The sequence below is a fragment of the Plantibacter sp. MCCC 1A11337 genome (assembly GCF_013349365.1).
In the GTDB taxonomy this organism is placed as follows: domain Bacteria; phylum Actinomycetota; class Actinomycetes; order Actinomycetales; family Microbacteriaceae; genus Plantibacter; species Plantibacter flavus_A.
Map to the genome: position 1 here is coordinate 1 of NZ_JABJWX010000005.1, position 57,671 is coordinate 57,671.

47 protein-coding genes and 3 pseudogenes (1 of these 50 running past the window's edge) are annotated in these 57,671 nt (G+C 68.1%); 23 read left to right on the forward strand and 27 right to left on the reverse strand.

Translation table 11 applies throughout. The annotated features are described in order from the left end of the window. Positions 1-202: 202 nt before the first annotated feature. The 7 genes from HOW07_RS16550 to HOW07_RS16580 form a co-directional block, all read right to left on the reverse strand. Positions 203-1,657 (reverse strand): alpha-L-fucosidase, encoded by a 1,455-nt coding sequence (locus HOW07_RS16550; RefSeq protein ID WP_175117878.1) that lies wholly within the window; start codon positions 1,655-1,657, stop codon positions 203-205. Beyond that, positions 1,654-1,824 carry a hypothetical protein gene (locus HOW07_RS16555; protein ID WP_167620520.1) on the reverse strand — a complete coding sequence of 57 codons (171 nt, stop codon included), beginning with the start codon at positions 1,822-1,824 and terminating at the stop codon, positions 1,654-1,656. Before HOW07_RS16555 ends, HOW07_RS16550 begins: the two co-directional genes overlap by 4 nt. Beyond that, positions 1,821-2,771 (reverse strand): carbohydrate ABC transporter permease, encoded by a 951-nt coding sequence (locus tag HOW07_RS16560; protein WP_082916196.1) that lies wholly within the window; start codon positions 2,769-2,771, stop codon positions 1,821-1,823. The genes HOW07_RS16555 and HOW07_RS16560 overlap by 4 nt, the downstream gene beginning before the upstream one ends. Next, positions 2,771-3,679, reverse strand: a complete 909-nt coding sequence (locus tag HOW07_RS16565; protein ID WP_231884403.1) for a carbohydrate ABC transporter permease — start codon at positions 3,677-3,679, stop codon at positions 2,771-2,773. The genes HOW07_RS16560 and HOW07_RS16565 overlap by 1 nt, the downstream gene beginning before the upstream one ends. Positions 3,680-3,750: 71 nt before the next feature. Next, complete coding sequence (locus tag HOW07_RS16570) at positions 3,751-5,079, reverse strand: carbohydrate ABC transporter substrate-binding protein (protein WP_175117879.1); 1,329 nt, start codon at positions 5,077-5,079, stop codon at positions 3,751-3,753. An 88-nt stretch (positions 5,080-5,167) separates the two neighbouring features. After that, positions 5,168-8,326, reverse strand: a complete 3,159-nt coding sequence (locus HOW07_RS16575) for a discoidin domain-containing protein (RefSeq protein ID WP_175117880.1) — start codon at positions 8,324-8,326, stop codon at positions 5,168-5,170. Next, positions 8,326-9,414 (reverse strand): peptidylprolyl isomerase, encoded by a 1,089-nt coding sequence (locus HOW07_RS16580; RefSeq protein WP_175117881.1) that lies wholly within the window; start codon positions 9,412-9,414, stop codon positions 8,326-8,328. The genes HOW07_RS16575 and HOW07_RS16580 overlap by 1 nt, the downstream gene beginning before the upstream one ends. Before the next feature lie 197 nt (positions 9,415-9,611). Here HOW07_RS16580 and HOW07_RS16585 point away from each other — a divergent pair, with 197 nt between their 5' ends. Then, positions 9,612-11,465: a glycoside hydrolase family 35 protein gene (locus tag HOW07_RS16585; RefSeq protein ID WP_175117882.1), complete on the forward strand. Its 1,854-nt coding sequence runs from the start codon at positions 9,612-9,614 to the stop codon at positions 11,463-11,465. A 15-nt stretch (positions 11,466-11,480) separates the two neighbouring features. Here HOW07_RS16585 and HOW07_RS16590 read toward each other — a convergent pair whose 3' ends face one another. The 5 genes from HOW07_RS16590 to HOW07_RS16610 all read right to left on the reverse strand — a co-directional run bounded on the left by HOW07_RS16590 (position 11,481) and on the right by HOW07_RS16610 (position 16,339). Further along, positions 11,481-12,569: a LacI family DNA-binding transcriptional regulator gene (locus HOW07_RS16590; protein ID WP_231884424.1), complete on the reverse strand. Its 1,089-nt coding sequence runs from the start codon at positions 12,567-12,569 to the stop codon at positions 11,481-11,483. Positions 12,570-12,784: 215 nt separating this feature from the next. After that, the gene (locus HOW07_RS16595; protein WP_175117883.1) at positions 12,785-13,834 is read right to left on the reverse strand and encodes an aldo/keto reductase; all 1,050 of its coding nucleotides are present in this window, start codon (positions 13,832-13,834) and stop codon (positions 12,785-12,787) included. Between the two features lie 58 nt (positions 13,835-13,892). Next, positions 13,893-14,885 carry a hypothetical protein gene (locus tag HOW07_RS16600; protein WP_175117884.1) on the reverse strand — a complete coding sequence of 331 codons (993 nt, stop codon included), beginning with the start codon at positions 14,883-14,885 and terminating at the stop codon, positions 13,893-13,895. A 79-nt stretch (positions 14,886-14,964) separates the two neighbouring features. After that, positions 14,965-15,312: a GntR family transcriptional regulator gene (locus HOW07_RS16605; RefSeq protein ID WP_175117885.1), complete on the reverse strand. Its 348-nt coding sequence runs from the start codon at positions 15,310-15,312 to the stop codon at positions 14,965-14,967. Between the two features lie 211 nt (positions 15,313-15,523). Beyond that, positions 15,524-16,339: a DeoR/GlpR family DNA-binding transcription regulator gene (locus HOW07_RS16610; protein ID WP_175117886.1), complete on the reverse strand. Its 816-nt coding sequence runs from the start codon at positions 16,337-16,339 to the stop codon at positions 15,524-15,526. Between the two features lie 159 nt (positions 16,340-16,498). Here HOW07_RS16610 and HOW07_RS16615 point away from each other — a divergent pair, with 159 nt between their 5' ends. The 7 genes from HOW07_RS16615 (at position 16,499) to HOW07_RS16645 (ending at position 24,468) form a co-directional block, all read left to right on the forward strand. After that, positions 16,499-17,815, forward strand: a complete 1,317-nt coding sequence (locus HOW07_RS16615; RefSeq protein WP_175117887.1) for an alpha-glucosidase/alpha-galactosidase — start codon at positions 16,499-16,501, stop codon at positions 17,813-17,815. A gap of 62 nt (positions 17,816-17,877) precedes the next feature. Continuing rightward, a complete protein-coding gene (locus HOW07_RS16620) occupies positions 17,878-19,233 on the forward strand; it encodes an ABC transporter substrate-binding protein (RefSeq protein WP_121292524.1) in 1,356 nt (451 codons plus the stop codon). Beyond that, complete coding sequence (locus tag HOW07_RS16625; protein ID WP_175117888.1) at positions 19,233-20,192, forward strand: carbohydrate ABC transporter permease; 960 nt, start codon at positions 19,233-19,235, stop codon at positions 20,190-20,192. The genes HOW07_RS16620 and HOW07_RS16625 overlap by 1 nt, the downstream gene beginning before the upstream one ends. Then, positions 20,192-21,088: a carbohydrate ABC transporter permease gene (locus HOW07_RS16630; protein WP_079003358.1), complete on the forward strand. Its 897-nt coding sequence runs from the start codon at positions 20,192-20,194 to the stop codon at positions 21,086-21,088. Before HOW07_RS16625 ends, HOW07_RS16630 begins: the two co-directional genes overlap by 1 nt. A 117-nt stretch (positions 21,089-21,205) precedes the next feature. Continuing rightward, positions 21,206-22,378, forward strand: coding sequence for an SIS domain-containing protein (locus HOW07_RS16635; protein WP_175117889.1), 1,173 nt, complete (start codon positions 21,206-21,208; stop codon positions 22,376-22,378). A gap of 2 nt (positions 22,379-22,380) precedes the next feature. Beyond that, entirely contained in the window at positions 22,381-23,346 is a 966-nt protein-coding gene (locus tag HOW07_RS16640) for a BadF/BadG/BcrA/BcrD ATPase family protein (RefSeq protein ID WP_175117890.1), read from the forward strand. A 237-nt stretch (positions 23,347-23,583) separates the two neighbouring features. Further along, on the forward strand, positions 23,584-24,468 hold the full coding sequence (locus HOW07_RS16645) for a DUF2268 domain-containing protein (RefSeq protein ID WP_175117891.1): 885 nt from the start codon (positions 23,584-23,586) through the stop codon (positions 24,466-24,468). A 12-nt stretch (positions 24,469-24,480) separates the two neighbouring features. Here the strand turns inward: HOW07_RS16645 and HOW07_RS16650 are convergent, their stop codons facing one another. Next, complete coding sequence (locus HOW07_RS16650; RefSeq protein ID WP_175117892.1) at positions 24,481-25,287, reverse strand: MerR family transcriptional regulator; 807 nt, start codon at positions 25,285-25,287, stop codon at positions 24,481-24,483. Between the two features lie 425 nt (positions 25,288-25,712). Beyond that, the gene (locus tag HOW07_RS16655; RefSeq protein ID WP_175117893.1) at positions 25,713-28,805 is read right to left on the reverse strand and encodes a lamin tail domain-containing protein; all 3,093 of its coding nucleotides are present in this window, start codon (positions 28,803-28,805) and stop codon (positions 25,713-25,715) included. Positions 28,806-29,102: 297 nt separating this feature from the next. On the opposite strand from HOW07_RS16655, the gene HOW07_RS16660 reads away from it, so the two are divergent. The 4 genes from HOW07_RS16660 to HOW07_RS16675 all read left to right on the forward strand — a co-directional run bounded on the left by HOW07_RS16660 (position 29,103) and on the right by HOW07_RS16675 (position 33,016). Next, positions 29,103-30,320 carry a hypothetical protein gene (locus HOW07_RS16660; protein ID WP_175117894.1) on the forward strand — a complete coding sequence of 406 codons (1,218 nt, stop codon included), beginning with the start codon at positions 29,103-29,105 and terminating at the stop codon, positions 30,318-30,320. Continuing rightward, positions 30,317-31,675, forward strand: coding sequence for a DUF4041 domain-containing protein (locus HOW07_RS16665; protein WP_175117895.1), 1,359 nt, complete (start codon positions 30,317-30,319; stop codon positions 31,673-31,675). The genes HOW07_RS16660 and HOW07_RS16665 overlap by 4 nt, the downstream gene beginning before the upstream one ends. Before the next feature lie 88 nt (positions 31,676-31,763). Then, positions 31,764-32,600: a dienelactone hydrolase family protein gene (locus tag HOW07_RS16670; RefSeq protein WP_175117896.1), complete on the forward strand. Its 837-nt coding sequence runs from the start codon at positions 31,764-31,766 to the stop codon at positions 32,598-32,600. Positions 32,601-32,638: 38 nt separating this feature from the next. After that, positions 32,639-33,016, forward strand: coding sequence for a bleomycin resistance protein (locus HOW07_RS16675; RefSeq protein ID WP_175117897.1), 378 nt, complete (start codon positions 32,639-32,641; stop codon positions 33,014-33,016). 132 nt (positions 33,017-33,148) lie between these two features. On the opposite strand, the gene HOW07_RS16680 is transcribed toward HOW07_RS16675, so the two are convergent. The 3 genes from HOW07_RS16680 to HOW07_RS16690 all read right to left on the reverse strand — a co-directional run bounded on the left by HOW07_RS16680 (position 33,149) and on the right by HOW07_RS16690 (position 35,649). Next, positions 33,149-33,382 (reverse strand): hypothetical protein, encoded by a 234-nt coding sequence (locus tag HOW07_RS16680; protein ID WP_121292506.1) that lies wholly within the window; start codon positions 33,380-33,382, stop codon positions 33,149-33,151. 75 nt (positions 33,383-33,457) lie between these two features. Continuing rightward, positions 33,458-34,780, reverse strand: a complete 1,323-nt coding sequence (locus HOW07_RS16685; RefSeq protein ID WP_175117898.1) for a GNAT family N-acetyltransferase — start codon at positions 34,778-34,780, stop codon at positions 33,458-33,460. 59 nt (positions 34,781-34,839) lie between these two features. Further along, positions 34,840-35,649 (reverse strand): MerR family DNA-binding transcriptional regulator, encoded by an 810-nt coding sequence (locus tag HOW07_RS16690; protein ID WP_175117899.1) that lies wholly within the window; start codon positions 35,647-35,649, stop codon positions 34,840-34,842. A gap of 152 nt (positions 35,650-35,801) precedes the next feature. Here HOW07_RS16690 and HOW07_RS16695 point away from each other — a divergent pair, with 152 nt between their 5' ends. After that, entirely contained in the window at positions 35,802-36,980 is a 1,179-nt protein-coding gene (locus HOW07_RS16695) for a Fic family protein (protein WP_254628457.1), read from the forward strand. Positions 36,981-37,078: 98 nt separating this feature from the next. Here HOW07_RS16695 and HOW07_RS16700 read toward each other — a convergent pair whose 3' ends face one another. Both HOW07_RS16700 and tdh read right to left on the reverse strand, forming a co-directional pair. After that, the gene (locus tag HOW07_RS16700; RefSeq protein ID WP_175117901.1) at positions 37,079-38,248 is read right to left on the reverse strand and encodes a glycine C-acetyltransferase; all 1,170 of its coding nucleotides are present in this window, start codon (positions 38,246-38,248) and stop codon (positions 37,079-37,081) included. 49 nt (positions 38,249-38,297) lie between these two features. Continuing rightward, positions 38,298-39,410, reverse strand: a complete 1,113-nt coding sequence (gene tdh, locus HOW07_RS16705) for an L-threonine 3-dehydrogenase (RefSeq protein WP_175118118.1) — start codon at positions 39,408-39,410, stop codon at positions 38,298-38,300. 160 nt (positions 39,411-39,570) lie between these two features. Here tdh and HOW07_RS19540 point away from each other — a divergent pair. Together HOW07_RS19540 and HOW07_RS19545 are read left to right on the forward strand one after the other, a co-directional pair. Continuing rightward, positions 39,571-40,419 (forward strand): annotated as a pseudogene (locus HOW07_RS19540) (LysR family transcriptional regulator); the annotation flags it as partial. A 21-nt stretch (positions 40,420-40,440) separates the two neighbouring features. Next, on the forward strand, positions 40,441-40,890 hold the full coding sequence (locus HOW07_RS19545) for a VOC family protein (RefSeq protein ID WP_254628469.1): 450 nt from the start codon (positions 40,441-40,443) through the stop codon (positions 40,888-40,890). On the opposite strand, the gene HOW07_RS16715 is transcribed toward HOW07_RS19545, so the two are convergent. The 3 genes and pseudogenes from HOW07_RS16715 to HOW07_RS19895 form a co-directional block, all read right to left on the reverse strand. Continuing rightward, positions 40,862-41,269, reverse strand: coding sequence for a hypothetical protein (locus tag HOW07_RS16715; RefSeq protein WP_175117903.1), 408 nt, complete (start codon positions 41,267-41,269; stop codon positions 40,862-40,864). The two genes, HOW07_RS19545 and HOW07_RS16715, sit on opposite strands and share 29 nt — an antisense overlap. Before the next feature lie 206 nt (positions 41,270-41,475). Then, a complete protein-coding gene (locus HOW07_RS16720; RefSeq protein ID WP_254628458.1) occupies positions 41,476-47,523 on the reverse strand; it encodes a DUF4011 domain-containing protein in 6,048 nt (2,015 codons plus the stop codon). A gap of 210 nt (positions 47,524-47,733) precedes the next feature. Continuing rightward, a pseudogene (locus HOW07_RS19895) lies at positions 47,734-48,102 on the reverse strand (Swt1 family HEPN domain-containing protein); the annotation flags it as partial. 278 nt (positions 48,103-48,380) lie between these two features. Between HOW07_RS19895 and HOW07_RS16725 the strand changes: the two are divergent. Then, positions 48,381-49,475, forward strand: coding sequence for a hypothetical protein (locus HOW07_RS16725; protein WP_175117905.1), 1,095 nt, complete (start codon positions 48,381-48,383; stop codon positions 49,473-49,475). Positions 49,476-49,505: 30 nt separating this feature from the next. Here HOW07_RS16725 and HOW07_RS16730 read toward each other — a convergent pair whose 3' ends face one another. The 3 genes from HOW07_RS16730 to HOW07_RS16740 are packed head-to-tail and all read right to left on the reverse strand — an operon-like array spanning position 49,506 to position 52,236. Further along, positions 49,506-51,311 carry a DUF2075 domain-containing protein gene (locus tag HOW07_RS16730; RefSeq protein ID WP_175117906.1) on the reverse strand — a complete coding sequence of 602 codons (1,806 nt, stop codon included), beginning with the start codon at positions 51,309-51,311 and terminating at the stop codon, positions 49,506-49,508. Beyond that, the gene (locus tag HOW07_RS16735; RefSeq protein WP_175117907.1) at positions 51,298-51,618 is read right to left on the reverse strand and encodes a nucleotide pyrophosphohydrolase; all 321 of its coding nucleotides are present in this window, start codon (positions 51,616-51,618) and stop codon (positions 51,298-51,300) included. Before HOW07_RS16735 ends, HOW07_RS16730 begins: the two co-directional genes overlap by 14 nt. Before the next feature lie 39 nt (positions 51,619-51,657). Next, the gene (locus HOW07_RS16740) at positions 51,658-52,236 is read right to left on the reverse strand and encodes a suppressor of fused domain protein (RefSeq protein ID WP_175117908.1); all 579 of its coding nucleotides are present in this window, start codon (positions 52,234-52,236) and stop codon (positions 51,658-51,660) included. Between the two features lie 168 nt (positions 52,237-52,404). Here HOW07_RS16740 and HOW07_RS16745 point away from each other — a divergent pair, with 168 nt between their 5' ends. The 3 genes from HOW07_RS16745 to HOW07_RS16755 all read left to right on the forward strand — a co-directional run bounded on the left by HOW07_RS16745 (position 52,405) and on the right by HOW07_RS16755 (position 54,987). Continuing rightward, positions 52,405-53,112 carry an MmpS family transport accessory protein gene (locus tag HOW07_RS16745; RefSeq protein WP_175117909.1) on the forward strand — a complete coding sequence of 236 codons (708 nt, stop codon included), beginning with the start codon at positions 52,405-52,407 and terminating at the stop codon, positions 53,110-53,112. A gap of 13 nt (positions 53,113-53,125) precedes the next feature. Beyond that, positions 53,126-54,016, forward strand: coding sequence for a hypothetical protein (locus HOW07_RS16750; protein WP_175117910.1), 891 nt, complete (start codon positions 53,126-53,128; stop codon positions 54,014-54,016). Between the two features lie 323 nt (positions 54,017-54,339). Then, positions 54,340-54,987, forward strand: a complete 648-nt coding sequence (locus HOW07_RS16755; protein ID WP_175117911.1) for a hypothetical protein — start codon at positions 54,340-54,342, stop codon at positions 54,985-54,987. A gap of 36 nt (positions 54,988-55,023) precedes the next feature. On the opposite strand, the gene HOW07_RS16760 is transcribed toward HOW07_RS16755, so the two are convergent. Continuing rightward, positions 55,024-55,227: a hypothetical protein gene (locus HOW07_RS16760; RefSeq protein ID WP_175117912.1), complete on the reverse strand. Its 204-nt coding sequence runs from the start codon at positions 55,225-55,227 to the stop codon at positions 55,024-55,026. A gap of 292 nt (positions 55,228-55,519) precedes the next feature. On the opposite strand from HOW07_RS16760, the gene HOW07_RS16765 reads away from it, so the two are divergent. The 4 genes and pseudogenes from HOW07_RS16765 to HOW07_RS19690 all read left to right on the forward strand — a co-directional run bounded on the left by HOW07_RS16765 (position 55,520) and on the right by HOW07_RS19690 (position 57,475). Continuing rightward, a complete protein-coding gene (locus HOW07_RS16765; protein WP_175117913.1) occupies positions 55,520-55,855 on the forward strand; it encodes an NAD(P)-binding domain-containing protein in 336 nt (111 codons plus the stop codon). A 79-nt stretch (positions 55,856-55,934) separates the two neighbouring features. Further along, a complete protein-coding gene (locus tag HOW07_RS16770; protein ID WP_175117914.1) occupies positions 55,935-56,231 on the forward strand; it encodes a helix-turn-helix domain-containing protein in 297 nt (98 codons plus the stop codon). Further along, positions 56,228-56,554, forward strand: a pseudogene (locus HOW07_RS19900) (HipA N-terminal domain-containing protein); the annotation flags it as partial. The gene HOW07_RS16770 and the pseudogene HOW07_RS19900, both read left to right, overlap by 4 nt. A gap of 90 nt (positions 56,555-56,644) precedes the next feature. After that, positions 56,645-57,475: a type II toxin-antitoxin system HipA family toxin gene (locus HOW07_RS19690; protein WP_371743716.1), complete on the forward strand. Its 831-nt coding sequence runs from the start codon at positions 56,645-56,647 to the stop codon at positions 57,473-57,475. Positions 57,476-57,481: 6 nt separating this feature from the next. On the opposite strand, the gene HOW07_RS16780 is transcribed toward HOW07_RS19690, so the two are convergent. Further along, positions 57,482-57,671, reverse strand: the final stretch of a protein-coding gene (locus HOW07_RS16780; protein ID WP_175117916.1) for an OsmC family protein. The gene runs 383 nt beyond the window's last position; the window shows 190 of its 573 coding nt (coding positions 384-573); its start codon lies off the right edge, out of view — the gene reads right to left on this strand; its stop codon occupies positions 57,482-57,484.

Genomic DNA, 57,671 nt, shown 5'->3' on the forward strand with positions numbered 1-57,671 from the left:
TCACCGTGGACGTCGAGTACGCCGCCGAGTACCGCATCGGCGACAGCGGGTGGCTCCCCGTCATCGGGACCCTGCCGATCCCGACCGAAGAACCCCACACGGTCCAGATCGTCCGCAACTCCACCATCGGCGTCGACAAACCCTGCCGACCCGGCACACCCGCCATCGGCTGCTGACCTCACACCCGCACCGGAGGAGATCGTCAGGAGGTCGTGAAGACCGCAAGCCGCGCAAGCTGCGGCTGGGCTCGCGATGCGGTGATCGTCACACGCAGCTCGGTCGTCTCGACGGTTTCGAACCGGAGGATCCGCTGAGCACCCACCGTCGCTGCCGAAGCGAGCACCCGCGGCACACCGGCGGCGTCCACCACCGAGACCTCGACCCCCTCGATCACTTGACCGTGCGCGATCGCCTCGCGCACGCTCACTCCGGACACCAGCTGGGGTCGATCCCAGCGGAGCCGCAGGGTCGGCAGCGGATCCTCGTCGGCCGGACGCCACGTCACCGGGTCCGACTGTGACCCGGTCCCCGTGATCGACGCGGCCGGCACGGGCGCGCTCGACATCGTGAGCAGGGCTGAGCCGGCGACATCGAGCCGTTCCAGGTCGTCGATGAGTCGGCCGAGACCGTTAAGGCTCCCGAGGTCGGGATCCGCGATCAAGCCCTCCCTGGTGGGCGGCAGGTTGAGCAGGAACGTCGCGTTCCCACCGACACTGCGCTCGTAGATGTCGAAGAGTTCCTCGGCCGAGCGGACCATCCCGTCCTCGGAGGGGTGATGGAACCACCCCGGACGGATCGAGGTGTTGACCTCCGCCGGGTACCAGACGAGCGGCTCCGTGGTCGCGAGGATCGCAGCGCGGCTACCGAGGTCGTCCTCGTCGGACTGGACGGCCCGGGAGAACAGCCCGTCGTCGACCTGCTGCGAGCGGTCCGCGGTGCGCTCGGCATCTCGCAGCGACGCAGGGACCACACTCCACTCGTCAGCCCGCGTGGACCCGGCCTCGTTCCCGCACCAGCGCACGTCCGGCCCGCACACGCTGATCGCCGCGTTCGGCTGCAGCTCGCGCACGACCGCGTAGTAACGATCCCAGTCGTACAGCTGCTTCTTGCCGTTCGGCCCTTCGCCGTTCGCGCCGTCGAACCAGACCGAGAACAGCTCGCCGTATCCGGTGAGGAGCTCGGTCAGCTGCGCGACGAAGAAGTCGTCGTACACGTCACCCGAGCCGTAGCTCGGCTCGGCGCGGTCCCACGGCGACAGGTAGACGCCGAACGCCAGCCCCGCCGCGCGACACGCTTCCGCGACCTCTGCGACGAGGTCGCCTCCACCGTCCCGCCACGGACTCGACGCCACCGAGTGGTCGCTGACGGCCGTCGGCCACAGCGCGAAGCCGTCGTGATGCTTGCAGGTGAGGATGAGCCCGCGCATGCCGGCGCTCTTCGCCGCCGCGACCCACTGCGCCGCATCGACGCCAGCCGGGTCGAACACGGCGGGCGACTCGGTGCCGTCGCCCCACTCCCGATCGGTCATGGTGTTGACCCCGAAGTGGATGAAGCCGTAGAACTCCATCCGCTGCCACGCGAGCTGCCGGGGCGACGGCACGACGGCGACCGCTTCCGCCAACCGCGCAGCGACCGTCTCCGCCGAGCCGCCGCTCATCGGAACTTCCGGTTGTAGAGGGCGAGCAGCGTGATCAACCCGGCGAGTCCGAGGAGCATCACCCCGAGGTTCAGCCACCCGACGGACTGGTTGGCGATGATCACCGCTGCGACGCAGATCACGAAGACGACCGCCGCGACGACGGCTCCCACACGTTCCTTGGTCATTCCTTCAGCCCTCCGGCTCCGACGTTCTGCAACAAGCGTTTCTGGATGATGATGTAGAGGATCACGACCGGGATGATGACGATCACCATGCCCGCGTACAACCGCCCGTAGTCGGCTGCCGCACGCTGTGCCTGGAACAGGTTGAGCAGTCCCACCTGCAGCGTCTTGTTCTCGCCCGGGATGAGCGACAGGGAGATGATGTAGTCGTTCCAGTAGCTCAGGAAGTTGAACAGGATCGCCGTGCTGATCGCCGGCATCGCCATGGGCAGCATGACCGTCCGCATCGTGCGGAACCGGGACGCACCGTCGAGCGTGGCGGCCTCCTCATAGGACACCGGGATGGTGCGGAAGTAGGCGAGCAGCAGGTAGATCGTGAACGGCAGCGACGTCGCCGCGTAGACGAGCCCCAGCACGAACAGGTTGTCGATGAAGAAGCCGCTCGGCATGAAGGTCCGCAGGGCCTTGTCCCACCCGAGCAGCATGAGGAAGATCGGGATGACGATGTAGTTCACGTTGATGAACAGACCGGCGAGCAGCAGTGTCTCGAGGATCGACTTGCCGCGGAACTCGAACCGCGCCAGCGCATAGGCGGCGGGCACGGCGATGATCAGCACGAAGCAGAGGCCGACGACCGTGACGAGCAGGGAGTTGAGCAGATACGGGCCCATGTTGGCGTCGACGAACGCGTCGACGAAGTTCTGCCAGTGCAGGCCTTCCGGGAGCGCCCAGGGGTTGCCGTAGAACTCGCCCTTGGTCTTGACCGATGCCATGACGACCCAGAGCACGGGCACCAGGATCATGAGCGAGATGAGGATCAGGACGAGGTTCGAGATCCACGACACCGGCCGACGACGACGGACGCGCTGACGGGAGGTCGGACCAGGCGGGACCGACGAGGACGGCGGCGTGACGATCGGGGGGACTGGGGCTGAGGTGGTCGTGGTCATCAGAATTGGAGGACCTCTCGCTTGGTCGCGCGGCTGATGATGAGCGCCGCGAGGAATGAGAACAGGAAGATCGCTGTCCCGATGGCCATGCCGTAGCCGTAACTCGAGTTCGTGTACGCCTGCTTGTACATGTAGTCGAGGAGGACCTCGGAGGCGCCGTCCGGACCGCCGCCGGTGAGTGCCCGGACGAGCACGAACGCGAGGTTGATCGAGCTGATGATGAAGAAGATGAGGGACGTGCGGAGCGTCTCCCAGACGAGCGGCAGCGTGATGTCGAAGAACTGCCGGAACGGGCCGGCACCGTCGAGCGCGGAGGCCTCGTAGATCTCGGCCGGGATGTTCGACATGCCCGACATGTAGAGGACGAGGTAGTAGCCGAGGGACTGCCAGACCATCGCGAAGGCGATGCTGTACATGATGATCTTCTGGTCGCCGAGCCAGACCTGCGACAACGAACCGAGGCCGAGGAAGTTCAACGACCCGTTGATGAGACCGTTCTGCTGGTCGTACACCGCGGAGAAGATCGCTGCGACGACGACGATGGACAGCACGCTCGGCAGGTAGAGGACGAACCGGTACAGGTTGCTCGCCCGCACCTTGCCCTGGGTCATGACCCCGGCGAGGACGAGCCCGCCGGCCATCGTCACGATGGAGACGACGACGAGCAGGAAGACGGTGTTCTGGAACGCCCGGACGAACTGCATGTCACCGGCGAGGGCGATGAAGTTGTCGAAGCCGGCGAACGTGGGGGTGCCGCCGACGCCGGTCCAGTTGTAGAGCGACATCCGGAAGACGTCGAAGGTCGGGACGACCATGAAGAGCACGTAGAGGATGATCGCGGGCGCGACGCACAGCAGCACGAAGCGGTTCTTCCCACGGGTGTTGAGGGAGACGGGGCGTCTGGCCACAGCGCGTCCTTTCTGCGAGGAGGGTGGTGCGCCCGTCCGACCAGGGGATCGGACGGGCGCACCGGTTCGGATCAGCCCGCGAGCTGGTCGGTGAGCTTGTTGCTCGCCTCGTTGACCTGGTTCTGCCAGTCCTCGAGGGTCATGGTGCCGGAGAGGACGCTGTTGGCCGCGTCGAAGAGCGTGGCCTTGAGGTCGACGCCGGGGACCGGCTTGGTCGCGGCGAAGGCACCGACGACGGCCTCGACGCCGGGCTCGCTGTAGACGGCGTAGAAGTCCTTCGCCTCACCGGTCAGGCGCTCGGGGAGCCCCTGGATCGGCTGGATGGCGTTCGCCTTCGCGAAGATGTCTGCGGCCTCGTCCGAGTACAGGTACGCGATGAAGTCCTTCGCCGCGTCCTTGTGCGCCGCCTCTTTCGGGACCCACGCCGACTCGACGAACGTCGTCAGGTAGCGCGTGCCGTCGGCCTCGGGAGCGGGGACCGGGGTGAGGCCCCACTGGAACCCGTCGGTGCGCGGGGCGTCCTTCATCTCGTTCGCGATCCAGGAGCCGTTCGGCATGAAGAGCGTCGTGCCGTCGAGGATGGTCTGCTGGTTCTTCGTGAAGTCCTGCCCGTTCGCGTAGCCGACCGTGGTCGGGGCCGCGTAGCTGAGGAGCTTCGTCGTGAGCTCGAGCGCCTCGGTGGCCTCATCCGTCTTCCAGACGTCCTGCTTGTAGGTGAGGACGTCGTTCAGGAACTCCGGTCCGCCCACTGCCGACAGCAGCGAGAAGAAGTAGGAGTCGAGGTAGCCCGCCGTCGGGTAGGTGAACAGCGAGATACCCTCGGCCTTCGCGGTGTCGCCCAGCTCGAACATCTCGTCCCAGGTGGTCGGGACGGTCCATCCGTTGTCGGTGAACAGTTTCTGGTTGTACACGAGGCCGGTCGGCGACGCGTACATCGGCATCAGGTAGACCTTGTCGTCGCCGTAGGGGTTGGTGTTGAGGTTGCCGACGATGCCGGAGGTCAGCTTGTCGCCGACCGTGACGTCCTCGCCGGGGATCTTCTCGTCGAGGACACCGGTGAGGTCTTCCAGGTTGTTGTCGCGGACGAAGGACTCGGTGAAGCCCTCCTTCGCACCGAGGCCGAGGAAGACGAGGTCCGGGTAGTCACCGGCCGCGACCTGCGGGGTGAGTTCGTCGGCGAGGGTCTTGCTCGTGGTGAGCTCGATCTTCACGTCGGGGTTGAGCTTCTCGTAGGCCGCGACCACCTCCTTGTACATCTCGGCGCCGTAGCCGCCTTCGAATGCGGCGATCTTCAGGGTGTCGGCGTCGTCGCCGCCCGTCCCGGAGTTGCCCGCACAGCCGGCGAGCATGCCGACCGTCGCGACGGCGGCGATGACGCCGAGGGTTCTGGTGCGCTTCATGACAGGGGTCCTTCCCAGTGCTGGTGGGTGGTGCAGGGGGTGGTGGGGTGTGTTGTGGTGCGGGGATGGGCGAGGGTGCTGCGGTCCGTCATCGGTTCATGGCCGATGCACGACGGGCCCGCAGGGTGAGTGCTGCTGCTCCGGCCAGTAGGAGGAGGATCCCCGCACCTGCCGGCACGAGGCCGTCGACTCCGGTGCTCGCAAGCGAGCCGCCGTTGGAACCGGTACCGGTGGCGCCAGATCCACCGGTACCGGGGCTTCCTGCGCTGGGCGTGCCGGGCGTACCCGGTCCACCCGGCGTGACCGGGGTGCCGCCACCGGGCTCGAAGGCCTCGATCGCGGCGTTCAGCGCGACGACCGCAGCTTGCACGTCGGCGTTCGTCACGGCGGTGTTGCCGGTCGCGACGGTGTCGCGGTTGACGAGGGCCAGGACCGCCTCGGCCGAGGCGACCGCCGCGGTCAACGTCTCGGCACCGTCCGCCGCCGGAGCAGCGGCGCGCGCCGACTGAGCCGCGGCCGCCGTCGGGGCGAGGAGGGCCTTCGCCGTGCCGATCGACGCCGCGAGTTCGGTCGTGTCGACGATCTCGACCGTGACCCGCTTGGTCGCGTTCGAGCCGAACTCGAAGACGACCCCGGAGGTACCGAGCTCCTTGTCGGCGGCGAATGCGTTCGTGAGGGTGATCGTCACGCCGTCCGCGGTGTCGGTGCGGACGTAGTCGGCACCGTCGAGGCTGCCGACGATCGCGCCGGAGGGCTGGACGTACCGGAGACCGGTGAGCGTGTCACCGTCGAGGTCGACCGTGAACGTCGGTAGGTTGTCGGGGTCCTCGGCCATCGCGGCGTTCTTGTCCATGACCGCTGCCGTCGGGGTCACCGTGGGGTCGGTTGCGGCGACCGCACTGTTGAAGACGCTGATGGTGCTCAGGGTCGGCGCGTAGATCTGACCTGGCAACAGGCTCTCGAGCGACACCCGGAGCTTGGAGCTGGTGACGGACGCGAAGTCCTTCACGACCTTGCTCGCGCCGATCCCGGTCTGGGAGGAGAACGTCACCCAGGCCCCGGCCGCCGCGTCCCATCGCTGCAGGGAGAAGGCGTTGACGCGAGGATCGGTGCCCGAGTCGGTGAACTCCGAGAGGTCGACCTCGTCGAAGGTCGTGTCGGCACCGAAGTCGATCTCGATCGTCAGCGGATAGGTGGCGTCGTCTGCACCGGCCCAGCGCGTCGCCGGGTCGCCGTCGACGAGCTTGCCCGCGTTGAACTCGAAGTCGTTGTGTGGGTGCGTGCTGCTGGCGACGATCGGCTTGCCCTTGGCGAGGTCGACGCGCGTGTCCACGCCCTCGTTCTCGATCGGGTCGGTGTCGACCGGGTTCTCGACCTTCGTCCCGACCGCGGCCTCGTAGAGCCCGATGTCGACGCCGTCACCGTAGTAGAGCTCGGTGCCGAAGAAGTCGTCCGAGCCGATGCGCTCGTTGTACCGGCCGGCATCGATCAGCGGCGAGGTCTCCTGCAGCTTGAACAGGGACGCGGAGTCGCGGATGGCGTCGACGCCGGCATCCTTGGCGTAGTCGGCCGGGTTCCCGACGAACTGCGGGTCGCCGACGACGGCACGCTTGTCCACCGGCTGGTTGGCCGACTGCGTGCCGCTCGCCTCGAAGTAGGCGTTGTTCGAGAACACGCCCTTGTCGAGGCCGCCGGCCTTCCGTGCCCAGTTCGTGGAGGTGGTCGTCGAGGTGTTGTAGAAGATGTTGTTCGCGAAGTAGACGCGGTCCTTCAGCACCTCGTCGTGGAAGCTCTCGAGCTCCGCGCCGTCGTAGACGAAGACGTTGTTGAGGATGTAGGTGGGCGAGTAGTTCGACGACAGCATGTTCTTGAAGATCACGCCGTTGTCGTTGACGCTGAGGTTGTAGCGGGCGATCGAGTTGGAGCTGTTGCCCATGTAGGACATCCAGCCCCCCTGGTTGTCGTGCGAGTAGTTGTGCTCGTAGACGACGTTGAAGTTGGTGAACTCGAGGTCCCACGGGGTCGCGTCGTACTCGTTGGCGGGGCCGCCGTAGATCTCGTTGAAGCGCATCACGCTGTCGGCGCCGGCCCACAGGTAGAGGCCGGCGGAGACCTGGTTGTAGCGCTCGAGCCAGCCGTTGGCCTCGTTGTACTCGGCGGTCAGGCGCTGGGTGTTCGCGAACTGGAACGGACCCTGGCCGGTGCTCTCGGCGTAGTTGTGGCTGATCGTCACGTCGCGGCTGTAGAGGTCGCGGTCGCGGACCCAGAGCTGTTCCCAACCCTCGTGGTACTTGCCGGAGGCGTCCGTCTGGCCCTGCTGGTCGCCGAACCAGTTGAACGCGAACTGCACGGCGTGCAGCTCGACGTTCTCGAAGGTGTTGTCCTGGATGCTGATGTCCTCGAAGTGGTGGCCACCTGTCGGGTACGCCGTGTACTGCTGCGAACCGAACACCTGGAAGTTGACCCCGGCGTAGTGGATCTTCTGCCAGGAGCTCGGGCCGTCGATGTCGTGGGCGAAGACGTTCGATATCGAGATCCCGCGCATGATCGAGTCGGCGCCGGCCTCGAGCTTGTCGGCGTTGATCGAGACGGAGATGCCGTCGCGGACGTAGCTGCCCGTGGTGATGTCGGTGGCGAAGTCGTCGTCGTTCGACACCTCGAGGTTCGCGATGTGGACGTACTGCTGGTTGCGGAGGATCACCGCGCCGGTCAGTCCGACGGTCTCGGGGTTCTTGACACCGGGACTCGTGAAGGGGCTGGGGACCTGTCCGTTCGTCGCGATGTAGGGACGGCGCGCACCGGCGTCACCGTACGCGTCGATCACGATGGGCGCGGTCTCGGTGCCCGAACCCTTCGGCCACAGGGAGGTGTTCGACCAGGTCTCGCCGGCCTTCAGCAGGACGCGGTCGCCCGGCGCGAAGGTCTTCGCGTTGACCGGGGTGAAGCTCTTCCAGGCGGTGGCCGCCGACGTGCCGGTGGCCGTGTCGTCCCCGGCGGTGGCGTCGACGAAGTAGTCCGTGCCACCCGTCGTGTTCGGGGTGTCACCGGCCCAGCCTGTCGGCGCGGCGGCCGCCTGGACGGCGGTCTCCGGGGTGGTCGGCGCCGCGGACGCCGTCGGAGCGAAGGCCGTGGCGAAGAGGGCGGTGAGCCCGAGGACGGCGAGTCCTCGGAGGGCGGGGTGCTGGGCTGACCGGTTCCGACGTCTGCGTCGGGGTCCCGGGATCGCCGCGGGGGTGGCGGTGTTCATCAGTGCGTGTCCTCCATCGTGAGTTGGTGCAGGGCGTTGCTGTTCATCTGGCGTACTTGGGCCGCGACGCGTTCGGCGATGAGCGCGTCGAGGGCGGTGTTCTCGAGCTGGGCTCGGATCCGGTCGGCGTAGGCGGTGAAGGCGGCGTCGTGGTCGACGGTGACGGCGTCCACGCGGTAGACGACGTGCTCACCCAGCTCCACCACGGGCGAGCTGAGCGCACCGGCAGGCAGGGTCGCGACCTCGGCGACGAGGCGCGGGTCGGGCGTGCGGGAGCCGCCGTCGAGGAGACCGGTCGCGCCGTCGAGGGTGGACGCGGAGACGGTGGTGTCCGGGTCGGCGCCTGAGACGGCGTCGACGCCCTCCGCGGCGAGTCGTGCCGCGAACTGCTCGGCGGTGGTCGAGGCGAGCGGCACCGCGATCCGGGTGAGCTGGTAGGTGGAGGCGTTGAGGGTCCAGTCCCCGGGGTGCGCGTCGAAGGCGCCCCGGACCTCCTCGTCGGAGACGTCGATGATCGGATCCGAGCCCGATCTCAGTGCAGAGACGAGCTTGGTGCGGAGATCGGCGATCGTCCGGCCGTAGAACTCCTGTGCGCGGAAGGAGGTGAGTCCGTAGACGACCTCGCCTTCGTCGAGCTGCGCCGCGCGGGCGGTGTTGGTGTCGGCGAGGGCCTGTTCGAATCCGGCGAAGTCCGAGAACGGGACGAGGCCGCGCTCGTGCCCGAGGTCGAGCACCACGCGGTCGGCCGCGAGCTCGTCGAGGGCCACCGTCCGGAGTCGATCGATGGCGGTCGCGTCGCCGAGCGGTGCTTCCCAGTCGACGGAACCGGATCCGGTCTCGACGAGGACCTCGTTCTCGATGGCGGGTCGGACGCGCTCCATGTGGAAGAGCAGCTCGTCGCGGGTGACCGAGGCTCCGTCGATGGTCCCCAGCTCGGCGGGTGCCGCACCCGCGCCGCTGATGGCGACACCGACGACGACCGTTCCCGTGAGCACCAGGGCTCCGGCGGCGAGGAGCAGCCGCGAGCGGTGCCGACCACGTGAGATCGCACCACGGAGGCCGTGGGCGGGAGCGTCGGTGCTGGTCATCGGTGCGGCCTTTCCGTGGGAGTGGAGCGGGGTCGGCGGTGCTTGGCAGTCATGCTGGCAGAAAATGCTACGGATAACAATCGATGACTCGAAAGCGTTACAAATCGGCTGAATTGAGCCAAGTAAAGGCTTGGCATCCATAACATGTATGGCCCATAGTGGAAGTCCGTACGCCGATCCGAGGAGACGACCGCACCATGACGAAGTTCGCCGACACCGTCGGTCCAGCCGTTCCGCTCGTGATCGACGACACCGTGCGGCAGGCTCCGGCCGCACTGCACTGGCGGGACGGCCGGCTCCTCCGCGATGGGGCGCCGCACTCCGTGCGGTCCGGATCGCTGCACTACTTCCGCGTCGTGCCGGAGCAGTGGCGCGATCGGATGCTGCGCTTCGTCGACCTCGGGCTCAACTCGATCGACACCTACATCCCGTGGAACTTCCACCAGCCACGCGCGGACGCGGCACCGAGCTTCTCCGGTTGGCGTGACGTCGGCCGGTTCATGGAGACGGCCGCCGATCTGGGGCTCGACGTCCTGCTGCGACCGGGCCCGTACATCTGTGCGGAGTGGTCGAACGGCGGCCTGCCCGCTTGGCTCACCGCCCGCGACATCGCGCTCCGCAGCTCGGACCCCGGATACCAGCGGCCGGTCGAGACGTGGTTCGAGGAGCTCATCCCCCGGCTCTCGCCGTACCAGGCGGTCCACGGCGGCCCGGTCGTCGCCGTGCAGGTCGAGAACGAGTACGGCAGCTACGGCGACGACGCACAGCACCCAGGGTGGCTCGCCGCGCTGCTGCGTCGCCTCGGCGTGCAGGAACTGCTGTACACCGCGGACGGGCCCACCGACGTGATGATCGACGGCGGTTCCATCCCCGGGATCATGATGGCGGCGACCCTCGGCTCGAAGCCGGACGAGGCGCGCGCCCTCCTGCGGAGTCGGCGCCCGGACGATCCGTTCTTCGTCGCCGAGTTCTGGAACGGGTGGTTCGACCACTGGGGGCAGCCGCACCACGTGCGGGACGCGCGGAACGCCGCAGCGGTGGCCCGCGACATCCTGGCCGACGGCGGGAGCATCAGCATCTACATGGCGCACGGCGGCACGAACTTCGGGCTCTGGTCCGGAGCCAACATCGTCGAGGGCGAACTGCGTCCGACCATCACGAGCTACGACTCCGACGCGCCGATCGCCGAGGACGGCCGGTTCACGGACAAGTTCTTCGCCCTGCGGGAGGTCCTCGGCGTCGCAGACGAACCGCTGCGATCCCCCGAGGTGCGGTTCTTGCCGGAGGGCAGCGTGCCCCTCCAGCGCGGCGTCGGGCTCCTGGACGCACTCGCTGAGCTCGGCGACCCCGTGAGCCCGCGGTCGTCCGCGCCGCCGTCGTTCGAGGACCTCGGCGTCGACGGCGGTCTCGTCGTCTACGAGGCGGATGCCCTGCTCCCCGATCGCCCGGTCGACCTCGTGTTCGACGGCGTCGCAGACCGCGCCCTCGTCTTCCTCGACGGGGCATTCCAGGCCACGATCACCGGCTCGGGCACGGTCACCGTGACCGGTTCCGGCCTGGTGTCGAAGCTGACCGTGGTCGTCGAAAACCTCGGCCGCGTGAACTACGGTCCGCAGCTGGGCGCCGAAAAGGGCCTGCCGGGGCCCGTCCTCGTCGAACGCCGGCTCGTGCACGGCTGGCGGGCGCGACCGGTGGCCCTCGACCAGCTGGACCCGCGCCATCTCCGAGCGGTCGTCGACCGGACTGGCGACCCGACGACCGCCGCGAGCGGTGGGGGCGGCCTGTCGAGCGCGACCTTCGTCGTCGACGAGCCGCTCGACACGCACCTCCGACTGCCCGGCTCCACGAAGGGCTTCGTCTGGGTCAACGGGGCGCTCCTCGGTCGCTACTGGAACATCGGCCCGCAGCAGACGCTCTACGTGCCGGGGCCCCTCCTGCGGTCGGGCACGAACCGTATCGTCGTCCTCGAGCTCCACGAGGCCGGATCGACCGTCGAGTTCGTCGACCGTCCGGAACTCGGACCGACCGAGGAGTACGTCGAGGAGTTCTGAGCTGCGCCGTGCGGGCTACGCGCGTGTCGTCGGTGCCGCGGTGCTCTCGCGCACGATCAGCTCGGGCAGCATGACCACCGTCTCCCGCTCCGCGGCCGGCTCCTCGATGAGCGTGAGCAGGTGCTCGACCGCCACACGACCCATCTCGCTGAACGGTTGCCGGATGGTCGTCAGCGGCGGTGAGGCGTATCGCGCCAGCGCGATGTCGTCCATGCCGATCACCGAGACGTCGCCGGGTACACTCCGACCGAGTTCGTCCAGGGCACGCAGGACGCCGAACGCCATCTCGTCACTCGAGACGAAGATCGCCGTCACGTCGGGCATGCGCCCGAGCAGCAGACCGTTGCGGTAGCCGGACTCCGGGCTCCAGTCCCCGTAGAGCACGGGCGGTTCGTCGATGCCACGGTCGCGCAACGCCGCCTGCCAGCCGGTCGTCCGGCCTCCCGCGTCCTTCCAGGCCGTCGGGCCGCTCAGGTGCCAGACGGTCTCGTGTCCGAGGTCGAGCAGGTGCTCCGTCGCCATGCGGCCAGCGGCCTCCTGGTCCACCCGCACGATCTCGTCGGCGAAGGACTCGAGGCCGTCGATCACCACGGTCGGCAGGTCGGCCGTGACCCGGAGCAGGGAGACCTCGTCCCAGATCGGGACGGCGATGACGAGGCCGTCGACACCCTGGTTGCGGAGCCGGTCGATGGCGTCGGTGATGGACGCGGCGGACAGCGATGTCGTGCCCGCGGCGCTCACGAAGTAGTCGTGCTGGTGCGTCGCCCGCTGGATGCCGAGCATCATGGAGGAGCGGGCGTAGTAGTCGGTCTCGTGGGTGAGGACCCCGATGGTGCGGCTGCGGCCGGTGACGAGCGCGCGAGCGAGCCCGGTGCGCCGGTAGCCCGTCTGCTGGACGGCCGCCTCGACCTGGAGGCGGGTGACCTCGGTCACGTTGTCGAGGCCGCGGAGCACGCGGGAGACGGTCTGCGGGGAGACGCCGGCTATCGCGGCGACATCGGCCATCGTGGGCATCCGCGTCCGCTTCTCGCGACGCGATCGGCCTCCGCCGTTCGCCGTCGGTGTGGGCGCGTCGAGCGCGGTCGGTCCCCCGGGTGACGTCATTCCCACATGTTAGTCAATGGCACGGATAACACCTGAACCTCCACGCCGGTGTGCGCCGCGGCCGGCGCGGCGCGCTGGCGCAAGCGCACTCGAATCGGCGTGGCCGCGCCCCACAGCCGTGAGCGCGCCCCTCCGGAGACCCGCGCTGGCGTCACAGACCCGCGCTCACGTCAGCGCACCGCGCTGACGCAGCGGAGCCGGTCCATACGACGACGTCAGATGAGCCCCTCGCGGCCGCCCGACACCCAGTTCGGGTCGGCGGCCCGCGCACCGCTGACTTGGTCGGCGTAGGTGTCGATCTCGGACCGGATCTCGTCCGTCAGCTCCACCTGGAACGCCTCGAGGTTCGCGTGCAGATGCGCGACGCTCCGGGTGCCGGGGATCGAGACGACCCGTGCGCCGAGCTGCTGCCCGCGGTCGTGCACCCAGGCGAGCGCGAGCGCCTCCGCGGTCGTCCCGATGCGGCGGGCGAGGCTCCGGAAGCGTGCCGCGAGTTCGAGGTTCGCCGCGAGGTGCTCGGGCTGGAAGCGCGGGAAGTTCGCTCGCGTCCCACCGAGCGGCACCGTCTCGGCCGTGAAGTCCTCGGTGAACAGCCCGCGCGACAGCGGTGAGAACGCGACGACCGTGACGCCGAGCTCCGCCGCCGTCGGGACCACGTAGGTCTCGATGTCGCGGCTGACGATGCTCCATTCCGACTGGATCGCGGCGATCGGGTGCACGGCGTGCGCACGACGGAGTTCGTCGCCCGTCGCTTCGGACAGACCGATGCGGAGGACCTTGCCGGCGGCGACCAGTTCGGCGAGCGCTCCCACCGTCTCCTCGATCGGTACGTTCGGGTCGACGCGGTGCTGGTAGTAGAGGTCGAGGTGGTCCGTGCCGAGGCGGGTGAGCGTCCCGTCGATCTGCTCGTGGAGGTGAGCACGGTCGCCGCGGATCCCTCGCTTGCCGATGCCGCCGCCGGTGACGATGCCGACCTTGGACGCCAGGAAGACGTCGTCACGGCGCCCGGTCAGATACCGGCCGAGGAGCTCCTCGCTCCGGCCCTCGCCGTAGACGTTCGCGGTGTCGATGAGGTTCACGCCGCTCGCCAGGGTGGCGTCGAGGATGGTGGTGACCTCGGCGTCGGCGATCGCCCCGTAGGTACCGGCGATGGACATCGCACCGTACCCGATGGCGCCGACCTCCGCGGCGGTGTCGCCCGTGCCGATCGTGGTCGAGGGCAGTGCGGTCGTGGTCGGCTCCGTGGCCAGGGGCGCTTCGCTCATGGATTCACCGTACGGCTTCACGACAGGTTCGACGTCCGCTTCGTCACGCGGTGCAACGTCAGGCGCGCGATCCGGCTCGGGCGACGAGCGCCTGCAGGAGTGCGGCGGGTTCCTCAGGGTCGTCGATCGTGATCGCGAACTGCTTGCCGGAGGTGCTCGTGACGACGAGTCCGGGCCCGGAGCGCAGCACGACGGCCGAGCGACCGGGCATGATCCGGTAGCCCCAGCCGCCCCAGTCCATCGGGCGGATGTCGGTGGCCTCGACGACGTCGACCTGGTCGAGGGGGATGCGCTTCATGGGGATGCCGAAGAGCGAGACGACGCGGAGGCCGCGCCAGTCGACGCTGATCCGGAGGCGGATGAACGAAGCACACAAGAGGGTCGCGACGGCGAGGATCGACAGACCGAACATCGCGACGCCCGACTCGCCGCGCAGCAGGATCGGCGTGTAGGCGACGGCGCCGATCGCGACGAGTGCGAGGGTGAGCCAGAGGAACAGCAGGGCCGTGACGCTCCGACTCCAGGCACCGACCTCGGTCTCGCCGAGATCCATCGGCGCCGGCCGGGCGGCTGCACCTGCGAGCAGCGGCTGAGACGGCAGGATGACGGCGGGGATCACGCCCCAGAGCGAGCACGCGGCGAGGGGGACGACCCACCACCCGAGGACGGCACCGTCGACCGAGCCGGCCTGCAACGTGAGCCACGTCGGGATGACCCAGACGGAGGCGGCCGACCCGGCGGCGATACCGATGAAGAGGATGATCATGCGCTTGGTCCGCATGGCGGGCCGCGGGAGGACGAGCAGGATGGCCGCTGCGATAGCGGCGACGGACGCGATGATGAACGTCACGAGGAAGATGCGCGCGGCGGGCATGGAGTCGTCCGGTGCCCCGGTGCCCGACCAGTGCGAGGCGACGTCGACCGGGAGCGCATCGCCCCAGACGAGCCGCGTGAGTGCGATCGCGATCGCCGGGACGGCCATGGCGAGGCCGGCCAGGACGATTCGTCCGCGCGCTGATGCCGCCGGTGGCGGTGTGGTGGTGTCGTGCATGTGCTCCCCCTGAGCTGCTGAGGTGGTCTGATCGTCGGTGTCGCCGACCGACGTGGTCGTACGGTGACGTCGGGGATCGTCAGGTGCGTTCGATCATCCGGCTGAGGTCGTTCGGGGTGATCCCGAACTTGCGCGCCTCGGTGACGAGTTGGGCAACGAGTTCGTTGACCCGGACGAGGCCCGGCGCTGCGTCCTCGTTCACCCACGCGCCGCGGCCCTGTCGCATCCCGATGAGTCCGTCGCCGCGAAGCTCTCCGTAGGCGCGGAGGACCGTGTGCATGTTGATCTGCAGTGCTCGGGCGAGGTCGCGGGCAGGCGGGAGGCGCTCCCCCGGTGCCAGCGCGCCCGTCGCGATACCGGAGCGCACCTGCACCGCGATCTGCTCGGCGAGCGACACCGTGGAGGTGGGATCGACGCGGAACAACATGTTTGCAATGGTACTAGAACAATGCCGCCTGTGCCCGCGACATCCGTGGAGTTGAGGTCGGCGCGGTGCGCTGACGCGAGTGTGCGCCACACGGCGCGGGCGCACCCCACAACCGTGAGCGCGCCCCTCCGGAGACCCGCGCTCACGCGGCTGACCCGCGCTCACGTCAGCGCACCGCGCTGGCACCAGCCACAGCGGAGGGAGGGACCGGTCAGAGGGCGACGACGTGGACCGCGATGTCCGCGGCCGCGAGGTGCTCGAGCTCGTCGGGGTCGGCGGAGGAGTCGGTCACGAGGTCGTGGATCTGCCCCAGGTCGGCCATGCGCGCGAGTGTGACCCGCCCGACCTTCGAGCCGTCGGCGACCACGATGACCCGCTGCGCGTGCCGCACCATCGCCAGGTTCGTCCGAGCCTCACGCTCGTCGTGCGTCGTCGCACCACCCTGCGCACTGATGCCGTCGGTCCCGAGGATCGCGGTACCCACGTTGATCGCACTGAAGGTGTTCTCGGCGAGCGCCCCCACCGCCTCGAACGACGTCGACCGCACCAGCCCGCCGGTCATGATCACCTGCAGGTTCGGCCGGGAGGCGATCTCGGTCGCCGTCGTGAGCGAGTTCGTCACGATCGTCAGCTCCGACCGGTTCGACAGCTCCTTCGCGACCGCCGCGGTCGTCGTGCCACCGCTCAGGGCGATGGCGTACGGCCCCGCGGGGATCATCTCCGCCACCCGCATCGCGATCCGACGCTTCGCCTCACGGAACTGCGTGTCACGGAACCTGACCGGCACCTCGTCGCGTGCCTCGATCGCGCGAGCGCCACCGTGGGTGCGGAGGACGAGTCCGAGGTCGTCGAGGTCGGCCAGGTCGCGCCGGATCGTCGGTGCCGAGACCTGGAGCCGCTCGGTGAGCTCGTCGATCGAGACCACGACGTCGTCGACGGCGAGCAGTGCGAGGATGTCGCGCATCCGCTGACTGCGCTTGCCCGACGGCGCGTGTCGAGACAGTTCCGCCGCTGTGGGTGCTCGCATCACTGCCTCCGTCCTCGGGTGCTTCATCGACCGACTCATCAGAGCTCGGCCGCCACACCCTGCCGCATCCCGCACCATGCGCTCAGCGAAAGTGAGCATTTGAGTCGATTTCCGATCAAGTTCTTGCTCGGTTCGATCACTGTAGTCGATGATCACTCCATGACACGAGTGACTTTCATCGGGGCGGGCAGCGTCGTCTTCACCCGCCAACTCATCGCCGACCTCCTCCGCTACCGCGACCTCGCCGGCCTCGAGATCGTCCTGCACGACATCGACCCCGAACGCCTCGCGGTGGCCGAGGGCACCGCCCGCCACGTCGACGAGCGCCTCGACGGCCGGGCGACGATCTCGGCGGAGTCCGACCGTCGTCGTGCCCTCGCCGGAGCGGACTTCGTGATCAACATGGTCCAGGTCGGCGGCATCCGCGCGACCGTCTCCGACCTCGAGATCCCGGCAGCGCGCGGTCTCCTGCAGACCATCGGCGACACCACCGGCGTCGGCGGTGTCTTCCGCGCCCTCCGCACCTTCCCGCTGCTCTCTGCCCTGACCGCCGATATGCGCGAGATCTGCCCCGACGCCCACCTGCTGAACTACACCAACCCGATGGCGATGAACATCTGGTGGGCGTCGGTGGTCGCCCCCGACATCAGCGCAATCGGCCTCTGCCACAGCGTGTTCTGGACGGTGAACGACCTCTGCGAGCTCGTCGGCGTGCCGATCGAGGGCACGAGCTACCGCGCCGCCGGCGTCAACCACCAGTCGTGGTTGCTCGAGTGGACCCACGAGGGCCGCGACCTTTACCCGGCCCTGCGCGACCGCATCCGCGAGGACCCGGAGCTCAGCCGCCGCGTGCGCGTCGAGATGTTCCGCCGCATCGGCTACTACCCCACCGAGACGAGCGAGCACTCGTCCGAGTACCTGTCGTGGTTCCTCCGCTCCCCCGAGCAGGTCGAGCGCTTCCGCCTGCGGCCGCTCGAGTACCTCGGCATCAGCGAGGAGAACGTCGCGGAGTTCGAGGCGACGAAGGCCGCTCTCGCGGCCGGGACCCCGTTGACGCTCGAGGACGAGGCGAGCGAGTACGCCCCGCAGCTCATCCACTCCCTCGTGACCGACACCCCGCGCCTCATCCACGGGAACGTCGTCAACCGCGGCCTCATCGACAACCTGCCGCAGGGCGCCGTCGTCGAGGTCCCCGTCCAGGTCGACGGGAACGGCATCGCCCCGCAGCCCATGGGCGCGCTGCCCGTGCAGTGCGCCGCGCTCAACCGCCCCTACGTCTCGGTCGCCGAACTGACGATCGAGGCCGCTCGCACCGGTGACCCGACCCTCATCCGGCAGGCGGTCCTGATGGACCCGAACGCCTCGTCCACCCTCACGCCCGAGCAGATCTGGGAGCTGTGCAACGACCTCGTCGCCGCGCACGGCGAGCTGCTGCCGGAGCCGCTGCGGGAGATCATCCCCGCCGACCGCATCTGACCGACCCGAAGCACCGCAGCCCCGCACCGTTCCCGAACGATCGACACAGGAGACGACCACCGATGTTCCCACCCCGTTCCACGATCCACGCTTCCAACTCCCCGCACGCCCGCCGCGCACGTCGCCTCATCACCGCGACCGCCGTCCTCGCCGTCGGAGCGCTCGCGCTCTCCGGGTGCGCCGGCGGATCGTCCGGTGCCACGACGCTCGACAAGGACGCGAAGGTGAAGCTCACCTTCTGGACCGGGCAGGCCGACGCGGCCCAGCAGATCCTCACCGGTCTCGTCGACGACTTCGAGAAGCTGCACCCCAACGTGACCATCGACGTGTCCTCGGGCGCGCCGTCCACGGAGGACCTCCTGCAGAAGCTCTCCGCGAGCTTCGCGGGCGGCAACTACCCCGACGTCTCGTACGCCTTCGGTTCCTGGGCGAGCCGACTCGAGGCGTCCGGCCGCACCCTCGACATCACCGACCAGGTGGCGGAGCCAGACGTGAAGTGGGACGAGTTCTCCGAGGCGGCCCGGAAGACGGTGCAGCCGACCGGCGAGAAGACGATCGGCTTCCCCGCCGTGGTCGACAACATCTCGCTCCTGTACAACACGACCGTGTTCGACGCGGCCGGCGTCGACTACCCCACGGCCGACTGGACCTGGGACGACTTCCGCGAGGCGTCGAAGCAGCTCACCGACCCGTCGACGAACACCTACGGCTACGCGTACTCGGTGTCGGGCAGCGAGGAGACGACCTGGCAGTTCTGGCCGCACCTGTGGCAGAACGGCGGGTCGATCATCTCCGACGACGCCAAGACGGCCGAGTTCGCCTCGGATGCGGGCGTCGACGCACTGACCTTCCTCCGCGACATGGCGGTCGACGACAAGAGCGTCTACCTCGACCAGACCGACACGAAGTTCGGCGACCTGTTCGCCAGCGACCGCATCGGCATGATCACCTCCGGTCCGTGGCAGCTGTCGACGCTGCAGACGAAGGGCACCAAGTACGGCGTCACCGTCCTCCCCGGCACCGACGGCGACCACCAGACCGTCTCCGGGCCCGACGTCTGGGCGCTGTTCGACCACAAGGACAAGAACCGCGAGTACTGGGCGTACGAGTTCACGAAGTGGCTCACCGACTCGGAGCAGGACCTCAAGTGGAACGTCGCCTACGGCAACCTCCCGCTGCGCTCGAGCGAGATCGACACCCCCGAGTTCCAGGCGCAGGTGGCTCAGCTGCCCGGCCTCGACGTGATGGCCGAGAACGGCGTGAACGCGAAGCAGGCCCGCCCGACCGTGCCCGGCTACGTCGGCCTGTCGGAGGCCATCGGTAAGGCGATCTCCTCGGTGCTGCAGGGCCAGGGCGACCCGAAGCAAGCACTCGAGGATGCCGCGAAGGCCGCCGACGACGCCCTGACGGAGGACTGATGTCCACGGTCACAGGACGCGACACGACCCCCAGGACGGAGCCGGAGCGACCCGAACGTCTCGCGGCTCCGTCTCGGCGAGGCAAGAACCGACTTCGCGACAACCTCACCGGGTGGGGCTTCGTCGCCCCGGCCATGCTCATCGTGCTGGGCCTGTCGATCTTCCCCGCGATCTGGGCGTTCTTCCTGTCGCTCCAGAAGTGGGACGGGTTCAGCGAGCCGGAGCAGGTCGGACTGGAGAACTACGCCAGCATGATCGGCAACGACGAGCTGCAGGCGGCCGTCGTCCACACGGTCGTCTACACGCTCCTGTTCGTCCCGGCGTCGCTCGGACTCGGACTCTTCCTCGCCGTGGCCCTCAACCGCCGGATCCGCTTCATCGGCGTCTACCGCACCGCGATCTTCGTCCCCTTCGTCGCCTCCGCGGCCGCGACCGGCATCCTCACGACCTACCTCTTCAACCCGCAGTTCGGGCTCCTCAACACCGTGTTCCGGTTCCTCGGACTCCCGGCGCAGGGCTGGCTCGAAGACCAGGGGCAGGCGATGGTCGTCATCACGATCATGTCGCTCTGGGGGCAGGCGGCGTTCACGACCGTCATCTACCTGGCTGCCCTGCAGGACATCCCCTCCGAGCTGCTCGAGGCGGCGCGGATCGACGGCGCGAACGCCTGGCAGTCGTTCTGGCGCATCACCTTCCCGCAGCTCGGACCGGTCACCGTGTTCGTCGCCATCTGGCAGTTCATCCAGGCGATCCAGCTGTTCGACCTCGTGTACACCACCACGAGAGGCGGCCCGCTCGGCGCCACCCAGACGATCGTGTTCTACCTCTGGGACGCGGCGTTCAAGCAGTTGCAGTTCGGGTACGGTTCCGCGGTCGCCTACGGGCTCTTCGTGGTGACGCTCATCGCCACGATCGGTGTCGTCCTGTACTCCCGCCGCTCCAACGTGGAGGCATTCTGATGACCGTCCTGACCACCCCGCCGCGCGGTGACGCCGCCACCGGCAAGCCGTCCGTGACCGCCCCGCCCGCTGAACGACGCACCCGTCGCCGCTTCAGCCCCTGGCACCTCGTGCTCGCGCCGATCGCGATCATCTTCGCGATCCCGTTCGTGCAGATGTTCATCACCTCGGTGACGCCGGAGTCGGAGATCAACACCTATCCGCCCCGCATCCTGCCCTCGCACATCACCTTCGACGGGTTCGCGAAGCTCTTCTCCGAGTCGAACATCCTGCTCTGGCTGGGCAACACGGTCATCGTGTCGACGGTCGCGGTCCTGTCCCACCTCGTGCTCTGCTCGCTCGCCGGCTACGGGTTCGCGCGCCTGAAGTTCCGCGGCAAGACGATGGGCTTCCTCATGATCGTCGCGACGATCATGATCCCGACGCAGCTGCTCATGATCCCGACCTACATCCTGTTCTCCCGGATCGGGCTCATCGACAGCCTCGGGGCGGCGATCGTGCCGTGGCTGGCGTCGGCGTTCGGCATCTTCCTCATGCGGCAGTTCTTCCTGTCGCTGCCGGCGGAGCTCGAGGAGGCCGCGCTCATCGACGGCTGCACCCGCCTGCAGGTGTTCTTCCGGGTGATCCTGCCACTCGCGAAGCCCGCGCTGGCGACGCTCGCGATCTTCACCCTGCTGGGTTCGTGGAACGACCTCGTCTGGCCGCTCATCGCGATCAACAACGACCAGGCCTTCACGCTGCAGCTCGGCATCACGAACTTCCAGGGCGCGCGCCGCACCGACTGGGCGCTCCTCATGGCCGGCAACGTCGTGGCCACGCTCCCGCTGATCGTGTTCTTCCTCTTCGCTCAGAAGCAGTTCGTGGCGACCATGACCTTCTCCGGCCTCAAGGGGTAGGCACCGATCCCGGCGTGGCAGGATCGCCTCCATCGCCGCGAGAGCACGTCACACGCTGAACCAACTCCGATACCTCGCAACGTCCCCTCATCACCTCGACCCACCCCAGGAGCAACCGTGTCCATCACCACCATCGTCGGTTCGGAAGCCACCGTCCGCGAGATCACCCAGCAGCCCGACGTCTGGCTCGAGGCGTCGACGGGGATCGCCGCCCGACGCGAGGAGATCGACGCGTTCCTCGCACCGCTCCTCGCCCGACCCGAGCTGCGGATCGTCCTGACCGGGGCGGGGACCTCTGCCTTCATCGGCGAGATCGCGGCACCCGCCCTGACCCGGACGCTCCGTCGCCGGATCGACGCCGTCGCGACCACCGACATCGTCTCCAACCCGCAGGAGTCGTTCGCCGAGGACGTCCCGCTGCTCCTCGTGTCGTTCGCCCGCTCCGGCAACAGCCCCGAGAGCGTGGCCGCCACGGAACTCGCCGACCAGTCGCTCACCGAGGTGCACCACCTGGTGATCACGTGCGACGAGACCGGCGAGCTGTACCGACGCCACCACGACCGCGCCTCGTCGCTCACCGTCCTCATGCCCCTGCGGTCCAACGACGAGGGCTTCGCGATGACGTCGAGCTTCAGCTCGATGCTGCTCTCGGTGCTCCTCATCCTCGGCGGCGCGGACGACGCCGCCGTGCAGGCGCTCGCGGCCGGCGCCACGACGATCCTCGACCACCGCGAGGTGGACATCCGCGCGCTCGCCAACGAGGGCTGCGAACGCGTCGTCTACATCGGCAGCGGCCCGCTCACCGGTCTGGCCCGGGAGTCGGCGCTCAAGCTGCTCGAGCTGACCGCCGGACGGATCGTCACCTACTACGACTCGGCGCTCGGGTTCCGTCACGGACCGAAGGCGGTCGTCGACGACAGCACGCTCGTCGTCGTCTACCTGTCGTCCGATCCGTACACGCGGCGGTACGACCTCGACATCGTCGCCGAACTGCGCGCGACGCTCTCGCCGGAGCGCGTGATCGCGATCTCCTCCGAGCCCGTCGCCGACGCGACGGCGTACGACTGGGTGCTGCCCGAGCTCGCCGGCCTCGATGACGCGCAGCTCGCGATCGGCTACGTGCTCGTCGCGCAGCTGCTCGGCCTGTCCTACTCGCTGCAGCTCGGTGCGACCCCGGACAACCCGTTCCCGAGCGGCACGGTGAACCGCGTCGTGCAGGGGGTCCGGATCCACGAGTTCGACGGCGTCGACGACGCTCGGAGTGTCGCCGCTCGGCTGCAGGAGCAGTAGTCGTGGCGCGGTACCTCGGCGTCGACGGTGGCGGGTCGAAGACGGCCTTCGTGCTGCTCGACGACGCCGGACGGGTGCTCGCGGAAGCGAGGACGGCCAGCTGCTACTACTTCGACGAGGGGATCGAGCTGGTCGGACGCATCCTCACCGAGGGTGTCTCGGAGGTGTGCCGGCAGGCGGATGTCACCACCGCCGACATCGATCAGGCCTTCTTCGGCCTTCCCGGGTACGGCGAGGTGAGTTCCGACATCGCCCACCTCGATGCGCTGCCGCGCGACGTGCTCGGTCACGACCGGTTCTCCTGCAACAACGACATGGTGTGCGGCTGGGCCGGATCGCTCGGCGCCGTCGACGGCATCAACGTCATCAGCGGCACGGGCTCGATGACGTACGGCGAGCGCCGTGGCCGGGGGCACCGGGTCGGCGGCTGGAGCGAGCTGTTCGGTGACGAGGGGTCGGCGTACTGGATCGCCGCCCGCGGCTTGAACGCCTTCACGCGGATGAGCGACGGCCGCCTGCCACGCGGTCCGCTCGCCGAGCTGGTGCGGGCGCGGGTCGGGATCACGAGCGACCTCGACGTGATCGACGTCGTCATGAACCGGTGGAAGGGTCAGCGGGGCCGCATCGCGGACCTCGCGAAGACGGTCGTCGCGGCCGCGGACCAGGGTGACGAGGTCGCCGTGCGCATCCTGGCCGACGCGAGCGGGGAGCTGGCGGAGATCGTCGAGGCGACGCGCGTGGAGCTCGGTTTCAGCGGCGACGAGGTCGTTCCGGTGTCGTACTCGGGCGGGGTGTTCTCGGCCGAGCCGGTGCGGTCGGGTTTCGAGCAGGCCATTGCGGCGCTGCCCGCCCGGTACGAACTCCGGACCCCGCTGTTCGGTCCGGCGATCGGCGCCGCGCTGTACGCCGCGAAGCGCGCCGGGTCACCGCTCTCGCCCCAGGCGCTCGAGGTGTTGCGCTCCCGGTAGCCCGCTCCTCCACCCGCCATCGCCTTGGGCCAGCGCGGTGCGCTGACGCGACCGCGGGCCTGACGCGCGAGCGCGGGTCTCCGGAGGGGCGCGCTCACGCGCGCGGGGCGCGGTCACGCCGGTTGTGCAGCGGCCACGCCGGGCACGCCACACTCGCGTCAGCGCACCGCGCTGGCGCGAGGATGGGCTACTTGGAAGCTTGACCCTCACGCGACGTGAGGCTTTAGCGTCGGCATCATGACGATCACGATCCTCGACACCGCCAGCGGCATGCGTTCCGTCCTCGATGCACCGGAAGCCGATCGACCCGCGCGACTCCGCGCCATGCTCGAGCCCGTCGCCGACATGTACCGGTACTTCCCGGGCGAGGTCGACCTGCTCGCCATGCACTCGATGGGCTCGGGATTCCCGATCGATCGGAGCCGGGATCGGGTCGTCGACGCCCTCGGCCGGCTCGTCGCGGCGGACGCGTGGGGACGGATCTCACGGGCGCTCGACGCGGCGGTCACCACCCAGCTCGCGGCGGTGCCGACCCCCGTGGTCCCCGACATCACCGTCCTGCTCGTCCTCGGCGACCCGGACGACACCTACTTCATGGAGTCGATCCGCGGGTTCATCGGTAACGGCAGCGCGACCGGGTTCATCTCCCTCATCCTCTGGCCGACGGAGGAGAACCTCGCCCGCCTCGAGGCGGCCGCCGTCCACGAGCTCAACCACAACCTGCGGTACGCGCCGGGTGGGGTGGTGTGGGATCCGGCGACCGTCGTGGTCGGAGAGCAGGTGGTGTCGGAGGGGCTCGCGGACGCGTTCGCCCGGCAGCTGCACGGGCCGTCCGGCTACACGCCGATCGGTGTCGCGCACCTCGACGACGACGCGGTGTTCGCCCGGGTCGTCGAGGGTCTCGACCTCGGAGGGATGCAGCACTTCGTCTCGTGGGTGCACGGTGACGAGGCCGCGTTGCGATACGGGGGCGAGCCGGTCGGTCTGCCGATGGCTGCCGGGTATGCAGCGGGCAACCGTCTCGTGGACGCGTATCTTGCGGCGACCGGGTCGACCGCAGCCGAAGCGTTACACGTCCCGAGCGCGACGATCATCGAGGTGGCACTCCGCGAGCTGGGCTGAAGCGGCTCGCCCTCACTCCCAGACGGCGGTCTCCGGGTCCACGCCGTGGCCGCGTGCGTTCGCGTCGATGACCCGTGAGAGCCACGCGGCGAGGCCGGGCTCGATCCGGTCGTAGGTGTCGGCCATGCCAGGCTCGGTGAGCCCGAGACGACCGATGATCACGTGCATGGACGGCGTGCAGTGGAAGTACTCGCTGAGGGCGGCGCGATGCCGTTCGGCGAGGGTGTTCGCCGTCTCGCTCCCGGCGACGACACCGGCGCGCTTGGCCTCGGCGAGTTCGTCGACCAGGTCGCGCATGGGTCCGACCAGCGCACGCCAGTCGTCCGACGTGCGGGTCGCGGACCGCTCGGCGTACTCGGCCCACTGCGCGGAGTCGCCCCAGCGGGCGCGGGCGGTTTCAGCCATCGTGGGGTTCCAGTCGTCGCCGAACACCGCCTGACGCTCCTCCTCGGGGACGAGCACGCCGACCTCGTCGGCTTCGAGCAGGCGGTCGACGGACCGGGCGACGGCTTCGAGTCGTTCGATGGTGTCGCCGAGTTCGCGTCGACGCTGGGTGAGCTCCGCCCGTCGTTCCGCGGCCGGAGCGCTGAGGAGGGTGGGGATGCGAGCGAGCGGGACACCGAGGTCGCGGAGGAGCACGACGCGGCGGAGGCGGGCGATGTCGACGGGCAGGTACGAGCGGTAGCCGTTCTGGTTCCTTCCGGACGGCTGCGCGACGCCGATCTCGTCCCAGTGGTGCAGCGTCCGCACACTCACCCCGATCTCGGCCGCCGCCCGACCGACGGTCACACCACCCTCGGTCCTCCCGTGCTCGTCCATCCACCCAGCATCGCACCCGGGCCCGACCTGCGTCCTCTGCCCTCTGCCAGCGCGGTGCGCTGACGCGAATGCACCCGACCCGGCCCGAGCGCGCCCCACACCCGCGAGCGCGCCCCTCCGGAGACCCGCGCCCACGCGCCAGACCCGCGCTCGGCCCCAGCGCACCGCGCTGACACCGGTACCGAACTCGCCAGCGCGGTGCGCCGGCGTGAGTGTGCCCACTAGGCGCGAATGTGCACCTCCCGGCCCGGGCGCACCCCACACGCGCGAGCGCGCCCCTCCGGAGAACCGCGCCCACGCGCCAGACCCGCGCTCACGTCACAGCACCGCGCTGGCAACACCACCACACGCCGGGGCGGGCCCGACGGGTGACGCGAACGGCCCCGGGAGCCGTGTGCTCCCGGGGCCGTCGGACGTTCAGACGGTCAGACCGCCCGGCGACGCGCTCGCATCGCGACGAGGACACCACCGAGGAGGACCAGCAGGACCCCAGCACCGATCGTGCCGAACGGCAGCTCGGTACCCGTCGTCGCGAGCGCCCCACCCGACGCCGCACCGTCGACGGTCGTCCCGTCGGCCGCGACGATCCGCACCTCGGTCCATCCGATGAGCGAGCCGTCCGCCGCGTAGACCGCGACCCGGTGGTCGCCCAGCGTCGCGTCGGCCGGGATCGTCGCCAGCAGGTCACCGGCGGCGTTCGTCGTGCCGGTGGCGATCCGCGCCGGCGTCGAGTACAGCCACACCTCGACGGCCGTCGCGGCGAAGCGGTCCTCGAGGCCGACCGTCACGGTCTCGCCCCGCCGCACCGTGTCCGCCAGCGTGATCGCACCACGGTTGGCCTCGGTGAGGCTCGTCCCGGGCAGCGGCGTGACCCCACCCGTCGGCGGCGTCACGGGCGGCGTGGTCGTTCCGGGCAGCGACCCGAGACGCAGGGCCTCGGAAGCGTAGCCGTCGGCGAACCAGTACACGGGACGCTCACCGTCGACCGACAGGGAGGCCGGCGCGGTCGCGAAGCCCTCGTTGTTGAGGTTGGGCAGTCCCGCCGGACGCTCGACCTGAGCGATCCCGGGCTGCTCGGTCCCGTTCAGCGTGATCTGCGCACCGGTGCCCGCGCAGCCGTCGTCGCACACGGCCCACAGCACGCCGAGGGTCGTGTCGTAGTCGAGCGCCATGACCGCCGGGAGGCCCGGGTCGATCGTCGAGATCAGCGTGGCCGTGCCGTCGGCGTTCAGTGCGAACGCGTAGACGTCTCCGGTGTCCTCGACGCCGACGAAGAACAGTCCGTCACCGTGGCCCGCGTAGTTCGCCGGGTCGTACGTCGCCTTCGTGTTGTCGTCGAAGAGCTTGCCGGCGAGGTCGCCGTCGGCCACCCACTCGACGGCCTCGACACCGAGGTTCGCACCGACCGTCGGCAGCAGGGCCGTGAGGTCCCACTCCTGGGAGGCGACGACGTCGGGGCCGGGCGCGTTCGGGTCGACCTTGAGCACGGCATTGAGCGTCGTGCCCTTCACACTGTTGTCGCGCTCGACACCGACGTAGACGGAACCTGCGCCGTCGACGGTGATGCCCTCGGTGTCGGGGCCGGCAGCGGAGGGGTTCGACGCGTCCTTCTGGAAGCGGGCGCGCTTGCCGTTCTCCCAACCGTCGACGAACGAGACCGAACCGTCTGCGGCGATCGCGAGCTTCCAGAACGAGCCGGTGCCGTTGTCGACCGCCCAGAGGAACGCGCCGTCGGCGGTGACCTGGGTGTCGAGTCCTGAGCTGTCCTCGAGGAACATCGGCGTGGTGTCGAGCACCGTCACGTCGGGCGAGCCGGGCCACGGACCGACCGGGATCTCACCGGCGCAGACGTTGGCCGTGCCCTTGGTGGCCTCGGCCGTCGCAGCGAAGGCGCCGGTCGCGTCGGGGCAGCGTCCCCAGGTGTTCGCCGGGTGGCCCTCGCCCCAGGTGGTCGAGTCGAGCAGTGCGTCGCCCTCGAAGAGACGGACCGTGTCGCCGCCGCCAAGGCCGAAGCCGAGGGCTGCGCGCTCGATGACGAGGTAGCCGCCGGCCGCGATGCTCGTGCCGGTGGGGATGACGTAGGCGTGGGTGTCGTCGTCGTCCTTCACGACAATGCCGGAGACGTCGAGCGCAGCGGTCGTCGGGTTGACGAGCTCGATCCAGTCGTCGGGCGATCCGCCGTCGGACTCGACCTCGTTGATGCGCACCGGGTTACCGCAGGCGTTGCGCAGGCCCTTGGTGGAGACGGCGGTGTCGACGAACTCCCCGGTGCCGTCGGGGCAGCGCGCGAAGACGCCGTCCGCGTGAGCCGCGTAGCTGTACTCGGCGACCGTCGCGCCGGCGGCGTTCCGCACGGTGGTGGTGTCGCCGTTGCCGAGCCCGAACGCGAAGTTCACGTTCTGGTCGAAGACGAAGTACGCGCCGGGCTCGAGGATCGTGCCCGCGGGCAGCGGGGTCGTGTCGGCGGCGTGGCCCACCGGGTCGTTGTCCATGAGCGTCCAGCCGGAGATGTCCAGCGCGGTCGCCTCGAGGTTGACGATCTCGACCCAGTCGGTCGCGTCGTTGTTCGATTCGACCTCGTTGATCGCGACGTTCGGGAGGACGCAGTCGTTCGCGGCACCCTTGGTGATACGTGCGAGCGTGAATTCGCCTTCACCGTCGGGGCAGCGGGCGAGCGTCGCGGCGATGAAGTCGCCGTCGATGGCCGCGTGGCCGCTCCACGTTCCCGAGCGGTCGATGAGGGTGCCGGTCGCGTCGAACAGGCGGATCTCGTCGGCGCTGCCGATGCCGATCGGGTCACGGAACGCCCCCTGCGTCTCGGTGCCGCCGACCAGGCCGATCGTCGCCTCGTCGACCACGAGGAACTCGCCGGGGGCGATCGACGTGCCGGGCAGGAACTGCCAGCGGTGGTCGTCGGAGTTGTCGCGGATCTCGTAGCGCGAGATGTCGAGCGCCGTCGTGCCGGGGTTGAAGAACTCGACCCAGTCGGATGGCTGCGAGTCGATCTCGTTGATGCGGATCTCACCGTCGGTCTCGGGAACCTCGGGTGCGGTGAAGACGTTCGCGACGCCCTTCGTCGACTCGGTGGTCTCGGCCCAGCCGGCGCGGTCGGCGGTGACGCCGTAGGTGACCGGAGCGTGTGCGGTCCACGAGTACTCGTCGGCGATCGCGGCGGTCGGGTCGAACAGGCGGACCGAGTCCTCCTTGCCGAGGCCGAACCCGAGCTGGTCCTCGTCGACGACGAGGAACGCACCGGGGTCGACGACGGTGCCGGCCGGGAACGCGTAGTTGCTGTCGTCCTTGTTGTCCTTCACGACCCAGCCGTCGAGCGTGACCGCGGTCGACGCGGTGTTCGTGAACTCGATCCAGTCGCCGGGGACGCCCCCGGAGGACTCGACCTCGTTGATCTGGAGCCCCGGCGCTGGGGCGGCGATGGCGGCGGCTGGCGTCGCGATGAGGGCGGTCGCACCGATGGCGCACGCGGCGGTCATCGTCAACACACGGTTGAGGCGGGGCATGGGTCTCCAGGGCACGAAGGGACGGGGATCGTGTCCCATCCCATCGGCGTGGGGTGGCCGGGTGGAGGAGCGGGGGTGACCGGGAGGTGAACGACAGGTGGCTTCCCAGGCAGGACGTGCTCACGTTGGCACGCGCCTGGCCCGGCAGACCACGAGACCACAGCACTGCCGCGGCGCCCACCCACAGACCCACACCGACGTACGACTGATCGCGCTCTCTCGCGGCGCCCCGCCACATACAATGTGGACGACCGAATTGGGGAGAAAATGGCACGACGGCGTGGGTTCTTGGCGGAGATGCAGCACCAGACGAGGCTTGCGGAGCAGCGACAACGCAACGCAGTCCGGCAACGCAACGCGAACGTCCGCCAGTTGGAACAAGCGCAACGCGCGGCCGAACGAGCGCAGCTTGCCGCAGCTCGCGCGTCAGAGGCCGATCGCAGGCGCCTCGAGAAGGAAGCGGCAGCCGCGCACGTCGCCGCGATGCAGGCCGAGGTGGATCAACGGAACGCGGATCTGCGCGATCAGTACGCAGAGATCGACGGGCTGCTCAGCGCCACCCTGGATGTCGACGACTACGTCGACCTCGAGGAGCTGCGCGTCCGAGTCGAACACCCACCGTTCCCTCGAGTCGATCTGCGAGTCCCGACCTCTGCTCCCGCCCCGATCCCCGATCCCCCACTGCCGGTCAAGTACGCCGCCCAGGAGCCGACCGGGATGTTCGGCAAGAAGCGGAAGCTCGCCGAGGCACAGGCAGCTGTGGAAGCACGCTATGCAGCCGACTATTACGCCTGGCAGGCGGCGGTCGCTGCGCTTCCGCAACAGCGCGCGGCACAACAGGCGGCATACGAGTCTGCGGAGCAGAAACGTCGTGGACGGCTCGCATTCGAAGAATCCAAGTACACGCAGGAGTGTGAAGCACGCGAGACTGCCGCTGCCCAGCGGAACGCCGAGCTGGACCAGCTCATCACCGGCCTGGGCTACGGCACAGTAGAAGCCGTCCAGGAGTATGTCGGCATCGTCCTGGCGAACTCGGTCTACCCAGAGTGGTTCACGGTCGACACCAACGCGACGTTCGAACCATCGACAGCCGAACTCAGCCTGAGGGTGACCATCCCTGGGCCGGACCAGATCCCGACGACCAAGGGCTACCGGTACGTCAAGGCGTCAGATGAGATCGCTGCGTCTCCGCTGGCGGCGAAGGATGTGAAGGATCGATACGCGGCGATCGTTCACAACGTCGCGCTGCGGAGCGTCCACGAAGTCTTCGAAGCTGATCGGCGCGCCCTCATTCACAATGTGTCGCTCGAGTTGGGCACCGAGACGATCAACCCGGCGACCGGTCGCGAGACCTACGTGCAGTTCCTCGCCCTGGCCGTCTCTCGCGACGAGTTCCTGAAGCTGGATCTGACCGCGGTCGTTCCCTCCGCAACCCTGGAGCACCTGCGCGCAGTCGTATCGAAGAACCCGCACGGGCTCGTCGCGGTCGACGGCAGCGGGGTTCGCCGAGCATGACGGACAACGCATCGATGATCTTCAATCCACCGCCGGGGTGGCCGAAACCTCCCGCCGGATGGAGACCTCCCGCGAGTTGGACGCCAGATCCGAGCTGGCCACCCGCCCCAGCCGGTTGGGCACTGTGGGTCGATCCGAACGAAGGAAGCGAAGCCGAAGCACCAGCCGCTGCGGCGCCGACAACCGTCAACACACCGCAGACTTCGGACACCGCGACGGATGCAGCAACCTCCGCGCGCATCCAGGAACTCGAGCGTGAGAACGCCGCCCTGCGCCAGAAATTGGCCACCGGGCATACAGACGACCTCGTAGAACTCGACGACGCGCGAGTCCTGCAGTCGGTGGGCATCTACCGTTTCCACCATCCTCTCGAGACCGCTGCCGCTTACCAACTGCGGCTCCAAGCGATCGAGGCTCGCATCGCCTCGCTGGTTCGGGACGACCGCGCGATCGAGAAGTCCGAGCTCTTCACGTTCAACAACTCCCTTGCTCAGGGCAAGCGCATGACATCGGATCTCGCCAAGCTCATGTTGCGTGCCTACAACTCCGAAGCCGACAACGCGCTTCGGACACTTCGTGCGGGAAACGTCGTGACCGCGAAGAAGCGTCTCGAGTCGTCTCGCACGGCGATCGCGAAGCTTGGTGCGCTGATGGAGATGCGGATCAGTGACGAGTTCCATCGACTTCGAGAGAAGGAGATCGAGCTGACCGCTGATTGGCTCATGAAGAAGCAGGTAGAGCGGGAGGAAGCCAAGGATGAGCGGGCACGGATCAAGGAAGAGCAACGTGTTCAGAAGGAACTCGACGATGAGCGAGCGCGTTTGGACAAAGAGCGCGCTCACCTGGTCAACACGCTCGCTGCCCTCCAGAACCAAGGACAGACCGATGAGGACCTTCTCCGTCGTCTGGGGGCTATCGACGAGGCGATCGCTGACAACGACTTCCGAGCCGCGAACATCCGTGCCGGGTACATCTACGTCATCTCAAACGAGGGAGCGTTCGGCCCTGATGTCGTGAAGATCGGACTCACTCGTCGACTGACGCCGAGCGACAGAATCTCCGAGCTCAGTGGGGCTTCGGTGCCGTTCCGATTCGATACACACACGCTGTTCTTCTCGGAAGACGCCGTCACCCTGGAGAACGAGCTGCACAAGCATTTTGCGGACCGGGCTCTGAACCAGGCCAACCCTCGGAAGGAGTTCTTCTTCGCCAGCCCTGCAGAGGTGCGAGATGTCCTTCTGCAGAAGGTCGGCAACATCCTCGAGTTCTCCGACAGCGCCGAAGCGACGGAGTATCGGCAGTCCCTGGGCCGCTGGCCGCAGCGAGCACAGTCTCGGAACGAGATCATCGGCTGAGGCGAGCGGAACGTCGGTTGGCAGACAATCCGATGCGGCCTCGCGCGGTCTCCGCCTGCGTTGTCATACCCAGGACTACGCTCACCCCATGACCGACGATGCGACGACCGACACCGCTCCGCGCGCAGACCTCACCGGCTGGGTGCGGACCCCGTTCACCGGCGGCGGCGTCACGCACGACCGCTTCGAGAAGGGGTCCGGGCCGGGCGTCGTCCTCATCCCCGAGCTGCCCGGACTCACGCCCGAGGTCCTGGGGCTCGCAGAGCATCTCGTCGCGGAGGGCTTCACCGTCGCGATCCCATCGCCGTTCGGAACCCCTGGCCACGAAGGGACCGTCGGCTACACCCTCGCCAGCGTCAGCAAGGTCTGCGTCTCCGCCGAGTTCAAGGCGTTCGCGACCGGCGCCCACCGACCGGTCGCCGACCACGTCCGGGCACTGGCCGCCGACCTCGCGGGCCGCACGCCTGGTCCTGGCGTCGGCGTCATCGGTATGTGCTTCACCGGCGGATTCGCGCTCGCGGCGGCCGTCGACGAGCACGTCCTCGCCTCCGTCATGAGCCAGCCGTCCACGCCGTTCCCTGTCAGCCGTGCCCGCCGCGTCGACCCCGGGATGTCCGCCGCCGAGTTCGACGCCGTCGCAGCCCGTGCGGCTCAGGGGTCGGTCTGCGCACTCGGCCTCCGCTTCAGTGAGGACCGGGCCGTCCCGCGAGAGCGATTCGCGACCATCGCGGCCAAGCTCGGCGACGCGTTCGAGGTCATCGAACTCGACTCCTCCCCCGGCAACGCAGCCGGCTTCGCGAAGACCGCGCACTCGGTCCTCACCGGCGAGGTCCGCGAGCACGACGGTCACCCGGCGTTCGAAGCACGCAAGCGCGTGGTCGCCTTCCTCCGCGAACGCCTCGCGACACCGACCACGTCGGATTGACCTTCCCAGCCGGCCGACACGCTGCGATCATCGACTCCATGACCTCGACACGACACGACCGCGCGACACCGAACCTGCCGTCACGCAACTTCGACGCGACGGAGACGTTCTACTCGGCGTTCGGGTTCGAGCGCACGTTCCGAGACGAGGGCTGGCTGATCCTCGTCCGCGGCGGCCTGCAGCTCGAGTTCTTCCCGGCACCCGACCTCGACCCGGCGTCGAGCAGCTTCATGTGCTGCCTGCGTGTGGCCGACGTCGACGAACTCTACGACGCGGTCCAGCGATCGGGAGTCGTCGAGGCGACCGTCGGCGCGCCTCGCCTGCACCCGGTCCGGATGCAGGACTGGGGGCTCCGCGCCGGATTCCTCATCGACCCGGACGGCACGCAGCTCACCCTGATCGAGCAGCGCACCTGACCTGCGACCCACGGGCCCGCCCAGCACGCTCAGGCAAGAGAGTGGGCGATGTTCCAGAAGCCGATGGCGATTACTGGGACTCCTGGACCGATCACCCGTGATGAAGCTATCGGGCCACCATGCCCTGACGGATCAGGGGAACGACTGCACGATGTTCGCGATCCCGATGGCGATGATGGCGAGACCGGGGATGATCATCGAACTGGGCCGGGGAGCCTTCCTCCCACGGAGACGCAGCCAGGCCCTTCCGTAGATCCGGGTGGTCTCGCGATCGCTCATGCGGGCGAACTGCTGCCGGAAGACGAGCGTGGCACCACCAAGCAGGATCATCATCACGCCTCCGAGGATGAAGCGCGCGACGTTCACGCCTTCCCTCTTCTACTCGTCGTCACCTGATGACCATATCGAGTGACCGAATCTCGGCGAGGCTTCGGGCTCGTCCTAGAAGAAGGTGATTCCGTGCGGCGCGCGCGGCGTCTGGAGCATCGACCGCAGCAGAAGCGGCGCAGCAGGGTCGGCCGCCTGCAGCACACCGGCTGCGGCGAGTGACACCGGCGAGACCGCTCCGAGCAGGAGCGAACCGAGGTCGGCCACGTCGAGCGCGAGGTCGGCGCCGGCAGCGTCGGTCTCGTCGCTCAGCTTCGTAGCCGTGCCGCGGCCACCGGTCACCTCGAGGCGGAAGGTGCCCGCCGCGTAGCCGAGCGCGTCGGTGACGGCGATCGTCAACGTGCCGTCGACCGCGAACGGACGCGAGGCGAGGACGGCCGGAAGATCGAGGACGCGCAGCCACACGTGGTCCTCTTCGTGCTCGATGTCGTAGGCGCGGTTGTCGCCGAGGGCCGAGACGATCGGGTCGTCGAGCCGGGCACGGTTGTACTTCACGACGTCGTTGAGGTCGATGGAGAGCAGGAACTCCCACAGCGACAGGTAGGCCGCGTCGGTCGCGTAGACGAGGTCGATGATCTCGATACCGGTCTGTCCGCCGGGCTGCTCGACCATGCGCCACGTGACGTAGCCGTCGACCTCCTCGCCGTCGGCGGGACGGTGCACGGCGGCACGGGTGTCCTTCGCCGGTTCGCCGTCGCGACCCAGCGTGCCGAGGACCAGTGGCCACGACCCGGTGTTGCGGACCATGGACCCGATCGATCGCTCGTCGAAGCGGTCGAACACCTGGCGCGCGACGCCGTCGACCAGGTACTCGGGGGTGACGACCGACACGATGCCGCTCGTCGGTGCGAGGAACGGCAGGGCTTTCGCTCGCTTCACGACGACGTTGCGCTCACGGATCGCGGAGCCGAACCCGAAGCGACGGTAGATCGTGCCCTCGCTGGCGGTGAGGGCCGCGATCGCATAGCCGTCGGCGACGCCGCGCTCCAGAGCCTGCGTCATCATGCGGCGCAGGATGCCGCGGCGTCGTTCGGTCGGGCGGACCGTGACGTCGGAGATCGCCTGCGTGTCGATGCTGGTGCCGTCGCCCCAGCTGAGCGTCTTCGGGAACCAGGAGAAGGTGCCGGCGGGCCAGGTCTCGTCGACCGAACCGGGCTGCGGCTTGCGGACGTAGGCGCCGAGCAGCACCGCTTCGTCGGCGATGAGGTCGTTCACCTTGCGCTTGCGCGCCTCCGGCTTCGGGGTGGGCTCGTGGAAGCCGAACCCGATGGCGTCGAGCGCCGCGAGGCTCTCGGGCGTCGGTTCGCCGTCGGCCCCGTTCGCGAACGGGAACTCACGGAGCTCGTAACGGGCGTCGAAATCTTTGCTGTTGGCCACGAGTCCACCCTAACGACCCGGCCTGACACGTCTCCGGGAAGCGCGTTGGGACCGCGACCTCACGGCAGGGTGATCGACACCTCGACCGTGTACTCGTCGGCGGTCTGGCCCAGCACCCGCTGCCGGAGCTCGGTGGTCGGCATCGTGATCCCCCGCTCCGCGATCGCATCGAACAGGGCGACCACCGCGGGGTGCGTCGATCCCTCCGGAAGCTCGACGCCCGGTTCGGGTCGCCAGACCGCAGCGAGTTCGGCCCGCTCGGGCAGTACGTCGACCGTGGTCTCGTCACCACCCCACGTCGGTTCGAGCTGCGACGAGGTCGGCCAGCAGCAGACGATCTCGACCGCCCCCTGCTCACCCGGTCGGAGCGCGGTCCAGAACGGCCCCGTCGGCCCGACGCCGGCCTCCTGCACGGCGACGTAGAGCTGCGAGAACTGCTCGTTCGCGTCGTCATCGGTCACCGAGTCCTCGTCGCCGCGCGGCACGGTGAGCACCCGACCGACATAGGGCTGGGGAGGGAGGGAGCGTTCGACGATCTCGACCGGTGCCGCGAGCGACGCGACGACCGCGCGGGCCTGCGCGAAGGCGTGGTCCTCCTGCTCCCGCTGCTCCAGGACGAGGCGGTGGTGCACGTCGATCGCGGTCGACGGATCCGCGCCGGCGACGGTCACGCCCACGGCGGCGAGCGGGACGCCGGCGTCGCGGAGTGCCTTCACGATCACGCCGGAACGCACCTGCTCCTCGCCGTAGCGGCGGTAGCCGAAGTCGGGATCGACCTCGGCTGGAACCAGCACGCCCTTCTCGTCGTAGTGGCGGAGCGCCTTCACGCTCAACCCGGTCATGCCTGCGAACTCTCCGATGTGCAACATGTTTCAAGCATCCCGTCTCCCCCTACGGGAGGGTCAACTCCGGTCCGAGCGGCCGTGAAGTTGCACCTAACAGGTTCCTTAGTGAAGGATAAGCGCCTAAACTTCACTAAGAGCCCTCGTGACTGCAACTTGGGCCGATTCAGGAGGGGATGATGACGACAGCCGTCGCGTATGAGCAGCGGCCCTGGCAGTCGCGCATCGCCCCCGACGCGTTGCCGAAGCGCCAGCGACTACTCCTCGCACAGCCATACGACGCCGCGGTCCCGCCACAGATCGCCGATCTCGACATCCGTCTGTCGGACGATCTCGTGGAGCTGCTGGGCGAAGCGCAGGAACGGATCATCCGTTTCGACAGCGAGGTCGGTCACGTCACCGCACCCTTCTCGTCGATCCTGCTGCGGAGCGAATCGGCGTCGAGCTCGCAGATCGAGAACCTGACGAGCACCGCGAAGGCGATCGCCGAGGCCGAGTTGGATGAGCGCGACACCGGGAACGCGCCGCTCATCGTCGCCAATGTCCGAGCTCTCGAGGCGGCACTCGCGGCATCGGACGAGCTCTCCAACACGACGATCATCGCCATGCAGGAGCAGCTTCTCGGCACATCGGCACCGGAGATCACCGGCCGGTATCGCGACGAACAGGTCTGGATCGGGGGCGGAAACTACAGCCCGCACGAGGCCGATTTCGTCCCGCCGCACCACGAGCGTGTACCGGCAGCGATGGACGACTTCATCGCCTACTCCCTCCGACCGGCACCGCTCCCGCTCGCAGCCATCGCGGTCGCACATGCGCAGTTCGAGACCATCCACCCGTTCCCCGACGGCAACGGGCGCACCGGTCGAGCGCTGGTGCAGGCCGCTCTCCGGCGAGTCGGGCTGACCAGCGGGGTCACTGTGCCCATCTCAGCCGGCATCCTGCAGCAGCGTGACGACTACTTCGCTGCACTCACCAGCTATCGGCAGGGCGACATCGAGCCGATCGTCCGCGTGTTCGCCGATGGTGCGTTCCTCGCGATCGCCAACGGACGGACGTTGGTGGAGGAGATCGAGACCATCCGGACGGCATGGCAGGAGGCCTTGCGCGACGTCCGCGCCGATTCGGCCGCGCATCGCATCACGGCACTGGCACTGGAACATCCGGTGATGAACAGTCGGCTCGTGCGCGAACATCTCGACGCCTCAGATCGCACGGTCTTCAACACCCTCGACACCCTCGTCGAACGTGGCATCCTCACGGTCGGCTCGTCGCGACAGCGGAACCGTCTCTGGACTGCGCCTCCCGTGCTGGCAGCGCTCGACGGGTTCGCTGCGCGGAGCATGCGGCGCGGTTGACGGGAGCCCCCTCAGCGGGCCGATGGCGAAGTCACGCTTGAGGTCGAACATCGCCCGCCCTCAGCGACGCCGATCACCCCGCCGAGTAGCCGCCGCACCTACCCCCGCGCCGCCACGAATGCGGCGACGCAGTCCTCGATGTCCTGCTCACTGTGGGCGGCACTGATCTGCACGCGGATGCGAGCCTCTCCGCGGGGTACCACCGGGAAGCTGAACGGGATCACGTAGATACCCTGCTCCAACATCCGTGCCGCGACCTGGACCGCCTGCTGCTCGTCGTCGAACATCACCGGGATGATCGGGTGCGAGCCGTCGAGCAGCCGGAAGCCCTCCGCGGTCATGCGAGCACGGAACAGGTCCGCCTTGCGGAACAGTCCCTCGCGCAGCTCGTCGCCCGCCGCCGCGAGCTCCACGGCTCGACGCGCCCCGGCGACGAGCGACGGCGCCAGGCTGTTCGAGAACAAATACGGCCGGCCCGACTGCCGCAGCACGTCGACGATCTCCTGCTTCGCACTCACGTACCCGCCCGACGCACCGCCGAGCGCCTTGCCGAGGGTGCCCGTGAGGATGTCGACGCGGTTCTGCACGCCGAACAGCTCTGGCGTCCCGCGACCGCCCGAGCCGACGAAGCCGACGGCGTGCGAGTCGTCGACGAGGACGAGCGCGCCGTAGCGGTCGGCGAGGTCGCAGATCTCGTCGAGCGGGGCGTAGAAGCCGTCCATCGAGAACACGCCGTCGGTGACGATCACGGTGCGGCGCGCGTCGGCGGCGTTCATGAGCTGCTGCTCGAGGTCCGCCATGTTGCGGTTGCGATAGCGCAGGCGACGGGCCTTGCTCAGGCGGATGCCGTCGATGAGCGACGCGTGGTTGAGCGCATCGGAGATGATCGCGTCGTGCTCCCCGAACAGCGCACCGAAGACGGCCCCGTTCGCGTCGAAGCAGGAGGAGAACAAGATGGTGTCCTCCGTGCCGAGGAAGGCGCTCAGCTCCTGCTCGAGGTCGCGGTGGATCTGCTGAGTGCCGCAGATGAAACGCACGCTCGCGAGCCCGTAACCCCACTCGTCGAGCGCCAGCTTCGCGGCATCGACGATCGAGGGCTCGTTGGCGAGGCCGAGGTAGTTGTTGGCGCAGAAGTTCCGCACCTGGCGACCGTCGATCGTCACGTGGCTACCCTGGCGGGACGTGATCGCGAACTCCCGCTTCGTGAGGTCGTCGGCCTCGATGGCGTCGAGCTGGCCGCGCAGTTGGTTCTTGATGATGCCGTACATGTCGTCTCCTCGGGGTCGAGTGGGCGGTTGAGCTGCGTCTGGCGGTCGCTCAGGCGGCGGTCGCGGCGTGGGCGGTGACCGGTGCCTGTTCGTCGACGACGCCGGTGATGACGACGTCGCGGGTGTCGGTCCAGTCGATGAGCACCTTGCCGGCCGCTCCCCCGCGCGCTGTGTCGAAGGCGCCCTGCCAGGAGGCGAGCGGGAAGCGGGCGGTGACGAGTGACTCGAGGGCGTTGCGGAGCTCGGGGCTGTGGTCGACCATGGCGCTCGCGTGGTGCCAGGTGTCGAACATCTCGCGGCCGTAGATGCCCTTGATGGTGATCATGCGGGTGATGACCTTGGTCCAATCGATCTCGATGTTGGTCGAGGGGAGACCGAGGAGCGCGACCTTGCCGCCGGTGTTGAGGTTCTCGATGAGCTCGCTCGCGGCGGCGGCCTGTCCGGACATCTCGAGGCCGATGTCGAAGCCCTCGAGCATGCCGAGCTCGGCCTGAGCGTCGGCGACCCGCTCCTTCGAGACGTCGACCACGCGGTCCGCGCCGACGGCGAGGGCCTTCTCGAGGCGGTCGGCGACGACGTCGGTCGCGACGATGTTGCGCGCCCCGGCGACCCGGCAGACGGCGATGGCCATGAGACCGATGGGGCCGCAGCCGGTGATGAGGACGTCCTCACCGAGGATCGGGAAGCTGAGGGCGGTGTGGACGGCGTTGCCGAGGGGGTCGAAGAGGGCGCCGAGGTCGGGGGTGACCTGGTCGCCGTGGACCCAGACGTTGGTGGCCGGCAGGACAACGTACTCGGCGAAGGCGCCGTCGAGGTTGACGCCGAGGCCGCGGGTGTGGCGGCAGAGGTGGCGGCGGCCGGAGCGGCAGTTACGGCACGTTCCGCAGACGAGGTGGCCCTCGCCGGAGACCGCTGCGCCGACCGGGATCCCCTCGACGCGACTGCCGACCTCGACGACTTCGCCGGAGAACTCGTGGCCGGGGACGAGCGGGGCGTCGACCGCGCCTGCCGCCCACGGGTCCCACGACTCGATGTGAAGGTCGGTGCCGCAGATGCCGGTGCGGTGGACGCGGATGAGGACGTCGTCGGAGCCCATGGCCGGCATCGCGCGCTCGACGAGTTCGAAACCGGCGGTGTCGGGTCGTTTCCAGAGGGCGAGCAACGGCGTTCCTTCCTGCGGGAGCGGCGGCGGCCGGTAGTATCGGCTGTCGCGGACGGGCGTCTTCGCGCTGTCCTGGTGACTAACGTAGTCAGATCGATCCGTCATGAATATTGAGGGTTTTCACGTGACCAGTTAGCTTGAGCTGATGAATCTCTCTCAGATGCGGATCATGCGCGAACTGGCCGAGCGCGGCACGATCGCGGCCGTCGCACGGCACCTGCATGTGACGGCGCCAGCGATCTCGCAGCAGCTGGCCGCACTGCATCGCGAGCTCGGTGTCGCGCTGACGTATCGGGTGGGGCGCGAGATCCGCCTGACCGAGGCCGGCATGGCGCTGGCCGAGATGGCGGGCACGGTGCACACGCTGATCGACCGTGCGGCCGAGACGGTTCGTGAGTACGGTGACGACGCGGGCGCGCGGGTGCGGGTGGCGGCGTTTCAGAGTGCCGGGCAGGCGTTACTGCCGGGGTTGCTGGAGGACGCCGATGGAGGACCGTCGTTGGTGTTCGGCGAGCACGATGTCGCGCAACCCGAGTTCGCCGAACTCGTCGACCAGTACGACCTCGTCGTCGCGCACCGAATGGACCACGACGAGCCGTGGCCGTCGGAGCAACTGTCGGTGACGACGCTGTTGAGCGAGCCGTTCGACGTGGCGATGTCGGTGGACCATCCACTAGCGGGTCGGCCGTCGGTGTCTGCTGTCGAGCTCGCGGACGAGTCGTGGATCGCAGCGCACGCAGGCTTCGCACCGGATGTCGCGCTCGGGGTGGTCGAGGCGACGGCGGGCGTGCGGTTCCACCGCGCGCATCGGGTGAACGACTACCACCTGGCGGCGTCGCTCATCGTGGGCGGGGAGCTGCTGGCGTTGTTCCCGAGGTACACGGCACCGCGGGCGGACCCGCGGTTGGTGCTGGTGCCGCTCGAGGATGTGCGGATCGCGCGCAACATCGACGTGCTCGCGCGACCGCACGCGCTGGCTCGGGTCGCGGTGGCGCGGACGCTGGACCGGCTGCAGGACGGAGCCGATGTGCTGCAGCGGGCGCGTCCGTCGGCGCCGGTCGGCCCCGGGCTGCACCACGTCGAGGTGTGGCTCGCGGACGTCGAGGCGGAGCGTGCGAGCTGGGCCTGGCTGCTGTCCCGTGTCGGGTTCGTGGCGGAGAGCGAGTGGCCGGGCGGCGAGTCCTGGGGGGCCGGCGACACCTACGTCACGCTGACGGCGTCGCCGAACCTCAGCGCGGAGGAGCACGATAGGCGACGGCCGGGCGTGAACCATCTCGCGTTCCGCGGAGGCACGCGGGAGGCCGTCGACGCGATCATGGCGGCGGGCCCCGAACACGGCTGGCGGCCGCTGTACCAGGACCGCTATCCGCACGCCGGTGGCGAGCAGCACTACGCGGGCTGGCTCGAGAACGAGGCGGGCTTCAAGGTCGAGGTGGTCGCGGATCCCGGTCTCAGCGGGTCGCGGGCTGACGACGTCTGAGCAGCGCCGCCCGTGTCTCGACGATGATCATCGAGATGATGACCAGGACGACGCAACCGAGTCCGGCCACGCTGTTCCCGCTGACGAGGAAGATCGCGCCAAGCCCGAGGCAACCGAGCGCCAGGTCGTTGAAGCCCCCGGCCCGAGCGCTGACAGACAGCCCATGCTCGAGGCCGGCCGACTCATCGATGCGACGCTTGGCGAGCAGGTGCGCGCGAAGCGCGCTGGACCCCAAGCTCGAAGACATGACAATGACTGCGTACGACGTGACGACGATCGAACCCGGGATGGTTGGCCAGATGACCGTCTGGACGACCCACACGAGCACGAGCGCGCCCACGACGGCGGCAGAGAAGATCTGCCAGGGCGTGGTCGTCACGATCCCCTCACCTCCGCAGCCCGGCGGACGCCGGACACCCCATCGAGGCTAGGCGCGACGAGAAGTAGCGTCAATGCACTGGTGACATAAACTACACTTAACGTCTTCCATGCGAATGATGGCCCATGTCCGCAACGCCCCGCGGCACGTTCGGCCTCTCGCGGCACGCCGTGCAAGGCGTGCCGCGAGAGCGGGCACGTGCCGCCTCAGGGGGTGTGGAAGGCGATGATCGTGTCGGGGCCACTCCGCGCCAACCTCCCCGACCCCAGCCCGAACTCAAGCGCCTCGTCGAGGCGGGCTCCGATCGCGGTGGTGACTCGCTTGCCACCGAAGATCGCGAGGGTCTCGCGACGGAGTTCGTCGGGCGAGAGCCCGGCGGACTCCTCCGCGGCGATCGCCATCGCATTCGCGATCTCCACCAGGGAGATGTGCTCGATCGCACGAGCCGCTTCGGCCGACGACTGACGCGCACCGCGCCACGTGAGTGGGTCGATCGACGTCGGCCAGGCGAACGGCTCGTCGGAGCGACCCAGCAATTCGGCCGGGACCTTGACGAGGATGGACTTCGCCCGCGAACCCACCACCCGGTCGAGACCGAACGCACCCGCGACCAGCTTCGCCAGACGCGCCACGTGGATCGGGCCCTCGGCCTCCACCGCAGCACGGATCGCACCCTGCACCGCGACGACCGACTGCCGACCCGGCAAGCGGTCGAGCACGTCGATCCCACCCAGCGTGGGTGCGTCCCAGGGCTGATACTCGGAGAGCTCCGGGTGCCGCGCTGACGTGTCCGGCTCCGGCTTCGCCTCCACGGGCTGCGCCGAACCGACCTTGCGGTCGCGGAACTCCGACAGGGTCTCGAGCGACGCCAGCCGCTCCGACCACTCCCGCACTCGGGCGCTGCGAACCGGCGCAGGCGCACCCGAATCCTCCGGAGCGACATCGGCCTCATCGCTAGCCGACGCATCAGCCGCATCCGACTCCGCACCAGCCGATACCTCCGGCACCGCACTCCCCGCAGCCACCCGCTCGGCCGCAGCCTCCACCGCCGCGACCAACCGGTCCAGCACCTCCTCACGGTGGTGCAACCACTCCGGCAGCCACACGCGCTCGACGCCCGGCCACCGCATCAGCCCACTCAGCACCTCGACCGGCAGTCCGTCACGATCGGCGACCGTCCGACGCTCACGCCACGACGCCCCGTCGAGCAGCACGGCCACCAGCGGCCGGTCGGGCTCCGCCTCCGTCGCGATGCTGATGTCGACACGGAAGTCCGACAGCCCGACATCCGTCCGCACCGCGTGCCCGGCGTAGCGCAGCTCGTCGGCGATCTCGTCGCGGTGGCGGTCGATGATCGCCTGACGACGTCCGTCCTCGCCCGCGGCCTCACTCCCCCGCTGCGCCAGCTCCAGATACGCCTTCAGGTGCTTGATGCCGATCGACGACGTCTGTTCCGCCCGCAACTCCGAGGGGTCGAAGCTCGCGAACAACACCACCTGTCGCCGAGCCCGCGTCACCGCGACGTTCAACCGCCGCTCGCCGCCCGCCCGCGTGAGCGGCCCGAAGTTCAACGGGATCACGCCCTTCTCGTTCGCACTGAACGCGATCGAGAACAGGATCGTGTCGCGCTCGTCGCCCTGCACGTTCTCCAGATTCTTGACGAACAGTCCGTCCTGCTCGTCGAGCGCCAGCGCGATCCGCGGGTCGGCACTGTCACGCAGCAGATCCTCGATCAACGTCCGCTGCTGCGCGTTGAAGGTGATGACCCCGAGCGACGGCGTCTCGTCCGGTGAGGCCTCGAAGCGACGCGAGATCTCCTCGACGATCGCCTGCGCCTCCACCGGGTTGGTCCGCAGCGACTTGCCGCGGCCGCCCCGCTCGAACTGCCCGTCGAACCGCACGAACGCCAGCCCGTGACCCGCGACCCCACCGTCGCCCGCACCGGCGAACGGCGCCGGGAACGACGACAACTGGCTGTCGTAGTAGTGGTGGTTCGAGAACGCGATGAGCGACTCGTCCTGGCTGCGGTAGTGCCACGACAGCCACTTGCTCGGCACCCGCGCCTGCACGCACTCGGAGAGGATCGACTCCTCGTCCTGCAGCACCTCGCTCGTGTAGTCGGCGTCGTCGTCGATCGTCGCGCCCGCCTCGGCGAACGTCGTCGGCGGCATTTGCTTGCTGTCGCCCACGACGACGACCGAGCGCGAACGCCCCATCGCCCCGATCGCGTCGGCGACCCGGATCTGCGACGCCTCGTCGAACACGACGATGTCGAACAGCTCGGCAGCCGCGGGGAAGAACCGCGCGACCGACTCCGGGCTCGCGAGCGTGCACGGCATGATCTGCGTGATGAGCTCGCCGAAGTTCTCGAGCAGCGCGCGGACGCTCATACCGCCGCGCTGACGGTCGATCTGGCGACGCAGCCCGCCGACCTGACCGCTCTCCGACTGCGAGCTGAACGTCCGCAGCCCGAGCACCGATGCCGGGATCGCCCGCGGTAGCTCCTCGCGCACGGCCTTCACGCTCGTGGTGAAGCGGGTGACGCTGCGGTTGTGGGCGGTGGCGTCGAAGGCGTCGAGCGTGGTGGTGCGCTCGCGCTCGTCGATCGACGCCTGCGCGAGGCCCTTCTCGAAGGCGAGCGTCGCGTCCTCGGTCTCGATGCGACCGGCGAGGATCGCGGCGCGGACGTCGTCGAGCCCGTGCGTGCGGAGCGGTTCGATGACCCGCACGAGGTCGAGCCAGCGTTCGAGGACGACGGGCTCGGCGGCGTCGAGGCGGCGGGCGTCGCGCGTCGACCACCAGGCCTGCAGGAAGCCCTCCCCACCCGACCACGCCGACAGGCGCTCGGTGCTGACGGACGCGATCCGCAGGAAGTCGCTCCAGGTGCTCGCGAGCGTCGTCAGCGCCTGGGCCGCCTGCTGCGACGGCTGGGTCGTGGCGTAGTGGTCGCGGACCGCGGTGATGAACGCGTCATCGGGCGTGCCCGGCAGGCGGAGGCCCTCCGAGAGCCAGCGGTACCAGCCGAGGAGTTCGCGGACGGGCTGGGTCGGCTCGACGAGCGGGTTCCAACGGTCGCCGACGAGCGGCAGGGCGGTCGAGCGGAGGGTGCCGCGCAGCTGGACGAGGCGGTCCTGCGCCGCCTTCGCCTCGGTGAGCTGCGGGACGAGCTGCTTGACCTTGAACGAGGCCGCGTCGACGGCGAGCACGTCACTCAGCTGCGCGAGTGCGGCCCGGAGCCGCTTCTTGCGACCGAAGAAGCTCGACGCGGCAGCCTGCTCGGCGGCGTGGAGCGGGCCGGCGATGTCGCGGTCGAGGATGGCCGGCGTGAACGTCGAGCGCCACTCGGCCTGGGCGTCGCGGAGCTGTTCGGCGGCGGCGAGGGCGTCGTCGAGCCGGGAGAAGTCCTCCGGCCGCGTTCCCGCCATGAGTGCGCCGATCGGCAGGCGCGGCGCGGCGACCGCGGTCGACCAGAGGCCAAGGAGGTCGGGGCGCGTCGCGAGACGCAGGGCGTCCATCGGGAGGCCGGCGTCGAGCGTCGCTGCAAGGGCCGCATCCAGCGCGCGGCCGGCCTGCTGCACGGTCGCGGCGTCGAGCCCGGGAGCCGACGGGCCGTCGAGGAACGCCCACGGGTGGGTCGTGCTCGGGCGGGCGAGGTCGGAACGCTCGGGCAGGTCGCGGAACACCTGCCGCAGCTGCTCGAAGGCCTCGGACGTTCCGGCGGCGACGAGCTGCTCGGGGATCGCCATCGGGACGAGGTCGTGGTCCATCGCAAGCAGGCGACTCCGTGCGGAGTAGAGGGAGAAGCCGGCGGCGTTGACCTCGTGGAGGCGGTCGGCGTAGCGGGTGAGGGTGCGGAGGCCGGACTCCGACAGCTCGCGGTTGGTGCTCAGCGCGTCGACATCGGCCTTGGTGCGCAGGTCCAGGCCGGTCTTGATCTGCGCACGGACGACGTTGGGTCTGGCGCCCTTGTCGTGGAGGTCGAGCGAGAACGCGCCGAGTCCGACGTCTTCGAGTCGCTGCTTCACGACGTTGAGCGCCGCACGCTTCTCGGCGACGAACAGGACCTTCTTGCCCTCGGCGAGCGAGCGGGCGAGGAGGTTGGTGATGGTCTGCGACTTGCCGGTGCCGGGAGGGCCTTCGAGGACGAAGGTGCGGCCGGCGACCGCTTCGGCGACGGCGTCGAGCTGGGAGGAGTCGGCGGCGACCGGGCAGTCGAGGCCGAGGCGGTCGAGGTCGGTGTCGGTCTGCGCGGGCGTGGGGTCGGCGTAGGCCTCGAGCGGCGAGTTGATGAGGTGGTCGACGAGGCTGTTGGAAGCGAGCGTCTCCCAGTTCTCGTCGAGGTCCTTCCACAGCCGGTACTTCGCGAACTGGAGGATCGACAGCGACGCCGTCTCCTCCACGCGGAACGGGAGGCCGGCGTCGAGGATCGCCTGACGCACGGCGGTGAACGCGGCCGGGAGGTCGATGCCGGAGCCGTCCTCGACGGGGTTGGCGAGCCCGGGGATCTCGAGACCGAAGCTCAGGCGCAGCTTCTCGAGCAGGCAGTAGTTGGGCGTGGAGGAGCCCGACTCGTCGAGGGTGAGGCGGTAGGAGGAGCCGCGACTCGTGGTCGTGAGCGTGACGGGCACGAGCACGAGGGGTGAGCGGAGGTCGCGGTCGCCGAAGCGCCAACTCAGCATGCCGAACGCGAGGTAGAGGTTGTTGGCGCCGGTCTCCTCGACGATCGTCTTGGCCTTGTAGGCGAGGGCGCGGAGCTTCGTCGGGTAGGCGGCCTCGGTGACGTCGATGTAGGCGCTCTTCTTGTCCTCGAGGAAGGTGATGCGGTCGCTCTCGTCGAGGTCGCGGCCGAAGCGGATGCCGCGCTGCTGGTCGATCGTCGCGACGCTGTCGGAGGCGACGAGGGTGAGCGGGGTGCCGTGGTTGATGCTGTCCTCGAGGCGACCGAGGGCGGGGCCGGGGACGGCGAGCTCGAAGCCGGAGCGGTCGGTGTAGTTGATGAGTTTGTTGCGGAGGCTGAGGTCGAGGAGGGCGTTCTTCCAGGTGGAGACGCGTTTCGGGACGTCGGGGCCGTGGCCCGCGGCGGCGGATTCGGCGGTGGCCGGGGCGTCCTGCGTGAGGGCGCGGGCTTCGGGTGCCTGGTAGAGGGTGACGACGGGTTCGCCCTCGGCGCCTACGCGGCGGCTCGGCAGCGGGTAGATCTTGCGGAGGCGCGCCTGAACGACGTCGGTGACGCCGATGAAGTCGTCGAGCGAGCCCGCGAGGTGGTCGGTGTGGGGCCGACGGGAGGCCTCGGCGAAGGTGGCGGAGGTGCCGGTGAGCATGGTGGTCTCGACGACGCCGATGCGGCCGAGTTCGAGGGAGTTGACGGCTTCGGAGACGTCGGTGCTGGCGACGACGTCGAGGGTGGTCTGGACTCGCCAGTAGCCGAGGAAGATGTGGTCCTTGAGGAGCCAGAGGAGGGGGTGGATGCCGATGGCTTCGAGGACGGACGCGAGCAGGATGGTGGTGTCGAGGCAGGTGCCGAGGTGGCTGGTGAGGACTTCCTCGGGGGTGCGGACCTTCTGGCCGCTCTGGCCCCAGCTGGCGGGTGGTTCGGCGTAGCGGATGTCGCGGGCGCGGGCGGCGTCCCAGACGGCGGCGACGATGGTGTCGATGCGGGCGGGGTCGTCGAGTTGGTAGGTGGCGAGGGAGCTGTTGCCGGTCTGCTGGTCGAGGAGGTCGGAGACTTCGAGCATGAGCTCACTGACGACGAGGGCGTTGGGCTGCACGTGGGCGGCGAGCAGTTCGAGGCCGAGCTGCACGGGTGCGGCGATCCACTGGTTGGACGCGAGCACGGTGACGGGGCTCTCGACCACACCGAGCTCGGTGCCGGCGGCGTCGCGCACGGTGACGCGGATGACGCCGGGGCGCTGCTCTTCGACGAGGAGCATGCGGCGTGGGTCGAGGAGCACCTCGGGGCTGCGGAGGAGGGTGGTGCGGTCTTCGCCGAGGTCGGCGAGGAGCACCTTGGTGTCGGCGAGGGCGCCGTCGGCGGTGACGACGTCGATCTCGACGGAGGCCGCCCGGCGTTCCCCACCGTGGTTCTCGAGGACGATCTCGTCGATCACCGCGATGCTGCAGTGCGCCATCGCGTAGCTGAGCGTCGGCGTCGCGCTGACGCGGATGGAGACGGAGGCGGGGCCTACGGCGGGAGAGGAGCCTGCGGCGCTCTGCTCACTGGCTCCGTCGGTCCCTGAGCTTGTCAAAGGGCCCATCTCCCCACCGTCAGCCATCCCGCCCGACGCATCCATCTCGGTCCCTGAGCCTGTCGAAGGGCCCATCTCCCCAACGCTCCCAGCCCCGGCCAACGCAACGTCCTCGGTCCCTGAGCTCAGCCCATCGGTCCCTGAGCTTGTCGAAGGGCCCAACACCCGCCCCTTCAACTCCCCCACAACCGCAGCCTGCTCCGCCGCCCCGACGCTCTCCAACAACAACTGCATTGAATCCAACGCCCGATACGCCGACTGCTCCGTGAACCCAGCGTTGTGGGCCCAGGCATTCCGAACCTCCCGAAGCTCGCTCGCGTACCCGCGAGCGCTTCGCGACAGCACGCGGTCGAACGGGTACCCCAGCTCCCCGATCCGCTCGGTCATCGCCCTGAGCATCAGCGACACGTCGGTCGCCGAGTACCGCCCGTGCCCGATCCCGGCCGTGCGGTCCTTCTCCTCGATGATCCGAGTCCACTCGACCCCAGGAACCGCCTCGCCAAACGCACCCTCGACGATGGGCCGAAGCCCCAACCCGAGCTGCTCGAGCCCCTGGCCGACGGCGGAGTTGAGTTCAGAAGCGTCCACGTGTGCGGCCTTTCATTGGGGTGGTGCGTTTGACTCGGGCGCGGACCTCGACCATCAGATGGCCGCGACAGAACTACACCCTGTGGTGTCTGTCGCGACAGTGAGACGTTGTCGCCACGACCCCAGGAAGTCTGCCGGGCGCGCCTGTACGAACCCTAACGAACACTGGGGACACCACTGCCTCGCGAGCTTCCCGACCCATCGCAACTGACGGTCACTTGCCCAACAAGAGTTGGCCATCCACCCGATAGGCAACACCTGGCCGCTAGTGTCGGCTCATGCCGCTCATCACACCTGCAAGTCTCTCCCTCGAGCTCCAGGTGGATCAAAAACGCATTCGCAACGTCCTCCGGGAGCTGTACGGCACGCTTCCAACCGGGACGACGCGCTGGGAGCTCAGCGAGGAGCAAGCCGACGCAGTGCGTTCACGTCTTCCCGCAAGCGAGGCCAGCAAGGAACGTCAGTGGACGCTCGAGGTCGGCGACACAGTCCGTCGCCGCGAGATCCATGATGCCTTTCGTGGTCAGCAGCAAGGCGGAATCTCGACTCCGAAGAGCATCCCCGCCATTCTGATCTTCACCGACCCCAAGGAGGGCGCGAAGTTCGGCTACGACCGGTTCGAGGGGCTACGTGAGGACGGCTCCTATTCGTACACGGGCGAGGGGCAAGAAGGACACCACGAGTTTCTCCGCGGAAACAAAGCTCTGCGCGATGCAGCTGCCGATGGCAAGACCATCCGTTTGTTTCGGACGAGCGGGACGATGGCGACCTACGTCGGCGCGTTCACAACGGGTGAGCCTGTCTATCGAATGGAGACAATCCCCGATGCGAGCGGTGCCCCTCGGTCCGGGATCATCTTCAATCTCGTGCCCGTCGATGCCGATACCACGCTCCTCCCGGCGTATGGCGGCGAGCGCCCGGCAGGTGCCACGATCACCGAGTGGACGCCGCCGAATCACTCTGACATAGTCGTCGCCCAGGATGAGCTGGTCACAACCGGCGAACGAGTGGTTTCGCGGGTCGAATTCGAGCTGCAGGCCGACTTCGGCCGTTGGCTTAAGAGCCAAGATCACGTCATCAAGCGGCTCACGCTTCCCACGGGATCGTCCACGGTCGTGCCTGATCTCTACGTCGAGTCGAACGGCTGGATCGTCGAGGCGAAGAAGTCCTCAGGACGCGCCTATGTGAGGACCGCAATAGGCCAGGTGCTTGACTACGCGCATATCGCGCGACGCGCGGGATTTACCGTGACCCCAGTCGTCCTTTTACCTGGCTGCCCGGAGCAAGAGCTCCTGGAGCTTATGGCGACTCTGGACATCACCGTTGTCGTCCGCAGTGGCGACTCGTTCCACACACTGGAACCCGCCGACTAACGCGCCGGGCCACCGCAACCTCAGTGGCGGCTAACGAGATCCCTCCGCGAACTGCGATGGCAGGACGCTACCGAGGTGCGCCCGCAGCGCGGGATCGCTCACATATACGTAGGTCCCGCGGATACCGCGAGTCAGCAGCACCGTGTAAATGTTCGTGACGTAGCGCAGAAGATCGTCGTCCGAGTAGGTCAGGCCGAGAGCCGGGTTGTTCTCCTTGCCCTTCTTGTCGAAGTAGGACTCTCGATGGAAGACGATGCGATTCGCCTCAACGTCGTACCGCAGATCTGGCCCGATGATCACTCCTGCGTAGTTCAGGTCGTATCCCTGAACGGTGTGGATCGAGCCGACCTCCTCGAGCGCCTTCGGCGACGCGATCCAGTCGGTCTGCGTGCCGTTCCAGCGCATTGAGACGTCGTCGATGACGATGTCGTATGCGTCTTTGTCGTTCTTCGTCTTCCACTCCCAGGCGTAGCCGGCGACCATCCGAGCGAGTCCGAACTCGGCGTCCCGCTGGCGGATCTCCTCTCGCATCTCAGCGAGGTCGTCGAACAATCTGAGGTCGTACTCGCCGAAGTCCGGCGCCAACTCGATCTCTACCTGGTTTCCGAGGATGTTCCGGACGTAGTCCACGTAACCTGACCCCGCGCGCACGCGCATCTGCGAGGCGAGGCCGGCGTATCGATCAGCGGCCTGCGCACTGGCGACCAACTGGTGCAGGTGCTCAGCGGGAACGTCCGCGGGACGGACACTCTGTCCGGCGTCGAGCAGGAAGATCTGGTGCGAGCTCTTCGCGATGATCCAGTCAAGCTGCGTCTTCGACTTGTCGTCTCCGCCGAACAACCTGGTCGTGATTTCGCGGAACTGCTTGTTCTGTGCCGCGGATGGTTGGTTCGCACGCCGATTGAGCCGGTGCGCCTCATCGACGACGAGGAGATCAAATTCCTCGTCGGATGCCCCGACATCGAACGCGGTCATCACCATGTCCGGGTGCAGGCCAGGCGTCTTGCGGAACACCTGCTTGATCGAAGCGCGCAATGACTGTTGCGGGACGACGATCCCGATCTTGAAACCCTGCAGCAGCTCGCGGTGACGCTCGTTGAAGAACGACGAGAAGAGCGTGTCATCGTCAGGTTCGTCGAGGGCCGCTGATCCTCGGATGTCAGCGATCAGTTTCAGCAGGTAGATCGCGACGACCGTCTTGCCGGTGCCGGGATCGCCTTGAACGACGGTCGTACTTCGTTGCGACCGGGAGAGGTCTTCGAAGAGCCCCTCGAGCACGCCCTCGACAGCGATGGTCTGATCTGGTGTCAGCGCTTTGAACGGCGACAGCTTGAAGAGATCACTGTTCTCGATCTCGGGGAGGGATCGAGTGAAGACACCATCCGCCCTGAGCCGATCGAAGACGTCCTCGAAGGACTCGCGGTAGCGGTCGCGATCGAAATAGTTGGCGTCGACGATGCCGTCGTTGCGATTGAGCACCTGGTAGGCGCCGTCCCCGGCGAGCATGCGGATCAGGAAGGATTCGAGATCGAGACAGACCGACTTGTTGAAGGTCTCATCCACGATCACGCGAAGACCGGTGAGATGTTCCTTCGCTGTGGACTCGAAGTGCTGACGCATACGCGCAGCGACGTTGAGCGACTCACCGACGTAGACATCACGCTCGGCGGCGACACCGGCCCGCTTCCGTCGCGGGGCCGAAGAAACGTTGGACGATCCGACCGGCCCATCCAACAGATACACGACCGGCCAATCGCTGAATCGGCGATCACCCGCCGCCCAGAGCTTGACCTCGGTCGATGTGAAGTCGAGACTCGTGATCTCAAAGTTCGTCATACTTCACAGACCGCCCCCGCGTCTTCTCCACCGGGTATTTCTCCCGCGTCCGTGCGAGCTTGTCGCGGACGATCGTCTCCGCATCGAGACCGAGCCGATCCGTCAACAACAAGCAATAGGTGAGGACATCGGCCAATTCGTCGCGCACGCGACCGGTGTCGGCATCCGCCCCCCACTGGAAGCATTCAAGTAGCTCGGCTGCCTCGATCGAGATGCTCTTAGCAAGGTTCTCCGGCGTATGGAACTGTGCCCAATCACGCTCGGCCACGAAATCGGCGAGCTCGTCGCGCAGTGAGGGGTCCGCCATCCGGTCAATCTATCAGCGGCGACCAATGCGAGCGGTTGGCTATTGCGCGCCCGAATCGTCGAACGGCTCCGCTCGCTCCACATCCAACAACGCATCCACCGACCCCACCTCGGCAACGAGCGCATCCCACCCACGCTCCCCCGCGACCGCGGCCTCGCCGTCCGTGAGCAGACGCAGTGTCCGCACGTGCCCGACCACCTGGCCGGCCTCGTTCCGGATCTCGTCGAACGACGCTCCCCAGCGCGACGGCGTCACCAGGAGCGCGGAGATCGCAGTCCCGTTGAGGAACGGCGTGCCATTGCGCCACGGCGCGAGCACCGGGGGCACCCGGCGGTTGGTCGCGATCTCGTTGATCACGATGCGCAGCGCGACCATCGCGGCACCCTGCTGACCGTCGACCACCTCCACGGCGAGCTCGATCCGCTCACCGGTGTCGGTTGCGAGCCGGGAGACCCCGGACGTCAGGATCGTCACCGGTCCGTCCTCAGGGCGCTTCTCGATCACCATCACCGACCCACCGATGCGGTCCTTGAACACCACCGGGTCCACGCCGAGAGCGTCGAAGATGTGGAGCGGGAAGGCGTCTTCGCCCGGGACGAGAGGGACATCGCTACTCATGGGCCGAGCCTAACGAAGCGTGCGGACGTCCGGCAGACCGTCGCGAAGCAGAGCCCTCGCCGAGCTTCACCGGCACGACACCGCCGTCACCGGCGTTCCGTCCACCCCTGCCCCTGAACGCCCACCCTCGGTACGGTGGAAGCAACGCAGCAGAGAGGCACCACGCGCATGTCGTATTCGAATCAGCCGCCCGCCCAGAACCAGCCCTATCCGCTGCCGGTGCCCGGCCCGGCTCCGGTGAAGACCGGCAAGCGCGGCAACGGACTCGGCATCGCCGCCCTCATCGTCGGTGGGTTCGCGCTCATCGGCGCGTTCATCCCGATCCTGAACTACGTCGCCGGGTTCGTCGGACTCGTCGGACTCGTGCTCGGCATCATCGCGCTGTGCTTGAAAAACCGGACGAAGGGCTTCGCCGTCGCCGGCACGATCATCTCGGCCGTCGCGATCGTCCTGAGCATCATCCTCGCGATCACCTACACGGCCGGGTTCGCCGGACTCATCAGCGACGCCGTCAAGACCGCCGAAGCGAAGTCATCCGAAGCCGCCAATAGGGATATCTCGATCGTCTACGAGGTCAACGGGACCGCCACCGACGCCTCCATCACCTACTCCACCTACTCGGCCGGCAGCAGCAGCACCGAGCAGTCCTCCGGCCAGGCGCTCCCCTTCATCAAGGAGCTGACCGTCAAGGCCGGTCAGCAGTACGACTTCGCCTCCTACTCGCTCCAGGCGCAGAACGGAGCCGAGGACACCGGTTCGGTCAGCTGCAAGATCACCGTCGACGGCGACGTGGTCGCGGAACAGACGGCGTCGGGCGCGTACGCGACGGTGTCGTGCTCCGCATCGGGTGCCGATGGGGTGACGGAGAACAAGTAGGTGGAAAGCCGCGATGGCTGAAGAACTTCATGGCATTCACGCCGTTCCGATGGTGGACGCCGAGGCGCTGGCCACTGTAAGTGCGATCCGGAACAGGCTTTCCGTGGTCCCTGAGCTACTCGATCGGTGGAACCGAGTGTCGAGAGTAGGCGCCGGACCACGGAGTGAACTGGCACAGGACGACATCATCACGAGCTGGACTCACCTCAGTTCGCACGCTCACCACAGTCTGAATCATGCGGCTGACTGTCTCCGAGCACTCACCACGCTGATCCCATCGGGGGGTCCGCTCTCCATACCGCTCGTCGCTCACTATCCGGTTGCCCGATCCGGCCTGGAGGCCGCTTCCGTCGCGCTATGGGTACTGCATCCCGATGAACCGAAAGCGAGGGTAGAACGTCACCTCCGCAATCTGTGGCGCGAGGTGCGAGACGAAGCCTCACTCTCGAACGCTTCCGAGAACTACGTCCGAGACGGGCAAGCCCCTATGTTGGATCAACACCGGAAGGGGCAGAAGGCCTGGAGGAAGCGCTACGTCGATCAAATTCGCGGGGTTGCGGGCCGTGCGGGCGTGCCCGATCCGACACTCGTAAAGCACGCCGTTGGATTCGCGGAAATAGTTGGCCAGGCGACAGAAGCTACGGGAGTGATGGGCGGTTACGGCGAGATGGTATGGCGCTTGATCAGCGGATTGAGCCACCCCTCCATGTTGCGCTCAATACACTTCATGCACGGCACTGAGATGGCCGTCGATGACGACGGATTGGTCAACATGCAAGTTACGAACAACGTTGAGACCCTTCGACTGACTGTCGATGCACTTCTCCTACAGTTCCAAACTGCAGTCGAGACACTCGGGCGACGAAAAATCCAGATCGCTCAATCGTCCGCAGGGTCATCCTGACCCAAACCTCCACCAGTGTCGGATCCGGGGCACGGAAGACTTCGCCTCCTACTCCCTCCAGGCGCAGAACGGCGCGGAGGACACCGGGTCCGTGAGCTGCAAGATCACCGTCGACGGCGATGTGGTCGCTGAGCAGACGGCGACGGGAGCGTATGCGACGGCGTCGGGTGCCGATGGGGTGACGGAGAACAAGTAGGGACGGGACCTTGCGGCACAGTCGGAACCGTGGCCGCTAGCCACCGTCCTTGCGCGCCGGACAGCTGAAATTTCATTCTCGCGTGTCGCAGTCCGCTGGGGTATCGCCGCAGAATCAAGCTGGGCGCATGACTTCCGAATCGACACGCATGGACCGCGGAACGAGTCACATTCAACGCCGCAACGCTCTCCTCAGCCTCGGAACAGCCATACTCGGCATCGTAACCGCGGCCATCACGCTTATCCTGACCATCCCAACCATCGTGGACCGTGACGGTCGAATCGCATCACTCTCCGAGCAACTCACTGCCGCCGAGGCGACAGCGGAAGCACGCCAGGAGATGATCTCCGACCTGCGATCGGAGAACAGTGACCTCCGGCAGCTCGTACCGTTCGAAGTAGACCCGGAGGACGCACATGACATCCGAGCGGCAGCTTCAGTCACGCTTGCGAAGAAGGGTGACCGTCTCGACCTGAATTCGACCCTGCCGAACTTCAGTCGCGGAGACAACTCCACGTACTCAGACACCATCTACTACGACGGCACGAACGTCCGACTCGGGTACGGCGTTTCCTCACTGGTGCTCAAGGATGGATCAGCCTCCTACGAAGCCTGTGCGGCGGCGACCGGCTGGGCCGAGACGACCAGCCTCGAGCCGCATCTGCTCGCCGAACCCACCACGTGTCTGCGACTGCAAACGGGTCGCTACGCGGCAGTGAAGGTCACGCAGTTCGACGAGACGACAGCCGATGTCGCGATCACCGTGTGGGAGTAGCCATCAGCGAGTGGTTCGACGCACCACTGCACAGAGTCAGAATCCGTACATCACGGAGCTGATGAAGAGCGCGACCAGCTGTGGCGCGAAATCGACCGTCAGGCGCGCCAGCACGGCATGGATGGCGATGTCGATGACACCTGCGCCGATCAGCAGGAGGATCTCGCGCTTTCTGAGCCGCAAACGACGGACAGGGGTACTGACGTGAGGCGTCAAAAGCTTCGTGGCGGCGTGGGGCATGGTTCTCCAATCGGTCATGACGATCGGGCCAGTGTGCCGCGACGAGAGCGTTCTTCCAAACCTTCTCTCACCTAGTCAAAATGACCCTGTCGGCTCAGTGAATCGCTCTGGCCGCGACGAACGCCGAGCGATGTCAAACGACGGCCCGGGAGGGTGCGGCGGAGAGCACCATCAGTACCGCAGCGGCCGGGCGATGGGCCCGGACCGAGCGCATCTCGAGTCCCGGTCAGCCCTTCGACAGGCTCAGGGACCGAAGGGTCAAGGACCGGCAGAGGGTGTGAGCGGGCCGCCCTTGGACAAGCTCAGGGACCGGTACCGGCTTCCGGAGACGCTCGCCGGCCTCGTCTCGGAGCTCGGCGAGCACGCCACCGCCGGCACCGCCCTCGACTCGGCCGAGCGCGGCGACATCGTGATCGTGACCATCCCGCTGTACGCGATCGACACCGTCCCCGTCGAGCCACTCGCGAGTAGGGGCGTCATCGACGCGAACAACCACTTCCCCGAACGCGACGGCCACATCGCCGAGCTCGACGAGGAGACCACCACCACGGCCGAGATGCTGCAGGCGCACCTCCCAGAGCAGGAATCGGTCGCGGATGATGGGAAGGTGTTCGTCGGTAGCCCGTAACCGCTCTCGCAACAATGGCGAGCATAATCGTCATAAAATGCTATACTGGCGACAATAGTCGTCTGTATCGGAGTATCTCATGCCCCAGGACCATCCCCCCGCGGTACTGCGCGCCGCTCGCGAGGTCGGGCTGGACTTCACGGGCTGGCGGAAGATCCTCGGGCTCACTGCCGCGCAGGTTGCAGACCGCGCCGACATCACTCGAGACACACTCCGCAAGCTTGAACACGGAGACCCGAGCGTCAGCTTTCATATCGTGCTGCGCGTCGCACGAGCCCTCGGCGTGCTCGACACCCTGACGCGCGCGCTCGACCCCCTCGATACCGATCTCGGCCGCGCTCGCGCGAGCCAGCTCGAGCGAAAGCGCGTTCGATGACGCTCTACGACTCCGTAGAAGTGCATGTCGACATCTCAGGCACGACCCTCCTGGCAGGACGTGCCCAGTTCCATCGAAGCCGCGGCACGCTCACCTCGACCACATTCCAGTACGACACGACCTACCTCGAGAACCCGACCGCATACGAGCTCGACCCCGCACTGCGGATAGTGTCAGGAACACAACAAACGCGCGGGTTGCCGGGAGCGTTCGCGGACGCAGCACCCGACCGCTGGGGCCGCAATCTCATCAAGAAGCGCGAACGGGCGCGTGCACGCGTGGAGAATCGCAGACCACGCGAGTTCGACGATGCCGACTTCCTCACAGAGGTGAGCGACCAGACTCGGCAGGGCGCTCTGCGGTTCCGGGCGACCACTGGAGACCGCCCTGAGTTCCTCAGCGCCGGACACGAGGTGCCGCGTCTCATCCGCCTGCCTGAGCTGCTTCGTGCCGCCGATGCGGCCGCGAACACGACCGAGGCCGACGATTTCGAAGCCGTGAAAGCACTGCTCGCGGCAGGAACCGGATCACTCGGCGGAGCTCGACCGAAGTCAGCGGTGCTCGACGACACCGGCCGGCAGATGATCGCGAAATTCCCCCACCAGCATGACGAATGGGACGTCATGGCGTGGGAGGCGACCGCTCTGGACCTCGCAGAGGCAGCCGGAGTGCGTGTTCCACGACGCCGTCTCATCCGCGTGGAGGGCCGCCATGTGCTCCTTCTCGACCGATTCGACCGCGATCCCTCGCGCATCGGCTACATGAGCGCGATGACGGTGCTGGAATTGCATGACGGAGACCAATCCGACTACACGGACATCGCGGATCGCCTCGCGGAGGTCAGCGCGCAGGCCTCCGCAGACGCGCGCGAGCTGTTCCGCCGCGTCGCAGTCAGCGTCGGACTGAACAACACGGACGATCACCTGCGCAATCACGGCTTCCTGCACGGCCGTGGCGGATGGTCACTCAGCCCCGCATTCGACGTGAACCCGAACCCGAATGCAGAGATGCGGCAGACGGCGATAGCCGGCGCGGACCTCCCCGCCGACCAAGCCGAGGGGCTCAAGGAACTCGCCCGGTTGTGCCGACTCTCTCAGGACGAAGCGCGCACCATACTCAGCGAGGTGGCTGAGGCGATCGCGGATTGGCGCGACGTGGCGCGGCGGAACGACATCACCACGGCCGAGTTCGGTCGATTCGAGGACTCGTTCTCGACCGGCCTGCAGTCGCTTCGGTCTGTGTGATGTGACTCAGCTTCCCACCTTCGTGACCACGACCTCCACGGGCGTCGGGTTCTGGAACAGGTCGAGGACGGGGCAGTGCGCGTCGACCGCTGCACGGAGCTCCTGGTAACGGTCGTCGGTCTCGGGGCCGGTGAGACGGATGTCGAGCCGGATCGTCGAGAAGCCGGGACGGACCTCGTCGGTGATGCCGAAGAGG

Coding starts and splice junctions, on each gene's coding strand:
- HOW07_RS16755 (WP_175117911.1), top strand. CDS start 54,340: ATGACTTCCGAATCGACACGCATGGACCGCGGAACGAGTCACATTCAA.
- HOW07_RS16600 (WP_175117884.1), bottom strand. CDS start 14,885: ATGCACGACACCACCACACCGCCACCGGCGGCATCAGCGCGCGGACGA.
- HOW07_RS16580 (WP_175117881.1), bottom strand. CDS start 9,414: ATGACCAGCACCGACGCTCCCGCCCACGGCCTCCGTGGTGCGATCTCA.
- HOW07_RS16555 (WP_167620520.1), bottom strand. CDS start 1,824: ATGACCAAGGAACGTGTGGGAGCCGTCGTCGCGGCGGTCGTCTTCGTG.
- HOW07_RS16740 (WP_175117908.1), bottom strand. CDS start 52,236: ATGAGTAGCGATGTCCCTCTCGTCCCGGGCGAAGACGCCTTCCCGCTC.
- HOW07_RS16610 (WP_175117886.1), bottom strand. CDS start 16,339: ATGCGAGCACCCACAGCGGCGGAACTGTCTCGACACGCGCCGTCGGGC.
- HOW07_RS16620 (WP_121292524.1), top strand. CDS start 17,878: ATGTTCCCACCCCGTTCCACGATCCACGCTTCCAACTCCCCGCACGCC.
- HOW07_RS16625 (WP_175117888.1), top strand. CDS start 19,233: ATGTCCACGGTCACAGGACGCGACACGACCCCCAGGACGGAGCCGGAG.
- HOW07_RS16605 (WP_175117885.1), bottom strand. CDS start 15,312: ATGTTGTTCCGCGTCGATCCCACCTCCACGGTGTCGCTCGCCGAGCAG.
- HOW07_RS16550 (WP_175117878.1), bottom strand. CDS start 1,657: ATGAGCGGCGGCTCGGCGGAGACGGTCGCTGCGCGGTTGGCGGAAGCG.
- HOW07_RS16585 (WP_175117882.1), top strand. CDS start 9,612: ATGACGAAGTTCGCCGACACCGTCGGTCCAGCCGTTCCGCTCGTGATC.
- HOW07_RS16720 (WP_254628458.1), bottom strand. CDS start 47,523: ATGGGCCCTTTGACAAGCTCAGGGACCGACGGAGCCAGTGAGCAGAGC.
- HOW07_RS16735 (WP_175117907.1), bottom strand. CDS start 51,618: ATGGCGGACCCCTCACTGCGCGACGAGCTCGCCGATTTCGTGGCCGAG.
- HOW07_RS16725 (WP_175117905.1), top strand. CDS start 48,381: ATGCCGCTCATCACACCTGCAAGTCTCTCCCTCGAGCTCCAGGTGGAT.
- HOW07_RS16760 (WP_175117912.1), bottom strand. CDS start 55,227: ATGCCCCACGCCGCCACGAAGCTTTTGACGCCTCACGTCAGTACCCCT.
- HOW07_RS16590 (WP_231884424.1), bottom strand. CDS start 12,569: ATGACGTCACCCGGGGGACCGACCGCGCTCGACGCGCCCACACCGACG.
- HOW07_RS16575 (WP_175117880.1), bottom strand. CDS start 8,326: ATGAACACCGCCACCCCCGCGGCGATCCCGGGACCCCGACGCAGACGT.
- HOW07_RS16630 (WP_079003358.1), top strand. CDS start 20,192: ATGACCGTCCTGACCACCCCGCCGCGCGGTGACGCCGCCACCGGCAAG.
- HOW07_RS16595 (WP_175117883.1), bottom strand. CDS start 13,834: ATGAGCGAAGCGCCCCTGGCCACGGAGCCGACCACGACCGCACTGCCC.
- HOW07_RS16745 (WP_175117909.1), top strand. CDS start 52,405: ATGTCGTATTCGAATCAGCCGCCCGCCCAGAACCAGCCCTATCCGCTG.
- HOW07_RS16570 (WP_175117879.1), bottom strand. CDS start 5,079: ATGAAGCGCACCAGAACCCTCGGCGTCATCGCCGCCGTCGCGACGGTC.
- HOW07_RS16770 (WP_175117914.1), top strand. CDS start 55,935: ATGCCCCAGGACCATCCCCCCGCGGTACTGCGCGCCGCTCGCGAGGTC.
- HOW07_RS16560 (WP_082916196.1), bottom strand. CDS start 2,771: ATGACCACGACCACCTCAGCCCCAGTCCCCCCGATCGTCACGCCGCCG.
- HOW07_RS16615 (WP_175117887.1), top strand. CDS start 16,499: ATGACACGAGTGACTTTCATCGGGGCGGGCAGCGTCGTCTTCACCCGC.
- HOW07_RS16700 (WP_175117901.1), bottom strand. CDS start 38,248: ATGTACGGCATCATCAAGAACCAACTGCGCGGCCAGCTCGACGCCATC.
- HOW07_RS16690 (WP_175117899.1), bottom strand. CDS start 35,649: ATGTTGCACATCGGAGAGTTCGCAGGCATGACCGGGTTGAGCGTGAAG.
- HOW07_RS16650 (WP_175117892.1), bottom strand. CDS start 25,287: ATGGACGAGCACGGGAGGACCGAGGGTGGTGTGACCGTCGGTCGGGCG.
- HOW07_RS16750 (WP_175117910.1), top strand. CDS start 53,126: ATGGCTGAAGAACTTCATGGCATTCACGCCGTTCCGATGGTGGACGCC.
- HOW07_RS16675 (WP_175117897.1), top strand. CDS start 32,639: ATGACCTCGACACGACACGACCGCGCGACACCGAACCTGCCGTCACGC.
- HOW07_RS16730 (WP_175117906.1), bottom strand. CDS start 51,311: ATGACGAACTTTGAGATCACGAGTCTCGACTTCACATCGACCGAGGTC.
- HOW07_RS16670 (WP_175117896.1), top strand. CDS start 31,764: ATGACCGACGATGCGACGACCGACACCGCTCCGCGCGCAGACCTCACC.
- HOW07_RS16665 (WP_175117895.1), top strand. CDS start 30,317: ATGACGGACAACGCATCGATGATCTTCAATCCACCGCCGGGGTGGCCG.
- HOW07_RS16695 (WP_254628457.1), top strand. CDS start 35,802: ATGACGACAGCCGTCGCGTATGAGCAGCGGCCCTGGCAGTCGCGCATC.
- HOW07_RS16645 (WP_175117891.1), top strand. CDS start 23,584: ATGACGATCACGATCCTCGACACCGCCAGCGGCATGCGTTCCGTCCTC.
- HOW07_RS16655 (WP_175117893.1), bottom strand. CDS start 28,805: ATGCCCCGCCTCAACCGTGTGTTGACGATGACCGCCGCGTGCGCCATC.
- HOW07_RS16660 (WP_175117894.1), top strand. CDS start 29,103: ATGCAGCACCAGACGAGGCTTGCGGAGCAGCGACAACGCAACGCAGTC.